The organism is Sulfurisphaera sp., from assembly GCF_059755235.1.
The window spans coordinates 1-54,794 of the sequence record NZ_DBPRYF010000026.1 but is presented as its reverse complement, the minus strand read 5'-3'; the positions used below and the strand labels follow the sequence as shown (position 1 = coordinate 54,794).

The window sequence follows — 54,794 nt, the reverse complement described above, 5'->3', positions numbered from 1 at the left end:
CTATAAGCTGATTTAGCCAAACTTCCAAAGTACTTGGATTTGCCCATTTGCTCTTCAAATTCCTCATACCTTAATAACAAATCCAAAAACTCGTAAGTAGCATTACTTTTGTTTAAGTTATCGATCTGTTCATTAATAACTTTTCTTAAATTGTCTAGTTCTTTCTCCTCTTTAGCTCTCTCTTGTAATTCCATAAGTAATTATTTGTCTTCGTTCTTAAATCCTTTCATGAATCAGCGACTTAATGTTATGTTAAACATCATAATAGTTAAAAACCTTGAAAGAGAGAGTTTATTGTGTCAGTTTTACTTAAACTCCTTGAAGAAAGACCTAAAAAGAGGAAAGTTAGGATATCCGAAGAAGATCTGAAGAGGTTAGCTAAGCTTGCTGAGGAAAACGTCAAAGTGATGACTTTATCTGGTTGTATTAAAATTGAAGGTGAAGTAATATATTGGAAGACGAACTGTATGGGTGGATATTATCAAGATTGAATGAGTTAAAGGGGAGTGAGACTGACAGATTTCTTAAGTTCCTTGCAATAATTAACACCTTTCTGGAGGAGAAGGGACTAGGAAGAATAATAATCGTAGGAGGATTTGCAGCAGAAATTTACTCTGGAAGGAGCTATAGAACTGGAGATGTTGACATAATAGTTGAAGGTGACGCAGAACTAGTTAGAAGAGTTCTCTTAAGAATTTCCGACCTAGGTTTAAGGGTTATGCTACCGAGAATGAGAGAGATATCAGAAAAAGGAATTGATATAGTATCAAACGTTTATGATAGGAAGAGAGAACCTAAGAAACTGATCGTGGATGAATACTCAGTTTATATTATTCCTGCGGAAGAGGTTATTCTGACTTACTTAGAGGGATGGAAATTGTATGAAAGCACAGAAGACAAAATGAAATCTGTTCTAGTTTACTGCGCCCAAAAAGAGATGATAAATAAAGAGTACCTAGGAAAAGAAGCAAAAAGCAAAAACATCTACGATTACTACCTAAAACTTAAAGAGTACTGCTAGGAAAAGTAAATGTTCTATCAAAACCTTGGTTTTTAATCTAGTTAATGCTGAAGTATATACTTTGCCGTATCTGCACACTTATCTAACATAAGAAGTTTCTACGCTGATTTTATGACCTCTAGTAACTCTTTTTCTCCTTTGCCCTCTGGATATACTTCGTCTATAACTTTGATTCCTTGTTGGTTTAACTTGGCTTTAACACTCTCTGGAACTTTTTTGAGAGAAGCTACTATAGTTATGTCTGACTGGAATATTTGTTTATACGGTATTATCTGATCAATTATATCCTTACTCCAGTATTGTATATCTTGATTCTTGCACTCAATGAGAACCCTAACTCTAACCTTATCGACCTTATAGAAATCTTCATAACTATTAACACCACATAATATTACTATATCAGGCCTTAACGAATGTTTTTTGCTCTTCGATATCTTTAAATCTCTTTCATAAAACTCTTTTAAAGAGCTAGGAGGTTCGACCCTTTGCCATCCTGCACCATCAAACATTGTAACTGGATGAATATCAAACTCATGCCAAATTGAACAGTTTCCACAACTACAACTGAAAGTTGCTACTGAATATGAAGAGCTCTGTTTAAATGATACAATTTTATAATTTCCAACAAAGGGTCTTTCAAAATCCTTGATGACCTTATTTATGATTAACTCAGCAATTATGCGTGATAATAACCATATTTGATGTATTTGCTTAGTTAGCATTTTTAATGAGTTTCTTCTTGAGTAAGAATCAGGAACTAAAAATGATAAAGGATAATCTGCACCACTTTTAATCTGACGGTGCAATAAAGGTTGCGGAAGAATAAATGTGTTATAATTTTCAGTAATAGTTAATAGTTTGCGGAGCTGTTGAAGCATAGGAAAATAATAGTGAGTCCAATCACTTAAGAGGAATTCTCTATCCTCTTGCGTTAAATATGTAAATTCTAAATTATTAAGATAGGAGAGAGGTCTACGTATCCACTCTTTATTTTCTTTTCCTAAATCCTCAGCAGGAAGCATATAAATCTCGTTATATAATCCCGAAGATTTACTACCCATAATCCTTATAACGGTTTTACCTCTTAGCATGTTAAGATCCACTTTATATCTAACTCCATAACGTTCTCTATATATGGAAATAGCATACTTAGATATATGGACTACTCTATTGCCATCAATAACAAAGTAATAGTCAACAGAAGTATTTAAACCGTTACCATATTCATCAACTTCGATAATCGTTGACAAAGCCTAAAACACCATTACTATTAATATTAGCTGGCATTAAATATTAAAGCATTGCGATTAAATTATGTAGCTTGGGAAAACTGTCCTTGAAATTAATATATATACAGTAAACAAATGAGAAACTATGACAGAATGCCCTCGAACAGTTCCAAGAACTAGCTAAATAGTAAAGAGGAAAAGTGAAAGAGGATAAGGAAACTGGTATTCAAATCAAGGGAAGAAGATAAGCTTATACTATGTTAAAGAACAATATTTACAGGCATCGAGTAAAAGGACCAAAGGGAGTTTACACTAGATAATCAGGATAAACATATATATGCAAGAACAAGACTTACTTTTAACTAATTTTAGTACAACATTTCTCGCATAATCTTATTAAAATAAGAAAAACATTAACATGTGAACTTGGTCTTAGAACTTGCCAATTACATTGGAATAATCGCTTTTGCAATTTCAGGTTCTATGAAGGCAATTAAAAAAGGAATGGACTTATTAGGTGTTTTGGTCTTAGGTTTTTCCACAGCACTAGGTGGTGGGATTACTGCAGATTTGCTTTTAGGAAAGACACCACCAACAAACCTAGTTTATCTCCCTTACCCTCTTACCGCATTTATTTCTAGTCTTTTCACTTTTATCTTCTACAAGGTCTTCAGTAACGTAAATAAACCTTTACTTTATGCTGATGCAATAGGTCTTGGAGCTTTTGCGTCATCTGGAGCTTCATTAGCTTATTCCGTTTATCCTTCCCCTTTACTCGTAGTTATGATTGGTACTATTACTGCAGTGGGAGGTGGAGTAATTAGAGACTTACTCTCTAACGAAATTCCCTTGGTGTTAACTAGAGAGTTTTATGCAAGTGCAGCAATAATTGGTTCATTCACGTTCTTCATGCTAAAATATGAAGGAGTTAACGAAGAATATGCAATCCTCATCTCCTTCGTAATAACTACGTTACTTAGAATTGTCGCTTTAAGGATGAAATGGGAACTACCTAAACCGTTAAATAATTAAGAAAATTTATTTCCCAGAAGATTTATTACACACTATAAAATTCTTTGATGACAATCTTTCACTGTAAAGTATCATTACTGAGGCATTATTGTTGTGTGCTATGTTCCTTATAATTGCTTCTAATCTATCTTTATCGTCTCTTGATGCTGGGAGGACAACAAATAAGCTTTTATTAGACTTAAAAAGCGTATTCAAGAATTTTTCAAAATCAGTCACCCAAGTAAGACTATAAAACCAACACATACTGTATCCAAGCCTATCGCTTAGCCCACTAATGTCATCCTCAACGAATTTCCCGATACTTACTGTCATTTCTTATCCCTCATGATAGATTAAGGCATACTATTTAAAAAACTTTCTCATGTATAATTTATATAACTCCTTTAAAACTCCGTTAAGTAATACCAAACTTCACCAAAACTTTTTCTATTACCTAGGTTTTATTACACCATTCTAGCTATTTGGATATTACTCCGTACTTAAAGGAATCCTCATCAATCAGTCTGGGGAGTTGTCTTCACTATAATAAACTAAGTAATAGACACTTAAATAAATTACCTTTTCATGGAACTCTCGCCTAGTAGATATGACGTATAGGGAAAATTACAAAAACTTATGGTGGAATTTTTGAGAAATGCTTTATGCAAGTAGAAATCTAAGTATTAGAAACGTAATTTTTAGGTTAAACACTATCTAAAAATCTTTAAGAAAATAAGAAAAGGCTGTCTTTAAAGGTTTAGACTGAGATTGAGCATACACTTGGGTCATTCAAGTATAATATCATGTTTATTGGATTAAATAACTGGCTTAGTGAAGTAGTGCCCGGAATAACAACTTATAATGATTTAGAAGTAGTGCCGTCAGCTAGAGTCCCCTATATTAAAGTTGTCACATTAGCCATAAGAATAACACTATAATGAGTTCTCACAGCATTCTCCAGAGCAGTGATGCTGTTCAAACAATCCCCAGTTGGGTCAGTAAAATTAATTTGGTACTATTTGTTGCCCCGACTAGTTATTGTGTTATGGTAAATATTAGGGTCAATGACCGAGATATATTTTGACATGATGCTAAACTCTTTATCATTTATTTTAAGATGCGTTTAAAATCTTCTAATCAGACCTTATATAACTGTTAAATGTAATAGGCTTTATGGTATTTGGATTTGGTAAAAAGAAGAACTTAGAATTTAGTTATGCTAGCATACGGATGAACCGTAGTTTTGAAGTTAAGAATGCTTCTGCAGAAGAACTATTAGAAATATTGAAGGTACGTTCTAAAGAAGCACATAATATGACTAATATACCAAGTGAGGTCTTAGATAAGATAAAACAAAATGTAAAGAGTGTGTAGAATAATGGAAATTATAGAAAAGAGAATACTTTTTTTATCTTCTAAAGGATGGAAGGATTTGTCAAAGAAAGATTACAATGCTTTTAGGACTAACCCCTGCCACACTAAACTATAGGTTTAAGAGGCTAGCAGAGAGCGGTATTCTAAAAGGTTTTAAGCTTTACGTTAATCCTAACTTCTTCTCTAAATACCAATTCTTCATCGTATTTAAAAACTATAATGATATTAACGCCGATTGGTTATCTTTCAAGCTGAGATGTTTAGAATGGTATAGTGTGTATGGAGTTCACTACTCTGATAATGAAGATATGAAAGATAAGACGGAATATATGACTAAGCAGTTAGGTGAACCGGTGTTAAAATATTTACCAGCCCAGTCACTCTTTAAACCGTCAAACCTGGATAAGAAAATTGTAGAGATCCTAAAGACTTCTCCAAGGTTACCTTCTTCTGATATAGCAAAGAAACTAGGGGTAAGTGCTAGGAAAATAGAAAAACAGATTACATATTTAAAGCATAAGGGTCTCATTCAAGTTGTTCCACAGATAGATGTAGGAAAAGCTGATATAGTTCTCTTCTCAATATTTTCTAAGAATATAGAAGACGTTTCATCAGTTTTACAAGAGTGTAAGATATGGCAGTTCACAGATGGATATGCTGGGATTACTGCCTGTTATGCTGATAATATTGAAACTGCTAAAAAGTATATTAATGGAGCTAGACAAGCTGACAAAAACGCGGATGTTATGATAATATCAGATTATGACTTTAAAGCTTGATATTGTGGAGATAAAAAAGATTGTAAATATAAATTTAGATAGAAAATCGAGGAATAATGTCTGAAAATCTAAATTATAAAATACTTTATTAACACACGACTTTACATAATAGTAAGACTACTAAGCGTTAAACTTGGTAATTTCACTTGGATTTTAACTGAGCAACTGTATTATTGACGTTAGCATTCGGTCACATCTGCGTTGTTTAGATGCACTATTCAGTATACTAGTACACTTAATGATAAACTTATTTTTCTTTTGTCTTATCTTACCCTCATGGATATAGGGGTGTTCTTTGCTTCATTAGGTATTTCCCTTTTAGAGTTATCAGAGGCAGGGGCAGTTGCAGCTATTTATCATAACATTTTAAAGAACTCAAAACCATTCCTTTATGCGGTATTAGGTATTTTAGTAGTTTTTATCCCCGTTTTTACTTTAGGAAAGTTCATTTATCTAGTGCCACTTAACTATTTCCTTCTAGTAGCAGCGGTAATTCTCTTCTATTTTGGTTATAGACTTATAAGGAGCGCAAGGAGATATTTCAAGAAGCTATTCAAGGTAAAAAGAGAGGAAGAGGAGAAAGAGGGTGCTGGTATTGTGTTTACTGTATCTGCAGTCGAGGGATTGGAAGCTGCCCTTGTAATTTTGGCTTTAATTCCTAAGAGCTACTCTTCAGCACTTCTAGGCGCAGTTATTGCTGGAATTTTAGTTGTTATACTTACCGCAACGTTGAAAGAACAGATTGCAAGGATTAGATTACCTCATTTAAAATTCGTGCTTTCCTCTTTGCTTTTCAGTCTAGGGACTATGTTATTTAGCGAGATATTTTTTGATATAAATGAGTTGTTTCTAGGATTATTCTTTCTAATTTACTTAGGAGTAAACTATGTACTAATAAAAGTCTGACGCAAAAAAAGATGTGAGAGAAACTCGTCAAGGGAAATTAATTACCGATTGATAGAATAAGGAGGATACAAAAATTTTATTTAACATCAATTACCTTAAGATGACTAAAAACGAATCTTGAAAATTATAAAGAAAAATAATAGTGTTCTCCTTACCAAGTATGTCTTTTTCTCCACTTTCTAGTTTGAGTAGCTTTCTGCTGAATTGTATAGTAGTCTCTAATCCTAGCTGTGGCTTCTTTCCAATCATTAACACCTTTTAACATTTCTGCAAGAGTGTTATTCCCAATATATTTTAACCATGCCACTATATGACCTTGTTGCAAGTGCCAATTTACACAAGCTGGGTCTTGTTTCCCAATCCTCTCAATCTCTTTCTCTAATTCATTTACGTCATGTGCTACTCCTACCACTTTTTCATAAGATTTAAAGTAAAATGGCTCCATGCTATTTCGCTTATTTTCTTTCTGTTTTAAGGTAGAGGGTTGGTCAGCTATTCGAAAGTAAATCTGGTTCAATCTAAAAAATTTGTAAAAGAGAATAAAGTATTATAGACTTAGTACTTTGTCTCGGATTTCATGTGTATAAATATTATAAACTCTTATGACAAAAATATTTTTGTGAGTACAATAAAAGAAATTGAAGAATATTACACTCAGGGCAATTTAGTTGCTGCTCTTAAAAAGGCAGAAGAATTAGTTAATCAAAGACCATCAAAGGACGCTTATAACATGCTAGGAAAGATCTTAAGAGAATTAGGCGAAGATGACAAAGCTGTTGACGCATTTATGAAAGCGGAGAACTTTGTTGAGGTTGCGAGGATTTATATATCAAAAGGGATGTATAAGGATGCTTTAGATGTGCTTAAGAACAGTAATGATGATGAAGCGAGATTGTTAAGAGCTTTAGCGTATTTGAAGTTGGAAAAGTATGAAAAAGGGAAAGAAGAATTAGTTGGGTTAGATAACTCTTCTCCTTTGTATTATAAAGTTAAGGGGATAATAGACTATTATACTGGAGACCTTTATGATGCTTTGAGAGAGTTAAGCAATGCTATATCTCTCTATCCTCTCGATTCTGAACTTTATTATTATAGAGCCTTAACTAAAATGAAACTTGGGGTAGAGGCAGAAGATGATTTAAATACTGCTATGAGTTTGAACCCCTACTATGCAGAAGCCTATTTTAACAAGGGTTTATTAATGGAGAACGTTGGCAAATATGAGGAAGCTGTAAGTTATTACAGTAAAGCAATATCAATAAACCCTGACTACGTTAGGGCTTATGTGAGAAGGGCAAAAGCTCTCATGAAGTTAGGCAAAGAGAGCGAGGCAATAGAAGATATTAAGTTAATTAGCGAAAAGAAGGGAAAAGATAACACTAACTGAGAATAATAGAGATGAGCTCTCTTATTTCGTGGAATTTAAAAAGATGGGAAGGATTTTCTTTATCATCTGTCGAACCAAAACCTTTAACATATTCTAGTTTTGAAAGCTTTTTCGCTATCTCTTTTTCTTCCTTTTCAAGTATTATTGCACCTATTGGTTCACAGAGTTGAGTTAAATAGTCAACGTGCCAGTGTAACTTCTTTTTTTCTTTGCTCATGTGTCTGCTTATCCTTTTTGAGCAATTAACCCCACAAGAACCAACGTAAGCATAATAACCTTTGTTAAGTTCAAATTCTCGTCCGGTAGAAAGCTTTATTATTCCTTGTTTACAACAAAATAAAATAAGATATCCTTTCATAGTTCAATAAAGAAGTTGAAACATAAAAAAGTTGATAAAGTTTTATTACTAGTAATTTAATATTTAAATATATGAGTCTTGAGAAACTAAGGGACGCTAAAGACGCAATAAGATGTTGTTATAAGCTTACAGATACCGATATTGATTGTTTATTCAAGTTATTAGAGTTAAACAGACCCACAACTTCTGAGGAATTAGCAAGTATTATGAAAGTCAGTAAAACGACAATAGAGAATAGTTTAAAGAAACTAATAGACGTTGGATTAGTTATAAGAGATAAAAGCGTTGATGATAAGAGAATAGGAAGACCAAAATATTACTATTCAATTGTTAGCGGGATAACAGAAAAGTTAAAAAAAGATTTAGCAGAATGTTCTAAGAAAATGCAACTTTCATTGTAATAGCTCTTTTAACTTTTTCTTAGCTTTTTGTATTTTGCTTATATCTACCCATATACTTAAAAGAAGAAGTAATGAGTTCAAGGCTAAGCCTGCAGAAACCCCATAGAATATAGGAAAATATAGGGTATTTAATAAAGCAATACTTGAAAAAAGAATTACTGAAGAAGAATAAGCCATTAATGAACCCATTTTATAGTACTTCTTAATATTAAAATACCTTGAATTTAAAGAATCGATAAGCTCTAAAGAATCTAACAAAGCTTTTAACCCGTGTTTAAGTGAACCTAGTTTTTCTATAACTTGATCTGTTACTAAATCTAGTGAGGGGAGCGTTCTTAGACCTACTAATAACTGTTCTAATACATCTTGTGCTTCGTCAGCAGATACTACATTTAAATAATTTCTAAAAGAAGAAAGAGACATTAAGGACTTTATAGTACTCCATTCTTTTTCAATCTTATTAATCTTGGATTTCAATACGAAATATTGCAAGATAACGTTAATATTTAACGCTAATAAACTGGCAAACAAAAGCACATAAACTTGACTTACCATTATAATAATTCTTCTGATAACTCACTAATAAGCTCTGCCAATTGAAATTCTAGTTGTCTCATCTTTTTAAGTCTTTCAAGCGTAGATAATCCTTTCTCAGTTATTATATAAGAAGAGTCCTTTTCCTCTATATATCCTTTTTCTATTAAATAGTCTAAGTATTTCTTTAAAATAGTAAAGCTTAAATTAGCATTTTTCATCAATGAAGACTTTGAATTATTACCCTCTTTGATGTTCTCCAAGATGTCAGCAACTATTTCAAACTGATCTCTTTTAAATCTCATATGATAATTTAAAACGCAACAGTATAAAAAGATTTATATAGACTTCTCCCTTTGAGAGGATTGAGTTTTTTCCAATATTTCTTTTAACACTTTCGAGTCTCTTTCTCCTCTATATTTTTCTATAATTTTCAGAATTGCTTCGGTTTCTTCTTTTGTATAAGGCTTTTCCACTATTTTGTATAGTTTCTCTAAAATTTCTGTGAGAGGTTGAATAGACTCTATATATTCAGCTATAGTTAATTCTGGCATAGAGTTTAACAGATTTAAAATGCCAGAAGAAATTACCAAAAGTCCTTCAGTTACGATTTTCTTTAATTCTTCTATTTGTTGATTCTTATCTTGAATACTCAAAATCTCATCTTTTTTAGTATTTAGCTCCTTAATGTACTCAGCTACCTTTAGTCTGTTTATATCTAGATTTATCATCGCATCCCTTACTTCTTTAGACGCAATATACCTAATCTCTCCTTGACCTAAGTTGTTTATCTTTATCAAGTCTTTTAATAGGAGTTCTTCAACACTTCTCATTATACTATCCCTTGTAAGAAGAGGGGAAAGAGAGGTTAGAAGAGTCGTAAGCTCAACTCCTGCAGGACCTGCTTGAGATATAGTAGTTAAAATTAGTCTATCTCTTTTGTTCATGAACTCCATAGGAGACAAAAATATAATCGGGGTAAAAAATTCATCATGTGATTAGTGCTCCAGGTAAGGTCTTGTGGATTGGAAACTATTCAGTAGTGTTCGGAGGAATATCACATGTAATAGCTGTTGATAAGAGAGTTAAATGTGAAGTAGAAAACTCTGATTCTTTTGTCTTTGAGACGAGTTATGGAACATTTAAAGAAAAAGGCAACGCGTTGATAGAAAGTGTACTTCAAGTAATGAGAGAAAAATACGGCTCTATCCCTCCGATTCACGTTAAGCTATATAATGATAAAGAGTTTCAGATTAACGGAAAGAAGACTGGTTTGGGCAGTTCTTCTGCGTCAACTGTCGCTTTGACTGGCTGTATTTATTATAACTTATTCAAGAGGTTGGACAAGGACGAGATTTACAAAATTGCACAGAAAGCAAACTATATTAGACAAAGAGGTATTGGGAGCGGATTTGATATTGCATCAGCTGTTTATGGGTCTATCGTGTACAGAAGGTTTAATGATATAAACAAAGTTGACAGTGAGATTGAGCCTCTTAAAATCGGGAATTATGAAATGATTCTAGGCTTTATTGGTGAGAGTTATGATACAGTAAACTCAGTTGCAAAATTTGTTGAAAAAAGTAAGGAAGAGGAGTTTAAGATCACGATGAGATATATAGACGAAGAAAACTTAATGGCTATTAAGCTCTTAAAAATGGGTAAGATTGATGAGGCATGCGAACATGTGAGATTAGCAAGAAGATACTTAAATTCATTAGCTGAAAGGGTTGTAGGGATAAAGATAGAAAATGAGAAAATGAGAAAACTAATTGAAATGGCAGAAAACAACTCCGCTTTAATTGCTTTATCTCCCGGGGCAGGTGGAGAGTCTGTGTTTGCTATTGGAGATGATTTAAGTAAAGTTAAGAAAGGATGGATGAAGGAAAACGTTTTAGTTATTGAGTTAAAAGAGGATGAAGGGTTAAGAATTGACTCTTGAAGCTGAAGCGACTGCACCTTCTAACATAGCAATAGTAAAGTACTGGGGGAAGAGAAACGAAGAGTTAAATTTGCCTTTAAACTCCTCAGTTTCAGTCTCCCTTTCTGGGCTTGAAGTTAGAACCAAGGTCACTTTTTCAAATGAATTTGACAAAGATGAAGTTTACATAAACGGTGAAAGAGCCAAAGAAGAGGAAGTAAAAGAGTACAGTGGAAGAGTGTTAGAGATCTTTAGAAAGCTTTACGGCAAGAAAATTTACGCTAGAGTTGAATCAAGGAGTAACTTTCCTAAATCTGCTGGATTAGCGTCTTCAGCTGCAGGTATAGCAGCTTTAGTTTTTGCAGTTAATGAGGCTTTAGGTCTTGGGTTATCCCAGAGAGAGTTGTCAAAGATTGCAAGGATAGGTTCTGGTAGTGCTTGTAGGAGTACTGCTGGAGGATTTGTTTTGTGGGAAAAAGGGGAGAGAGATGATGGCGAGGACTCCATGTGTTACCAGATTTTCCCTGAAACTCACTGGACTGAGTTAGTAGATATAATAGCGATTGTGAGTGAAAAGAGCAAAAAAGTGTCATCGAGGGAAGGGATGATAAAAACAGCGAAGTCGTCTCCTTTAATGAAATGTAGGCTTTCTTTTATTGAAGAGACATTGCCTAAAGTAATTGATAGTATCAGAAAGAGAGACGAGAAGGAGTTCTATTATTGGTTAATGAGACACAGTAATAGTATGCATGCGGTAATCCTTGATTCTTGGCCTTCATTCTTTTATTTAAATGATGTTTCCTTCAAGGTAATGGAATGGGTGCAAGAGTTTGGAAATGCTGGTTATACTTTTGATGCGGGACCTAACCCTCATATATTTACAACTGAAAAGTACAAAGACGAAGTAATAGAATTCCTTCAGACAATCGGGGTTAGCAAGTTTATTGTTGCTAAAGTTGGTGGAGGACCCAAAATTTTAACATGACTTAAGGATTTCTTTGTATTTCTTTACCTTATCTTCCATACTTTTATGATAAACTATTATTCCTTTTTGGAGGTCTTTAATAGACGTTATGATTGAAGAAACTCTAGATAGCTGAGATATTTTTTCACCATCGTAAATATAAACTGCTTCATTAGCCTCGCTGTAGGGTACATCAAAGAATTCATAGTAAATTACTTTACCTTTCGTCTCTCTCATTAGCTCTACTAACTCGTTCTTATCAATTTTAGAGAAACATTCTTGTGTTATGTCTTTCTTTATCCTCTTATAACCTTGCCTAAATAGAATTGGGTCTTTATATTCTGTGTCTTCGATCAAGGACAAAATTCTGTAATCTGTTATTTTCTCCACGTCTTGCAAGTCAATTTTTTCTTTAATAATAAGATTTGCAATGGCATGAGAAAGGATTGCGTTATACATTCCTACTACGCTATGAAAATAAACATTCTCAAACATATACATTCTTGCTAAAAGAAATTGTTCAACTATTGGAGTTGCTTTTTTTAGAACTGCGATTTTATCGTCAACGTAAACTAAAACTCTTTTTAACCTCTCAATGTCGTATGAACCATAACCAACACCAGCATAATAGGAATCCCTAAGTAAATAGTCACCTCTATCAGCATCAATGAAATTTGAAATAATTTTTGACGCTAATCTCTCTTCCTCAGTCTTAGGTTCGGAACCAATGACGTAAACCAAAAATTTTACTGGGTCGCTAATGTTACTGTTCCTTCCTAGTTTGTCAAACATATCTGAATATTTTTGAATTAACCTAAGACCATATTTTACGTGGGTTTCCTTTCCATAATATTCTACATCAGAACCATAAACGTCTTTCGCTACTTGCAAGGCTGATTCAAAAGTGTGAGAAAAAGCTACATGACCCACATCGTGTAATAAAGCTGAAATTGAAACGAGGGTCTTGTAGTCTTCATTTATAAAATCTACGTCCTTAAAAGAAATGAAATTGAGAAACTCCTTAGCTAGATGCATTGCACCTAGGCTGTGTTCAAACCTTGTATGCCTCATCCCAGGGTAAACCATATAAGCTAAAGCCGTTTGTGTAATATACCTAAGCCTTTGGAAAAAAGGAGAGGAAACAATTGGCAGAATTTGGTCGCTAATTTCAATGTAACCATGTATAGGATCTCTAATTATTTTCATTGTGATAAATTAACTAAAGCGTCTAAAATAGCTATTGCACCCTCATTTACTCTTTTCTCTAAATCTTCTTTGCTTATCCATCCTCCTTTGACTAAACTGTCACTTATTATTACAACCGCACCGCTTCTTATCTTCCTTAGCTTACTTAAGATGAAAAGACTTGCACATTCCATCTCAACTGCAACATTCCCCCTTTCTGACCATTTCTTTGCGAAGTCTTCATCCTCTGCATAAAATGCATCACTACTGAACACGTTACCAACGTGTGCTGTTAGACCCTTGTTTTTAAATGAGTTGTATAATGATAGGGTTAATTCAAAATCTGGGGTTGCTGAGATGCAAGTTTGCTCCTTAAAGTACTGATATACTATGCTACTAGGATTATACGAAGCTCCAGAGACTATTACATAGTCACCTAAACTTAATTCTGGTACTAATGCTCCAGATGTACCATATCTAACATAAGTTCTTCCTCCTAACATTGTTAGTTCTTCGAGAACTATTGCTATAGAAGGTCCTCCAATGCCATGGGTTGCTATACTTATTCTTTCCCCCTTGTATTTACCAGTGTAAACCAAAAAGCCTCTATTCTCATTAACCAAGACTGGTTCTTCTAAAAACTTTGAAAGACTTTTGACCCTACCTGGGTCTCCTGCTATTATTACTTTTTCCGCTACATCCCCTTTCTTTGCAAGAATATGGACTGGGTTCATACCATATGATTAATCAGCATATTAAAATATTCTTCACCCGTCATTACAGCCGGCGCTCATCATCCGTAGATATATAAATCGGAGAACTAATAATGTTATACATATAAAGATAGTGAGAAAAGACCCTCAATATTATTCAACTTTTAACACACATATCAAAATGTTAGGAAAATTTGGAATAAGGTTTAAAAGCACCGATTTAATATTTTATCTTATGAAAGAGAGAGTAGTAGAAGCAAAAAGACTGGTAGGGAAGAAAACGGTGAGGGGAAAGACTTACGAATACGAGTACTTTACACTGCCACTTAATTTGTACATACCGAAGTCTATGGTAGAAAAACACGGTACTAAATACTATCTACACTATGACGAAGAAACGGGGACTATAACAATAAAGCCCACTGAAGAAAAATAAAAAGCCTAAATCCCCAATGAGCCAAAGCTAAATTTTTCCATAATCTTTCATTACATCTTCAAAGACTTCTTTCAATTGACTGTAGCTAGCGTCAACTGAGCATTTCTTAAATGTGTCTTTTCCCAAGGAATATTTTTCCGGATCTTTCAAGACAATATTTATTTTTTCTGCTAAATCTTTTGGATCTCCTTGCTTAAACACATATCCGTTACCTCTATCTATAACTAACTCACTTACCCCAGCACCACTGCTTACAATAGCTGGTTTTCCATAGACCCAACCTTCACATACAGCGAGTCCGAAACCTTCGATTTTAGATGGCAAAACCACTATATCTGATGCCTCATAGACCTTATACAAATCTTCATCTGGCACATACCCGGTAAAAATAACCTTATCTTTTACTCCAATTTCACTAGCTAAAGACTGTAGTTTTCTTGCCCATACATTAGCCTTTCCAGTACCTAATGCCCCACTAGTAAAACTACCATTGCCTACTAAGAGTAGTTTCGCGTTGTCCACATATTTCATAGCCTGTATAGCGATATCTTGGCTTTTCATTGGATCCATTCTAGCTACTACAGTAATAATTTTCTCATCTTTTATACCATATTTTTCTTTAATTTTGTGAACTTCTTGAGTAGACGCCCTTTTATATTCTGAAGGATTTATGAAGGGGTAAATTTGCTTTACTTTCCCTTTTGCACCAACCCTTAACATTCCCTCTAAGTCCCTTTTAGTACTTAAAATTACGGCATCAAAACCTTCAAATGACCTTATTAAGAACTCCCTTACTTTGGTTGAAAGGTATTCTGGGACAAAGGGTATATGATACCATAATACTGCTGGAGCGGATGGCCCTATTATACCACCAATTAAGAGTTGCTGAAAATCATTAATGAAATAAACGTCTGTGTCTTTATAAAACTCTAGAAGTTTTTGGGCAGATAACCAATTGTAAGTTGCATATGGTATGTAGTCCTCAGGTTGTATATCATATTTAGATAAGTTGTGAGCTTCGTTGTAAATCCCTTCTTTAAACTTTGTATATCCTTGAAGGTTTTTAGGATCTAAGTCGACAAAGTAAACATCTAAGTCGTTAAGTTTAACTTCCGGTGGATAACCTGGGCCGAGAGAGACCCATCTAACCTTACTAAAATTCTTGCTTATTGCAAGCATCATCTTAGATACTCCACCAACAGAAACATAGTAGTCTGAAGGGTCTAGTGTAGAAACATCTATAGGTAATGATAGGTAACCATACTTCTCGACTAAATCTCTGTAAGTGTACCTAAATCTGATAGGAGGTGTTTGAGTATTTATAGCGACAGAAAACATATGAAAAAAAGCGATTGTAAATTTATAAAGTTTTTATCCTACTATTGTCCGTGAATTATGCTTTCCTATCTAACGGGCTTACTTCGGCTTTAGAAAGTCAAGGAAGCGTCGATTGGTTTCCAGTACCTAGGTTTGATTCCCAATCTGTCTTTACAAGGCTTTTAGATTATGATAAAGGTGGATATTTTTCAGTTAAGCCTGTCGAGTACGAGAAAATTCGAGAGGAGTATATTGGTTACTCATTAATCTTAAAGACGACATTTAAAAAAGGTTGTTCAACAGCTACTGTGATAGATTTTCTCCCTTTATCGTTACCCGGAATAATAAGGCTTTACGATACCGAACTCCCTCTTGAAGTTAACGTAAACCCAGTGTTTAACTACGGTTTAATTAATGCAGGGACAGAGATGCAAAAAGATGGTATAATATTTAAAAATCCACTTTCTAAAGAAGGAATTGAATTATTAATTTACGGGGATCACGAGATAATTAGTCCTTACAAATTTGTCATAAAACCGGGTAAAGGTAACCTTTTTTTGCTTTATTCAAAGGACTTAAGATACGGTTTATTTACTCAAAAAGGTTCTGTATACCCTAGGCCATACGAAGCTTTTCTAGAACTATTGAGCTATAATGAGAGAGAGCTAAGCAAAGCTAAAGAAACAAAATTTACACAATTAAAAGATCTTTATTATCGTTCTCTTTCAGTGCTTCTAGGACTTTTATATAGACCGTCAGGCGGAATGATTGCTTCTCCTACAACATCATTGCCAGAAATAGTTGGCTCGCAAAGAAATTGGGATTATAGATATGTGTGGATTAGAGATGCATCTTATGCAACTGAAGCACTTATAAGGGCAGGTCTTATAGTTATGGCAAGACGTTCACTAGATTTTATGATAAGCGTTGTAGAGCCCACATCAAAAAGTTTTGACCACCCATTTTACACAATTGATGGAACTCCTCCACCAGCTGAAGAGAACTTAGACTGGTTATCTGGCTATAAAAACTCTAAACCAGTTAGAGTAGGGAACGCAGCATATTTACAAATTCAGATGGATATAGAAGGAGCTTTTATGCAGGCACTCTATCAATATTATAAAGAAACTCGGGATGATGAATATATAGATAGAAACTATTGGGTTATTGAAACGATTGCAAGTTGGGTTAAATCAGCTTGGAAAGATAAGAGTGCAGATATATGGGAAGAAAGAGGAGTAATTAGACATTACACTCATACAAAAGTTATGTTATGGGTAGCGCTAGACAGAGCATCGAAATTAGCAGAAGCCTTAGGATATAAGAAAGATGTAGAGGAATGGAGAAGTGAAGCAAATAAAATAAAAGAGGATGTAATGAAAAACGGAGTTATAGATAATGCTTTCGTAAGATATTATGGGGGAGAGGAAATAGATGCTGCACTATTGACTTTACCGCTTTACGACTTCGTAAATCCTAATGACAAGATATTCCTAAATACTCTAAATAGGATAAAACATGAACTAAAAGTGGGTGATGGACTTTATCTACGATATAAAAAAGACTTCTTAGGGAGAACTGTACATCCATTTAGTTTAGTTACAGCTTGGATGGCAAGAGTTTATATAAGGTTAGGTGATTACGATAGAGCTATTTCGTTGCTTAAAAGATTAGATTCTTGTGCTAACTCATTAAAGCTTCTGGGAGAACATATAGATCAAAACACTTGCGAAGCTAGAGGAAACTTTCCCCAATCTTTTCCTCATGCAGGTATAGTTTTAAGTATTATTGAGCTAGAAGAAAGATTAAATGAAAAGAATACTGCAGTTAGTAAATGAAGCTATAGAAGAAATTGAACGTTATGGATCTTGCGAAGGTGCTTATCAGTTACTTAAATATATTTCGTCAACGGGTGAAAAATTCATAAAAGAAGAAGAGGTAAAGTACGATTTCACGTTAGATCAACTAATATTACTGTCAATGAGTAAAAAGACTAAAAAGTATAAATTACTAGCTTCATCATTTTTCGTATACGATTACCTTAGCAAAAAATACAAGATACAAGATCCTCTTTTTACGTTTAGATGGGGAAAGCTTTACTTTATATATAGTTATAGAATTGTTGGAAGACTTTCATTGCTTGTTGAAAAAGGGTTCTTACAAATTGAAAGAAGGGGGGAAATAAAATTAACAAGTCTTGGTGAAGAAGAAAGCAAGAATTTGTTTTCTATGTTAAACCAGAAGGAGAAAGACGAAATTAAAAAGGTAAAAGAGAAGGTAGAACAGCTAACCCTCACTGAATTAAGAACATATACAAAAAAGTATTTGTTTGAAGTAGCTAAATAGTTACTCTACGTATTTGTAGTTAAACAGTCTGTTTAAATATGCTTGCTCCCAATTATCTTTTTGTAAAGTATATTCTCTCTTCATTACTGGGTCTTTAGCTGCAGCTGGTGGTTGCTTTGTTAAATCTAACTGGAATTGCAAACTATATGACTCTAATTTACCTTCTAAATTGCCAACATATGCCCAACCAACAAATGCATATTGTACTGGAACTTTCTCACTAATTCCCTCCATTTCTAAGATTTTGTTTGCGGCAAACTGAGAACTTTCAAACGCTATTTCTTGGTTCTTCGGGAATGGTAACTTAGCTGCATCTCCAACCACTAGTATATCGTCATACTTAGGAGTCCTTAAATCTTGAGGACTTCTCACGTCTGCAAATGGTGCTCCTAAGCCAGCTTCTTCAATGAACTTAGGTACTCTGTTAGGTTCTAACATTGCTAAAATTGTATATTCATATTTCTCACCAGAACTAGTGACTACATATTTATCGGAGACCTCAGCTATTTCTTGGTTAGTTACTAGTTGAATTTCAGCTTTTTCATATATCTGTTTTACTACATCAGCTATCATTGGTGGTTGTGTTTTATCATTTGCGTCAATGTGTATAATCTTGAACTTATTTCTAACTCCTCTGTAAGACAATACTGTATGTGCTAGTAAAGTTGTTTCTGTCGGTGCAGGTGCACATCTATAAGGAGCCTTTGGCGCGTAAACGACTACTGTTCCGCTTTCAGCTGTCCATAGTCTTTGCTTTAATACACTTACTCTCCCAGGGTCATAAACTGTAGAGTTATTGCCCCAGTATTTGTCGTATCCATTAATTTTACTTCCATCAAAAACTATCCCTGGAGAAAGGACTAGATAGTCATAGTTTAACTCTTTTGGTGAATTAAATGTTGTATCTGAGATATAGACTTTTCTATTAGCCGGATCTATTTTATATACGTTTCCTATAGTTACATTTATTCCTGCCTTCGCTACTTCTTCATAGCCTCTTATAATCCTCTTATAATTCTGTTCATTGGTTAGTAATAAAGGTCTGCTTGGGCCAGCAAAATAGAAGTCTTCTTTATTAATTATAGTTATTTTTACGTCTTTTAACTTCTGTGCCAGTGTCGTGGCTACACCCATTCCTCCTATTCCGCCACCTACTATTACAACATGTTTCATGAGTAAATTTAATTTAACAAAGTTTAATGAAACTTTGTGTATCTCTATACGGGCAAAAGGTTTAAATTAGTAAAAATAGATAAGTAAGGTTGAGTTAAATATTCATTTAGCATTATAAAAAAACAGAAAAAATAAAAATAAATTTGGGTTAGCCATTCTGAAAAATTATGCGTTATTTTATCTAGTTTCTCTCTTTAACTTTTCTGTTGTTGCTGCTGTTGTACTGGCTTTAAGTAAATCTTGTTACCTATTATTGCGTTATTAGGAATTAGTACTTTGGTACCATCTGATTTTATCACGACTGTAAATAGGGTTGCAACGTCCTCAACTATTCCGTCTTCTCCAGTAATGTTGACACTATCGTGAATCTTAAATGGTCTTGCAATTAATAAGAAGAGGCCCGCAACTGCTTGTCCAAGTACTTGCTGTGAGGCAAAACCTATTACTATTCCTAAGAAGCCACCTAACGCTACGCCTGCTGCGCCACCAGCAACACCACCAGCTATTGAAGCTGCTAATGCACCTATACCTATTATTCTTACTATGTTTCTTACTGCTGCGGCAGCAGGATGTCCATATTTAGGAAGTAATGAATAGTAGAAGATCATTGCTATTCCAGATACAATCAGATATCCAAAAGCAAACGCTAGCAATATCTGCACATATGATTCGTAGCTTACTACATTTATGTGAAAAGTAGGCAGTAGGCCTTCGAAAATATACTTAACTATTGCACTGACTATGACGTATATTATAATGTATACTACAACTTTTGCTGTTGCACTTCCTACATTTTTTGCTGTAGCTGGTGCCCCAGGCTTTTCACTTGCTTGAGAACTCATTTTCTTTCAAAACATTTATTAACACATTGAATATAAAATTTACTATGAATGATGACAGCAAGAAGAGACACTCTCTTTTTCGAATAACATTGAATAGAAGAAGAAGCCGCGGCCGGGATTTGAACCCGGGACCTTTGCCTTACCAGGGCAACGCTCTAGCCAGGCTGAGCTACCGCGGCACTAAAATGATTAGCATAACAGCATTTAAGTTTTTTGCGTTACAGTTTCACATCATATAGCACCTATTGAGATGTAACCTTTGTTCTCTCTAGATGGCGAAAGTGCTTTCTGAATAAATTCTTTCGCTCTTCTCTCTCATATTTAAATTATCGTACTTCACATGACACAGCAAGAATTAGAACTTGTCAATCTTATCTGGGAATTAATAGAGGAAAACGTTCCAGTAGACTGCCAAGAAACTATTCATGAATTGAGGAAGAAATTCTATAAAGATCTAAGAGATTTAGGGATTAAAGAAACTCTCAAAAAGTGGATAAAAGAAGATGAGGATCAAATAGATGTTATAATCCCTTAAAAACTTCTGGTATCTCAACTGAGGCTTCCTCATAGTCTTTTATTGTGTCAATCGATCTCCAATATACGTTCTCAAAAGTCACACCTTTTAATAAGCTTTTTTCTGCTAAAAGAGGAAAAGTAGTTTTTTCGATATCTCCCTTCTCTGGCAAGTATTCAAAAATCTCAGACTTCATCTTATAAACACCAGCATTAATCCAGTATTCCTTGAGAACAGGTTTTTCAACAAAATGAATGATCTTTCCATTGCCGTCTATTTGAACAACACCATAGGGACTTCTTAGAGGAACAAGAGCTATACCGGCTAGACATTCATCAAGTTTCATTTTTGTTATATCTAGATTAGTAAGTATATCACCATTAGTCACAACAAATTCTTCATTATGAATAAAATCATTAAGCCTCTTTATCGCACCCCCAGTCCCTAATGGCTCTTCCTCTGTTAAAATTGCTATACTTACACCTAATTTTTCTTGTTTTTTAGATATCCAATCGACTAGAACATCTTTTTTGTACCCGGCAAGAATAAAAAACGAGCTAATTCCAAAGCTCTTTAGCCATAAAATTTGCCACTCTAATATGGGTTTTCCCGATATTTCAACGAGAGGTTTTGGCTTATCGTCTGTCAAAGGTCTTAATCGCTTCCCGTACCCACCCGCTAAAATAACAGCCTTCATTAAATAAATGCAATAACTATAGAATAAAAACTTTTTCAAAGTTTAAGAACTAAAGATTTCTTCTAAATTTATACCTTCTAATTGAAGTAGCTTTTTCTTTAATTCTATTCCTCTAGAATATCCTCCTAGATTGTTTTCTCCAATAACCCTATGACACGGAATAATCAAAAGTACATTATTCTTTGATAACGCAATACCTACAGCTCTTGGAGAAGATTTTACAGCTTCGGCTACTTCCTTATATGTCTTTACTTGTCCCCATTTGATTTTCATTACTTCCTTGAAAACTCTAACCCTAAACTCTTTAGTAAGACCAAAGTCTATTGGCTCTACTAAATCCACTGGTTTGCCCTCAAAATAGAGATCAAGTTTGTGGAAGAAATCAGTAAAATAATCATTATCAAGAGAAGTTCTCTCTGCACAGTCACAAAAATCCAACATTAGAAATCCTTTCTCACTTTTAGCCACAGTTATAGGACCAAAAGGACTTTGGTAAAGACCATAAACTATCATTTTAACTTACTTATTGCACTCTGGTTCAAATCTCTATTTCTAATCTCGTCTAGCAAATTCTTCATGAAGTCATCAAACTTTATCCCTCTAACTTCAACGTTATTCCTTCCTCTAACAGTTATTTTGCCCTCTTCTTTTTCTCTTTTCCCTATTATTATCATATATGGGATCCCTTCATCATAACCTTTCTTTATCCTCTTTGACAAGGTTTCATCAGAAATATCAATGTCAGCTCTAACTTTGTAACTCCTTAGTTTACTTATTAAGTCTTGAGCATAATCTTCGACATCTTTGCTTATTGGTAATACTCTAACTTGAGTAGGAGATATCCATGTAGGTAGTTTACCCTTAAAGTGCTCTAAGATGATAGCCATAAACCTCTCTATCGAACCATAGATAGCTCTATGAATCATTACTGGCCTTCTTCTATTTCCGTCTTTATCAATATACTCTAATTTGAATCTCTCTGGCAAATTGAAGTCTACTTGAATTGTAGACAACTGCCACCATCTGTTTAAACTATCCCTAATGTCAAAGTCTATCTTAGGACCATAGAATGCTCCTTCTTTAGGCTTTACCTCATACTTCATTCCTAGGGAGTCTAAAGCTTCAGTTAATGCGTTAGTAGCCTTATTCCACTGCTCATCTGTACCTATACTTTCATCCGGTCTAGTGCTCAGATTTATTCTTACGTCATCTCCCTTAAAACCAAAAGTAGCTAATACGTCCAGAGTTTTCTTAACTAGTGTTTTTACTTCATCTTTTATTTGGTCTTCTGTTAGGAAAATGTGTCCATCATCTTGAACAAATCCTCTAACTCTAAGTAAACCGTAAAGCTCCCCTCTTTTTTCCCATCTAAATACTAAACCGAACTCCGAAAACCTTATTGGTAAATCTTTATAACTTCTGCTTTTACTTTTGAATATCAAAATATGTGCTGGGCAATTCATCGGTTTTAATCCTAATTCTTCTCCCTCCATATTAAAGAGAACCATTTTATCCTTGTAATAGTCGTAATGACCACTAATCTTCCACAGCAAAGATCTATAAATCTCAGCTGTATAAACCTCTTGGTATCCCATGCTTTCATTTATTTCCTCCATGTAATTAACGAGCTCTTTCCTTATTATTTGACCCTTGGCATGAAATAGGACTAAACCGGGAGCGGTTTCATCTGGGAAGCTAAAAAGATCTAGCTTTTCACCTAAAATTCTGTGGTCATATTCAGAAACTTCTTCTAACCATTTAAGGTAATTATCTAACTGCTCTTTAGTCTCAAAACCTACTCCTCTAATTCTTACATACTGGACATTAGGCACTGGATGGTGAACAGAAATGTTGAGTATTTCAAAATATTTTGGTTCAACGTTTGATGGCTCTCCTAAAACCCTTATTTTATTCCCTTGAAATTCAAGGTAGCCATCTTGGAGTTTATACTCATAATGATTGTAGGTCGCAAATTTTTTTGCTTCTTCTAATGTTAGTGTAGTGTCACTTTGAATATCGACATAAAAATCTCTTTCACCTATTCCAACTTCTACAGGCTTTAAACTGTTAGAAGCTAAATTAAGCGCGTAGATGATCCCAGCTTTCAGCCAGACGTTTTTGTACTCTTCCATGATAGGCATTTTTATTTTAGGGGAATAAAATAGTTTAGTGTCTGACTTACTTATAATTGCAAGCGGTGGAGGGCATACTGGTTTTGGAAGAGCTATTGCCCAATACTTGCCATTTAAACCAGACTTTGTTATCCCAGAAGGAGATAAAAATAGTGAAGAGATGATAAAAGACCTAGCAAGAAAGATATATTATGTGAAGAAGGGAAAAGAACCAAATGAGAGTAACATAAAAATAGCAGAGAATATTTTTAGAATTCTTATAGAATCTGGGAAAATAAGTAAATACAAAGTTGTTATAGCAACTGGTTCAAATCATTCTCTTTTCCCCTCTTTTATACAATTCTTAAAAGGTGCTAAAGTATTTGGAATAGAAAGTCAAGATAGGCTAATAACAAGAGGAAAGGCTATTCAAATAATCTCCTATTTCAGTAAAGGAGTTTTCTTGCATTGGGGGGAACAGAAAAAGCTCTACCCAAAAAAAGGGATGGTAACGGGGCCTATAGTTGAAAGGCCTAGGTATCAAAGAGAGGACGGAGATTATATCCTAGTTACAACCGGAACTCAAGGTTTTAAAAGACTCTTTGATATTTTAGTCAAAACCAATTTAGACAAGGTAGTTATACAAACGGGGAAAGTGGATTATAATCAATATCAAAAGGAAAAACCTAATTGGAAATTCTTCTCCTTTGATTCAGACTTGGAAAGATGGATATCAAAAGCTAAAGTTGTCATTACTCATCAAGGAAAAACTGCAATGGAGTCTGTAGTAATGTATAGGAAACCCACAATCATTGTTTATAACAAAGACTGGGTTTATGCAGCTACTAAGGAAGATAGCAAACTATATGCGAAAGTATTAGGTGCAACATTTTTAGATGATCCTTCTACGTGGGGAAGTGAAGAAACAATGTTACAAGCAATAGAAAAAGTTAGTGAACCTAAGTCGTTTGAGATAGGAACTAAAAAGCTTGTAGATATAATTTTAAATGAACTGTGATGAAACGAGCGCACTCAGATATGGTGAAGACATCACTGCGTACTGATCTATTTTCAGAGATGTTGAACAGATTTGAGAAAAATAAAGAAATATTAGAGAAAGCTGGATGGATAGTTACTGATGTAAATTCCTTTGAATGGTGGGACAATTTAAAGACTGCTGATGAGATTTTAATTTCTTCAATTTTAGTTCAAATGACAAAATGGGAGATTGTGAAAAAAATCATTGTAAAATTAAGAGAAAAAGGACTGAACGACCTTCAAAAACTAGCTGATCTTTCTGAAAGTGAAATAGAGGATCTTATAAAAGGTATTAATTTTTATAAGACTAAAGCTAAGAGATTAAAAAAATTAGCTGAAAAAGTGAAGGAAGTAGGTCTATTAAACTTAGTTAAAAACGAAAAGATGTTGAAGGAAGTGGAGGGGATAGGAGATGAGACAGCTGAAGCTTTACAGCTCTTTGTTGCTAATTTACCAGTGTTTCCTAGATCGTCCTATTCTTCTAGGATTCTAAGCAGAATTCTAGGAGAAGAAATATCTAAAAAAGAAGCGAAAGAGTTAGTAGAAGAATATATAGGAAAAGACATTTATAAACTAAAACTTTTCCACGCAGGAATAGTTACTATTGGTAAAACTTATTGCTTTAGTAAACCTAAATGTGATAGTTGTATATTTAAAGATTTGTGTGCATATTATAAACAAGTGATGAAAAGTTGAAACTCTACGAGTATGAAGGAAAGGAACTTTTTAAACAAGTTGGAATCGCGGTTCCCAAAGGAGTGGTAACAGATAAACCGATAAAATGGGAAGGAAAGGCAGTAGTGAAATCACAGTTGCTTGAAGGTGGAAGAGGGAAAAGAGGTCTTGTGAAAGTAACGGAAGATGTTGAAGGAGCAATATTGGAGCTCTCAAAACTGGGTGTAAGTAAGTTTCTTGTTGAAGAGTTCATACCTCACGAAAAGGAAGTTTATCTGTCAGCATTGATGGATAGAGATACAGCAGAACCTATCATAGTTGCATCACCAGAAGGCGGAATAGATATTGAGAGTAGTAAGAACGTAAAAATATTTCATATCCCACTAGAAAGGGGAGTGAGAAGCTACGACGTTATTAAGATAGAGAAATATCTAAATGTAAAAGGATTAGAACCAATTGTCAAGGGGTTATACAAGCTAGTTGTAGATTATGACGCCGAATTGGCTGAAATTAATCCTTTAGCCATAACAGTTGATGGAAGAATTTTTGCACTTGACTCTAAGGTAATTTTAGAGGATAACGCATTATTTAGACATCAAGATTTAATAGAGAAATTCGGAAGAGTACCTTCTAAGGAGGCTTATGTTGAACTAGATGGAGATATAGGAATAATTGGGAATGGTGCAGGTCTTACAATGGCTACGATGGATATAGTAAAATTAATGAACGGAAATCCTGCAGATTTTTATGATGTTGGTGGAGGAGCTGACAGAGAAAAAGTAAAGCAAGCTATACTTAAAATTGGGAATAACCCAAAGGTAAAGAAAATCGTGATGAACATCTACGGGGGAATTACTAGGTGTGATGAAGTGGCTTTAGGAATAGTTGAAGCTTATAAGGTTGTAAAGAAACCTATTTTCGTAAGACTGGTTGGTACAAATGAAGAAGAAGGAAGAAAAATACTTGAAGAAAATAAGATACCTTATTACACGGACGCATTAACTTGCATAGGTGATGCATTACGTTCGTGAATAAAAATAGTATGGTTTTAGTACAAGGGATAACTGGGAAGGAAGGGTCATTTCACACAAAAGCAATGTTAAACTACGGAACTAAAATTGTTGCAGGCGTTTCCCCTGGAAAAGGTGGAACCACTGTTCATGATGTTCCAGTTTACGATACAGTAGAAGATGCGGTAAAGGAGCATGAGATTGATGCGAGCATAATATTTGTGCCAGCCAAATTCGCTCCAGATGCGATTTACGAAGCAATTGATGGAGGAATTAAGTTGATAGTTGTAATAACTGAGCATATTCCAGTATTAGACATGGCTAAAGTCGTTAAATACGCAAAAGCAAAAGGAAGTAGAATTATTGGACCTAATTGCCCTGGAGTAATTGTACCAGAGGAGTCTTTGGTCGGGATCTTCCCTCCAAGAGCTTTTAGAAAAGGTAAAGTTGGAATAGTGTCTAGATCTGGGACTTTAACTTATGAAGTAGCTGAAATGGTAAAAGAGAAGTTTGGTCAATCAACTGTTATAGGTATAGGTGGAGACCCCATAGTGGGGACAGATATGGTAGACGTTGTAAAGATGTTTGATGAAGATCCAGAGACTGAAAGCATAGTAATTATTGGCGAAATAGGAGGTACAATGGAAGAGAGAGTTGCAAGACTAAAAGCAGAAGGGAAGATAAAGAAAAAGATTGTGGGGTATATTGCAGGAATGACTGCACCAAAAGAGAAGAGAATGGGACATGCAGGTGCTGTTGTATACATGGGTATGGGAACATTTGAAAGCAAAATAAGGGCACTTAAAGAATCAGGCATTCCAGTAGCAACTACACCTTATGAAATACCTAATTTACTTTAATTTTTTCCACACAAAAACTATAACTGCCAAAATTGCTACTATAGCTAAACTACCATATATTGCATAGTTCATTAAATTGTCAGCAGAAGACTGTACATTAATGTTTATTATTTGCCCTTGGCTAAAGACTATCGAGATGTTCCCCCCTTGAGGGAAGAATATCACGTAATAATGTCCTATCATTGCGCCCATAAACGGAAGATCTGTTGAAGCGTATTCGGTAGAATAATAGAATTCGTTATAAATTGATGACAACTGAACTATCATAGAATATGGTTTGCCGTTAACATAAATAGTTCCTTCTGGTTGCGTAAATGGAAAATTAGAAATTGGTAAGATCACGGTAGCATAACCTTTAGAAAGAATGTTTAAGGCACCAAGAGTTTGGTTCCCTATAACCGTGTTAGAAGAAGATATATCAGCAGAAGGAGACACTATATATAACGAATTTACTGATTTACTTTTTCCAACCACGTCAGTCATCACTACTTTATATAAATTGTAAGACTTGATCATAGTTGGCAAAGGCTTTACAAAATTAAGCTTCACGCTAAAATTAAATTTTATACCATTTTCTGTAGTCGCATTATATACACTTATTGGAAATCCATATTGAGCCGAAACAATCATATAGCTACCTCCAGAGTTAAAGAACTTTATAGCTGGAATAGTTATACTTCCGTTATTTATTCCATAATTTATCATACTAAAGTTGGTGAAGAGAGATATGATAGGAAGATAATATTGGTTATAATAAATATCGTAAAAAGTTAACGCCGTAGTGTTATAAGTTGAAACATTATGATAGGGCTTAAGGGGAGGGGTTACAGAAGTCACATTACTTATAACACTCATATTAAAATGAGAGTAGTCCCATGTCATGTTAAAATTATAAGTATATGAAAGATATTGACCTTGGTTAATATAATAGCTTGACGATGATAACGTATAAGAGAAGATCATTCCAGGTAAGAGAAATGCAAAAAGTATTACCGAGGCAGTCATTGATTAGTAGTAGAATAGCAGGTTATATAAAATCTCCCATAATAATGGGCCCGGTGGGACTTGAACCCACGGCCTCCCGGTATCTGACCGGGGCTATCAGCCGGGCGCTCTACCAGGCTAAGCTACGGGCCCATTATTATCATTATAACTAACCTTTTTAAGACTTTTTGTTAAATTAGAAATAAATGATGAGCGATGGGCGGATTGAATTGATGATGCTATTCTGTAATATCTGATTAACTTCTTGTTTTGATTTTCCATGATAAACAAAAACTTTAAATCAAAATCCCCATTTCTATTAAATAAGGGCCGGTAGCTCAGCCTGGAAGAGTGCTCGGCTTGCAACCGAGAGGTCCCGGGTTCAAATCCCGGCCGGTCCATGTTTTTGTTCTCTAATCTTCACTCTAGGAAGATTTGCTTGTTTCTGGATTAAGCTTATATAACTTATTTAGTAAGGTATTTCGATGGAGTCTAGTTCAAAAGTTCTTCCTAAGTTTGACAAATTCAAGCTCCTTGATACCGCTGTAGTTGGTGCACTAGTAATAATATCGATCCTTATAAGAATAGTCAACGTAATGGCATTCCCTCAGAGTGTAAATGAGTTTGACCCTTGGTATCTTTTCTATAACGCTGTATTAATAGCTCAATCAGGTGGTAATTGGTACGCAGTTCCACCAGACGTACATGGATGGTTCCCTTGGGGGTATTTTATAGAACTTCAAAATACAATAGGATTACCTTGGTTAGTAGCTCTATTTTCAATGCCATTCTATTCACAGTTTGGGGATAACGCAGTATATACTGTTGCAGTGCTTTCTGATATAATGTTAGATGGCTTGGGCGTAGTTGCTGCTTTTTTAGCTATAGACACGATAACTGAAAGCAGAATTGGAGGTTACATAGCCGCTGCTGTAGTAGCAGTCTCTCCTTCACTTACTTATAAGAATCTTTTAGGAGGTTTACCAAAGACCTCTTGGGGAGGCGCACTTGTATTATTCTCTATATACTTTTTAGCTCTAGCAATAAAGAAGAAGAACCCTATATATGGAATACCTGCTGGTATTATGGTATTTTTAGCCAACATAATCTGGGGAGGCTATACTTACATTGACCTAAGCTTAGCAATAGCAGCTTTCTTGTTAGTTCTGTTAAACAAAAATGATGAAGTGACAGCAAAAACACTTACACTATTAGCAGTAACTGCTTCCTTCCTTACTTCATTATCACCTAACGGCATAGGATTTATGTCTGGATTAGCACATGGACTTTCATTGCTTGTAATTCCATTATTCCTCTATGCTGAATTATACATAAGAAAAATAATTCCAAAAGAAATTACCGATTCAAGAAATATACTTATAGGGGGAGCTATTGTTTTTATAATCTCAATAGCAATATTAGGCTTAGCAGCTCTAGGTAAATCCCCTATTCCCTCTAGATACTATGCTATAGTTAATCCTTTCTACCAGTTTTCAGTATCTATAGATAGAACAGTAGCAGAGTATATCCCGCAACCAGTTACTGCAATGATACAAGATTTCGGAATTTCATTATTCTTATCAATAATAGGAATGTATTTCGTAATTACAAAAAGGGCAGAGCTCCCTGGACTTTGGTTATTGGTGCTTGGTGTTGCAAGTATTTATGGAACGTCTGAACAGCCATATTTATTTAACTATACAATATACATAATCGCAGCGTTAGCAGGACTTGGGATTGCAGAAATAATAAACAGACTTAGAGAAAGCAAGACGTTTACTACAAGGAGTGTAAGGATGGCATCAGTAATTATGCTTGCAATTGTTGGTGTCTCACTATTGGCTGATGCTGGGATTGCAATGGAGATAAGTTACGAACCCACAGCAATATATAATGCGGGGACATCTTTCCTAACTACGAACTATGCTTGGATTTCTGCCTTAAGCTGGATAAATCATAACACACCTAAGAACGCATTCATCTTGAGCTGGTGGGACTATGGATATTGGATTGAAGTAGCGGGAAACAGAACAGTAATAGATGAAAATAACACACTTAATGGTACACAGATAAAACTAATGGCAGAGATGTTCCTTAATAACGATACTTTCGCCGCTAATGTATTAGAAAACTACTTCCATATTTATCCATATGGTAGCCCTAACTACAACATACCAACGTATATAGTGGCATATGATGCAGTTACTCAGTATGTTTCAACTGCTAATGGTCAACAAGCAAGCGTATGGTTTATAGGTTATCCGACAAACTTCCCTGGTACGTTTATTGGTTATACTACTAGCCTCGGTGATATTGCAAAAGCAATGGGAGCAATGACTACAATAGCTGGCTATAACATGTATAGTTACGTAAACTTCACTTATATTAATGAAACTGCTACCACATTAGCTGAATCTGGACAAACACAATTAGCTTCCATTATAGGTAATTCATTACCTATGGCGTGGACTCCTAAAGCTTACAATTCATTAATAGTGAATATGTTTATTGAAGGACTACAGTCACTAAATCAAGGACCTGTACAAGCACCATTTTCAATTCCATTAAGTCAATTATCTAGCACAAGCACACTAATTAACCAGAATGGATTTTTACCTAGAGTAATAATGCCCTATTTCAGACCAGTATACATATCACTGTATCCAGTTACAGCAACCCCAGCATTAGGTGGAGAAGCTGTTGTGTACATAATGGTCGTAGTATATCAGTTTACAGCACCTAACGCTATTTTACCATTAACAATTCAAGTAAATGGAACTACAATAAGTTAACAGTTAAGTTTTATTCCTTTTTTAAGCTCTATTCTATACTTAACATACTTGTCCACGGGAGAAAATCTAGCTGGATGAGGAATTATAGTAGGAGACCCACAAATAGGACATATGTCTTTTAAAGTATAAGTAAAATCTTTAGGGCACTTTCTTATTTTCCATCTCATTTTTTAACAACTCCAAATTCGACATTCTCTTCTTTGCTTAGTTCTCTAATGTTATCTAGAATTTCTGTAAGAACTTTCGATAGAAGTTTTGGATCAGTGCCTATTATATCAATTCTATACCTAGGTGCACCTATAGTGTAAATCTTTATATCTACATCAGAGTTTTCTGCGATTTCAGCAGCTGATCCTAATACTTTCCTAATTCTTTCTATTCCATCTGGACTTGGTGACCTTAATGTAATAATTTCACTAACTTTAACTCTTTTTTCCTCTATATGCTTACCTATCTCGTCCATTAATGGTTTAATCCAGATATCTGGGATCCCAGCATCTTTAAGAATATAATCCCCTTCTTTTATAGCCTTAACTAATGAATCGTATACGTCTCCGTATTTATCCTCTAATTTCCAAGCCACCTGTTCCCAAGCTTCTTTTTCTGATTTTCCTAGTTTTTGTGAAACAATCTCTAGGATTTTGTCAACTTTTTGTAGTTTCTTCCATTGCGCATTCTTCTTTCTTTTCTCATCTTCTGTAACTTTTTTAAGAGAAACGTCTATTGTACCTTTTTTCCTATCAACTCTAATAACCTTAACAACAACTTTTCTTCCTTCTTTAATAACATCTCTTATGTTCTTTACCCATCTACTACTTATCTCGCTCCAAGGAAGAAAAGCTTGTAAATTGCCATACTCATCTAGAGTAACATAGCTACCATAATCAAAAACTTGTTTTACAGTAGCTATTAAAATATCCCCTTCAGAGGGGATTGGATTCTTATTATATATCATTTTTAACCAAGTATTCTTACTATGTCGCCAGCTATATTAGCCTTACCGCCTCTTGGGTACACTAATTGAGTCCCACAAGAAAGGCATCTTACTGGAAATGTAGCATGACTAAATACTGTCTGCTCATTGCCACAGTTCTTGCATTTTACTCTTATGAATTTACTCCTTGGCTCTGGAATTAATACCTTAAACTTTGCCTTCATTTAACCACCTCAACTAATTCTAACTTCTTTAATCTTAATCCAGGCCTTACTATTGTGTATCCACATTTCTGGCATTTTAGAACAAGTGACTGCTTCTTTGTAGTTTTAGCGAATCTTTTCTGTTCTGGTTTTCTTTTGCTACCATAACCGAGATTCTTCCTATCATATCTTCTCTGTCCTTCAGCTAAAGTCCTTCTTTTCCCATTTTTATATAAAGATACTGAATGTTCAGTGTGAGTTTTACACTTAGGGCAATATGTGGTTATTGTTTTAGGAACTTTCATTCCACTTCTAAAGGAATAATATAGTCTAAGGTTATTAAAGCTAAAACTTGGCTTAAAGGTAATAAAATTAAGTCTCCAGGGTAAAGAATTTTATTATTTATAGAAAATCGAGACTTAACATAACATAAGATTTTATCTTCTTGAGTAAAATATTTGCCCGAAATAAAATTCACATAAATCTTCTTCATTAAATTTATTATGTCGAGAAACTTTGAATCGAAACCTTTGATTTCTAGACCTTCCAATAACTTACTACTTCTAAGCTCAAATAATGATTCTGCTAATTCTTCATACACAGTAAGTTCCTTTTTGTGTAATTCATCATCATACTTTCGCCTAAGCTTTCTGAGTTGGGTAGATAATGTAGATAGGTCTTTTAGGCTTATTTCTGAAGCCTCTTCTTTTAATGTCTCATTAACTACAATTTCATCTAACATAGCTCTTCACTTTTCCTAAACCTTTTAATGCTAAATAAATACCAACACCTATAGGTAATTTGATTGCATTACCTTTTTTAAGTGTATATTTTTCATCAAACAGTATAAAATCACCATTAACATAAGGAAGAAATGCACAGTATCCAGAAAAAGGGGATAAGGAAGACAAATTGTAATCAAAATCTCCCTTTACTTCAAATACCTTTAATCCAGCTTTTCCGTTTAAAGACCCGGGGATCCTAACAAGTCTTCTGGGATCAATAGTAACTTGTGTATCAATATTTATTCCATTAATACCTTTAGCCTTTCTTCCAGACCAGCCTGGATTCCCTTCATAAATATACATTGGCTTCGGCGAAACAATGTAATCAGCAATTTCCTTTCTATCATCTGAGTCTAGCAGAGCACAGTCGTCATGGCACTCTACTCTTATGTGAAACCCCCTATTTCCAGAAAAGAATATCCTAGCATTTAGCCCAAAATCCTCTTTTAAGATGTCCTTTACCAGTAAAGCATTTTGATATACATTCTTTATACATTCTTTCGTAATTTCTACGTATTCTATAGGAGATTCTCCTTCACAACTGCTTGATAATGTTTCATAACCATCTGGACAAAATCTCCTTATTTTTACATTTTCACAAATCTCGTCTGCGTCTAAATCAAAAAGTAAATCTGAACCTAGCCATCCTTTTTCATCCATATCTTTAGCTGATGGTAGCTGATACCTAGCTGAAGAGTAATAAAGGTGTAAAGGAACGTTTTCTAGTATATATTGCTTAACTTCCAGAGGAGAAGAAAAAGATAAATGTCTCACATAAGTCTCAGAATTAAATGGTTGAAAGGCAAATTCCCTTAATTCAATATCGTCTGGTAACTCTAGTTGAGCATTTTCATAATAGTCTCTAAAAAGAAATTTGATCAGATTACTCTGCTCTTGGCGCGATGTAGAAATCTGCATACCCCCCTTGCGGTAAATTATATCTTAACTTTAATGGAATTTGAGAACCAAAGGCTATTTCCACAGTATCAGAAGGCTTTCTCATTTTAGAAGTATTTACAACATATTCTATTCCGTAAATGCTCTCTGCGTCACCTCCTTCGCTCTCTAGAAGACCTCCGTTTTCAGTTGATAATTCAATAGTTTCACTTCCTAAATCAGAATTAGCTGTTATGTAAAGCTTGCCTTCTTGTGCCTTAAATGTCACTGCGTCACCTCCAATATCCTCTATCTCATCAATGATCTCTGTAAAAGTTACTGTTAATGCCTTTGCTTTAAACGGAAATTCTAAGTTTAGATTAGGAGCTTCTAGCTCAGAAGCAGTAATAGAAGGAAAAGTAAAAGATCTTTCGTAATCACCATCTAGTGTAACTTTCACATTTTGATTTTCATCGCTCTCTAGATATAATGAGTCATTTTTATTCACAGTCTTTAGAACGTCATTTAAATCTTCAAGTTTAACTCCTACCTTTTCCTCTTCTTTGACATTATATTCTTCAAAATAACCAGCAGGAACTAGTATATCTATAAATGCAACTTTGGATGGATCTATTCCCCTTATCTTTAACCCATCTTGAGAAAAGTCCAAAGTGATCTCATCTATAAATTCCTCTAACGTTCTAAATATATAGGAAAATGAATCCGCATCAACTACTTTAACTTTCATGTATAAATTCTTTTACAATAAGAAGTTTTAAAGCTTAGGATTAGGTTCTTCTGTAAGATAATCCTCTCCTCCAGCAAATATTCTCTGAAGTTCAGCATATAGTTCATCAAATCCGTCTTCAGTTGTTGATGAAACTGGAATTGGTAAGTTGTCTAAATTCTCTATTATCGTATTGACAAGCTCATAAGAATATTCATCAATTGTTCCCAGCTCGTCAATTATCGTACCATCTTCTACCCAACTTCTAATTCTCTCTAGTTCTTGTTGAGTCAATAAGTCGCTTTTAGATAATGCAAGAATTTGAGGCATTGAGAGCCTAAACTTTATTGAACTCGAAAGCAAGAAGAGTGAGATATAACTTCTAGGATCTTTCGATAGAAAAGAATCCATTAGAAAAATAGAAGCAGACTTATTACCCTCACTTATTAAGGAGGATAGTATTCTTCCAGATTCTCTATAAGCAAATAATTCTATTTGACCAGGTGTATCAACTATAACATAATTTCCTTCAATTCTACTAATTTCTTCTTTTATATCTTTGGCTTTTGTCAAAATCAAGTCTATGGAAGCTATTAATGAGGAATTTGGGCCTAGGCCATATCTTTCCATAACTTCAAACGCATCAACATAGTCTCTTACATCAAAATCTGGTCTATAGGGAATCTGCTCTACTGCAGGGTCTAGGTTAATAACAGCAGTATCCATTTCATTATCTAGCAGATAATCTTGAAAACTCTTTACTAATGTAGTTTTGCCCGAACCAGCTGTTCCTAAAACAAATATGAAGTACATGTTCTTACCGAGTTTAATCTTAAAAACTACTCCCTAAATTAAATAGTTAATGATAATTATAGGAGGAACAGCTACAAACGGAATAGATGAAAACTTATCAAAAATTGTTAAGGCACCATTAATAAAAGTAGAACATAAAGTGTTCCCCGATGGAGAATCATATATAAGAATTCCACAACGGGTATCAGATGAAGAAGTTTATGTTGTTCAATCTCTCTACCCGCCACAAGATAAGCATCTTATTGAACTCTTACTAATCCTTGAAACCCTTTCAGACATGAAAAACGATAAAATAACAGCTATAATCCCTTATTTGGCATATGCAAGACAAGATAGAAGATTCAAAGAAGGAGAAGCAGTTAGCATTAAGACAGTATTGAATGCAATACAAAGATCTGGGGCTAACTCACTCATCGTCATTGAACCACATAAAGCGGAAGAGCTTTCCTATTTTAATGGGGAAATAAAGGTAGCAGATCCAACACCAGAGATAGCAAAAAAGATAAAGAGAAAGGTGGAAAAGCCATTTGTGTTAGCCCCAGATAGGGGAGCATTAGAAAGGGCAAAAAGACTTGCAAATGAATTACAGTGTGAGTATGCATTTATCGAAAAAGAAAGGGACAGAGATACTGGGGAGGTCAGAATAAAGAATTTGCCAGATATAAAAGTAAAAGATATGGATGTAATATTAATTGATGACATAATAAGCACTGGCGGTACAATGATACAGGCTGCACAGGCTTCTTATAATTTAGGTGCAAGGAAAGTTATTGCAGCTGCTTTTCATGCCTTATTCATAGAAAATGCATACGAAAGAATGATGAACAGTGGGATAAAAGAAGTAATAACAACAAACACGTTACCACAAGATCCTAACAAAGTCACAATAGTTGATGTATCACCATCAATAGCGAGAAAATTATGAAATCATATGCGATTCTAAATCAGGATAACTTATTTTTATCACTCGAAGAACTTAAAGCAATTGTAAAAACTGATGTAGATTATTACTATGGAATAGGGATATTTAATAAAGAACCATTTAATGTTGCTAGAAGATCTAGTTTAATAAAAGCCTCTGGTGAGGTTATAGCTGTATCAACAGATGTTAAAGATATAATAGATGCAGTAAGAGGAAAATGTTATTCAATTGGACTTACATTACCCATGAGGGAATACAAAAATGAGATTTTACCAATATATAATGAAATTGCAAAAAATGTAAAATTATCCAAGAAATGCAAGAAACTTGACATTATCTTTACTGAAGGAATAATAATTGCCGGAATAAGAAAAGAGGAAAAAGACACAAAAAGTTTGATTGAACATTCAAAAAAGCCTTATTCGCAGTCAGGTACTTTAGCACCAGAGATCGCAAGGCTTTTAGTGAATTTGTCTCAGGCTGAGAAAGAGATACTTGACCCATTTATGGGAACTGGTAGCATACTTATTGAGGCTAAATGGCTAGGGTTAAATTGTATTGGACTTGATATTGATGATAAAATGATTGAAAAGACAAAAACTAATCTGTCTCATTTCCGCTATGAGTGTGATATAATGAAAGGGGATGCAGGAAAAATCCCTATAAGAAATGTTGAAGCTATAGCTACTGATCCTCCTTATGGAAGGTCATTTAGTATAAAAGAAGGGTTAAACAATTTATATGAAAACTTTTTCCGCTCTGCTTCTGAAGTAACAAAAACCTTAGTTTTCACAACAGACTCTAAGTTTGATTGGAGAGAGAAACTAAAAGAAACTGGTTTCAGAGAAATCTCTATCCACTTTGTTTATAATCATAAAAGCTTAAGTAGAGCAATATATGTTGTAAGGAAATGATACTAACATATTTCATTGGAAGTGGAGGAGGAGCACCTAATAAAAGAGGGCTGCCTGCTATTCTAGTTAGGAGAGAAGGCTTTGATTCACTGTTTGACTGCGGAGAAGGGACTCAATGGAGAATGATGGAACATAGACTCAGTTTTATGAGGCTAAAACTTATTGCTATTACTCACATGCATGCAGACCATGTTTTGGGTTTACCCGGAATGATTGCGAGCATGTCAATGTATAGTAGGAAAGAACCCCTCCTTATCATGGGGCCAAGTGAAATTAAGGATTTCCTTGAAGATACTGTTAGAAGAACGCATTTTCGCACCAGTTTTGAGATAAGGTTTTTAGAAAAATATGAGGATGAAAACATAAGAATTGTACCATTTTCAACTTGCCATACTATTGAATCTCAAGGATATATCTTTGAAGAAAAAGATAAGATAAATATCGATGCGGAAAAACTAAAAAAAGAAGGGGTAACTGATTGGAGGTTAATAAGAAAGTTGAAAATGGGAGAAAGAGTTGAAATAAACGGAAAAGTACTATTACCAGAAGATTACCTCACAATTAAACAAGGTAGCAGAATAGCCTATACTGGGGATACTGCACCATGTGAAAAAGTTATAAATGCAGTAAGAAACGTCGATCTACTTATTCATGACTCCACGTTTATCAATGAAGAAGAAGCTCACGTTTATGGTCATTCAAATAGTAGTGACGCTGCTACAGTAGCTTTAAAAGCAAATGTAAAAAGACTAGCACTTTTTCACATAAGCTCAAGATATGAAGATACAAGCGAATTGTTGGCAAATGCTAAAAAGATTTTTAAGAAAACTTTTGTCGCTGAACCTCTTTCGTACTACATAATTAATCATCCGAAGGGATAGGATTTTCCCATAACGGAACTCCTTTATTAGTCTTTGGAGCTAGCCAATCTATCACAGCTTCTGGATCTTTATGTTCAATTTCTACTTTTATCGGACCTAATGGAGATTCGTTCTCACTATCTACAAATGAGATTTTTCCTATAGCTGCTGCTTGTTTATTCAACATAAATGATACAACATTTCCTATTACACCCCTAAATAAGTACTTCCTTGCAGCGTCTAGTATTCTCTCTTCTCTTAATTTAAAATGAAATTTTTCTAGGCTTGAAAGGGTATTTGACTCCATAATAAGAATTTTTGTGTAGCCATTCTTCTCTTCTCTTAGACTCTCAAAATCAAAGAAATTCTTAACTGCTTGTAGAACTTTATTTTCGTCTTCTGAAGGTCTTACTTCAACTTGAATTATAATTTTTGTCATAATAACCGTTTTATTAATTCTTTGGCCTTATTCTTAAATTCCTCTACTGTGGTGTCATTTACCAAGACATAATCGGCTAACGCAATAACATTCCCTATACCCATTTCAAGTTCCTCCCAATCTCTTTTTATTAAACCTTCGACAGTTAATGTATCGTCTTTTCTAGCACGTTTAAGGAGTCTTTCATATCTTACTTTTGGTGGAGAATGGACGGCAATTATTATTACTTCTCCTAACTTCTTGAACTCCTCTATCTCTTCCCAATTTCTTACCCCATCAAAAACAACTATTTTTTCATCATGAATTTTTTCAATAGACATCTTTGCGACGACTCCTTTACCATAAAGTTTTCTCATCCTTATTGCAAAATCCATCAACCTTTCTCCTTCCTTAGCCTCTTTGAGATATTTTTCCCTCAAAACGTCGCTCATTGTTATTACTTTTACGTTAATCTCTTGAAAAAGCTTAGCAAGTTCGCCTTTTCCAGAACCAGGCATGCCTGTAATTGCAATTATTTTAATTAGTGACCACCAAACATCTCAATATTGGGGATTTTAAAAATTGATTAGATTATTTACTGCAATAGAAATTCCTCAATTCCCTAAAGTTATAGAGCTAATGGATGCTGTAAAAAGAAGCGGAGCTGATGTAAAACTGGTAGAAACTCACAATATTCATATAACACTTGTCTTTATAGGAGAAATACAAGAAAATAAACTGGAATTAGTTAAAGAAGCTGTGGCAAAACTCTCCTTTAATTCATTTAAGGTAAAACTAAAAGGAACTGGTGCATTCCCTAATCTCTCAAGACCTAGAGTGGTTTGGGTAGGAATAGAAGAAGGATTACAAGAGTTAAGAGCGATTAGAGGGACTCTTTTGAAAGAGTTATTAGGGAGAGGAGTAAGACCAGACGACGAAAAAGAATTCTCTCCTCATCTTACCGTAGGCAGAGTGAAAGGTCCATCAAACCTACTTAACTTAATTAACGTCATTAATGAATATCAAAACCTAGACTTCGGAGAATTTATTGTCAATAAAGTTACCTTATTTAAGAGCACACTGACCTCAAAAGGTCCTATATATGACGCATTATTAGAAGTGAGATCTAATGACTTTAGAGGAGGAAGTACTAAGTAAAATAAAACCAAGCAAGGAAGACGAAGAAAAGTTAATGGAAAAAGCACAAATAATCTTGGAAAGGTTTAAGGACTTAAATCCTGAAATAGAAGGGTCTTTTCGAAAGGGCACTTGGCTGAAAGGAGACACAGACATTGACATATTTCTATTCTATCCGAAAAGTGTAGGAAAAGAATATTTGAAGGAAAAAGCTTTGAAAGAAATGATAGATAGGGTAAAAGATCTTAATTATGAAGTAGCTTATGCTGAACATCCCTACTTGATGGTTTTCATTGATAACACAGAGATAGATATAGTCCCAGCGTTAAGGTTGGAAAGAGGGGAAGAGGCAATTACAGCCGCAGATAGAACGCCATTTCATTCTAGATATGTTCTATCTCACTTAGACGAAAAAGGGAAAGATGAAGTAAGATTGCTGAAGAGGTTCATGAAAGGGATTGGAGTTTATGGCGCAGAAATTAAGGTTAAAGGATTTTCAGGGTACGTTACAGAACTTTTGATAATTAAATATGGATCATTTAAAGAAGTGCTTGCTAACGCCTCTAAGTGGAAACCACCCGTCAGAGTAGAATTGGTAGAACCTAAGAAGGAATTTGCAGATCCACTAGTAATCCCAGATCCGGTAGACCCAAGGAGGAACACTGCTTCTGCTGTCTCACTAAGGAGCTTAGCTACCTTCTCATTAGCATCTAGGATGTATCTAGAGAGACCTTCCATAGAGTTTTTCTTCCCATCCACACCGGGAAAGCAGAAAATCAAGGGGGATGTGTTAATTGTGAATGTAAAATTACAAGAACGTGCAGTAGAAGACATAATATGGGGGCAGGTTTGGAAAAACGTCGAAAAGCTGAAGACGTTGCTTATTCAAACTGGGTATAAGTTAATTGATATCTCAGCTTGGGGGAATAGTGAAGAAGTGACAATCGGAATACAAGTTGAAAGCAAAAACATAGGAGAACATTATCTAAGTCCAGGGCCATATTTCTATTTTGATAGCGTTGAAGAATTCATCAACAAGAACGAAAATGTATGGATAGGAGAAGATGGTAGACTCTACACGATAAAAACAAGAAAAGAGACAATAGAAGATATCGTGAAAAAGAATTTAATGTTTAAGCAGAAATTTGAATATGAATTGTTCTGGTTAAAGGAGGAAGTAGATGATCCTTGGATAAACTCCTTTTTAAGGAAAACGCCAAGTTGGTTAAAGTAAGAGAGTTCATATATCCTAAGTATAATGAGGAGATAGAAAAAGAACTAGTTGAGCACGGTATAACCGAATTGTATTCATTCGGAAAAACAAATTTAGGGAAACTTAAAGTGATAGGAAAAGGAAAAACTGGTGTAATAGTTCTTTTAGATGAAAAGAGAGTTATAAAGATAAGAAGAAGCGATTCGCCAAAGGAAAGTTTAGAAATTGAGGCTAAGATTCAAACCCAAGCTCTCCCAATAGCGCCTAAAGTATATGATTATGGAAAAAACTTTATTGTAATGGATTATATAGAAGGAAAGAATCTTGATGACACTAGAAAAAATAAAAGAGTTATCATAGATTTGATTCTGAAAGCAAAAGAGTTAGAGAGTAGAAAAATTGAACATAAAGAACTAGCTAGGCCTTATAAAAATGTAATCGTGTCAGAAAACGACAATGTGTATATAATAGATTACGATTCAGCTAGCATAAAAGAAAACCCTTATAATGTTACTTCAATATTAAGCTGGCTAAGATTACCAAATCTTGCAATTTTGTATAAAAAACATAAAAACATAGAGGAAATCCTTAATTTTGTGGAGTCACTGGATTGGGTTTAAAAAATATTACCTTAATAATATCAATACTTTCGGCCAACTCTCTCAAAGTTACTTATAACGAAACATCATGAAACTTCTAATAATCTTGGAAAAGTAGTATAGGGTATATTGAATATATTAATAAACGTAGGAGAGATATATTGGTGGTTTAGGATTACAATAAAGTACACTTGTAAGAACTGTGGTTATGTCTTGTATAAGTTTGAAAAGGTAGGACAAGACTTCTATGGTGTAAGAACCCCTTCAGAAATAAAACTTATCTTTGGAGGAAAATGTCCAAAGTGCGGACATGAGCTAGGTACACCATCAATAGAAGATATTGGAATAAAAATAAAAAATAAGATAACTCCAGTAGTAGATTAATTTGTAGTTTTTTAGATTATTCTTTTCTATTTCATTGTTAAATAAATAGAAAAATCAGATTTTAGCTAGTTAACAGAAGCAATATTAGTTCTCGTAGAAATCTCCTTTTTAACTTAATTATCCTTCTTTGTTTCAAGCTTAAAATCTTATTAGCAAGCGACGTGAGTAATTCAAATAATCATCTCATGCAACAAATAGTACGAGTATCCGCCTATTATCCCTATCAAAAAATTCAAATATGACTTATGATAACTCAATAACTAACGGGGCCGTCGTCTAGCCTGGACTAGGATGCAGGCCTGGGGATAGGATCCCCAACCACCAGTGCGCCTGTGGTCCCGGGTTCAAATCCCGGCGGCCCCATTTTATGACTAGCTTTTTAAAAGTGGATAGCGATGCTAGAAAGTGGTATCTTCAGCAAGAGAGCACTAATCTATTATTAAAAATCGTTAATCAATCCGAGGAAATCACAAGTCAAATAGCTTTTTACTCAACAACATAACTGAGACTTATCGTCCTTAGACCACACTAAAAAGATTAATACTTTTATCTTAGTTTTTAGGATAAGTAATTAATGGGATCAGAAACAGAAAAAATGAAATTAGAAATAGAAAAACTTGGCCCTTTAGGAAAGAACTCTATTGAGTTTGGAGACTTAACATTGCTAATGGGGGCACCAAACACAGGGAAAAGCTATACTCTTAAAGCATTATATTTAAAATTGTTCCCGCTTGATAGTTTTACTTTAAGTGACTTTAAAGAAAAGTATTCAATTCATCTAAGGAATCAATTGGAGGAATCGTTTTCTAAAGAATTATTAGATATATTACGTGAGTTTCTCACAGCTTTAGTTAAGGTTACCTTAAAAATATTACTTTTATCCAATAATTCCGATTTGCGTAATAATCTAGAAAATTTATTAAAGAAGGAAGAAGAAAAGAAAAACTTTGAGTATAAGTTAGAACTTAATAAAGATAAAATACTAGTCTCCATTAAATCAAATCCGATTAAACTAAAACTAACAACAGACTTCGATAAAAATCTAGAAGAGACAGTTCGTAGGTTTGCATCTGATCTAGTAGGGACAGACAATATAGATACAGTAATATTATACCCCGCAGATATCTCAAACATAAAAGCTTACCAGATTATAAGCATACCTGGATTCAATATTAATGGTGAAGATAGAATACCTATATCTCTTATATTAGATGAAATATTGATGGATTTCGTTGAATTACTTAATGAAAAATACAAGCAGATACGTCCTGAACTTAAAGAGTCTATTAATGTCCTTTTTCCTCTTATACATAGATATTTAAGAAGATTTCTAAAATACATTCGTATCCATGTTGAAACAAGTAAAATTAGCCAAAATAAGCTCGAATTAATAATCACCTTTAGTCTAAGAATTGATGTTTCCACTCTTACTAGAGAAACCTTACCCAAAGAGATTGCAGAAAGATTTACCGATGAATTGCTTGAGACAACTACCAAGGAAAAATATTTTCAAACTTCCTTAGGACGTGCAACAAATATTGTTAAAGAATTATTGTCACATAAATTGAGCACAGATATTTCCGAAGGACTATATAAAGCTCTAAGAAAATGGTTAGGAAGTAGAGTAGATTATAATAATCTGCGTTATATACCATTTGGTAGGACTACCGTTCTGTTAGAGATCGAAAGAGCTTCCCGTGACCCCTTTACCAGAGGTGAATATCTCAGAAAATTTTCTGAATTTCACCCTATTATCTTACGTAGCCATGCTTATTGGACTAGTCGTGGGAGAGGTTTGCTCTTTGATCCTAATCTAGAAGAATGGAAAAAGAAGCTTTTGAGAATAGTAACTCCATTGATTGAAGGGGCTTTAACCCCTGACCCATCAGGTAAATTGATGTATAAAGATTGGCGCGGGGTTAATGTAGATGTGGATGTGGCATCAGCACTAGTAGATGAGGTTTCTGGCATTTTACTCCCTTTGTTAACTGTTAAAGAAAAATCGTTAATTCTCATTGAAGAGCCTGAAGCTCAACTTCACCCCGGAGCACAAATTATTATGGCTCTTTTTATTGTGTCTTTAATGGAGCTCTGTAAATGTAAAGTTGTAGTTTCTACTCATAGTGATTTATTTGCTATAACAATAGCTCAATTAGTCGAGCAAAAACCAGATAAAAAATGGGTTATGGAACTTATAAAGGGGCTTGTTCCTCATGTGAGTGAAGGAGTGGAAGATCTTGCGACAATTGTGGCAGAATCTATAGGTAATCTGGATGTGAAAGTGTATGAATACACACGGGAAGGAAGTGTAAATTTTGTTAAAGCAAGAACCTTGCTTAGTGAAAGAGTGCCAAGTATAACAGAAGTTATAGACACACTGACAGATTGGGCTTTTCGTTTAGCAGCGCACAGAGCATCTGAGGGGAAAGAGAAAAATGCCCAGTCTTAGCATAAAATGCCAGGGTAATAATTGCTACCTTACTTGTGAAGAAAATGAATGTCCAGTCATATTTCCAAGTCAATTAGATTTCTTTTGTGACGGTGAAAAAGTTATTAATCAAGGACTACGGTGCGACTGTATAGCAGCTTTTATAAAGCCAGGATCTGCAGGTGAATTAGCAATAGAAATTTATTCAATAGAGCTCAAGTCTATTCGTAACCCGAATAAAGCTGAAAAACTTTTAGAATCGCTTAGAGAAAAATGTCGAAACTGCCTTGAGTGGGCTGAAAACGAGGCGTTAAGAAAATTAAAAGGTAGCATTGCTAATATAACTATTTCAACTTATTGTATTAACGTTATTCCATCAGATATATTCAATCACACCGCCACGTTAATTAGAAAGAGGGTGATAAATTTAAAACCGAATAACATAACTCATGTAAAAATAATACCATGCAATGGAAAGCTGACAGATAAACCTTTATTTGAAATTTAATTCAATAGAACTATTATTAAATTTTAGCACTAACATTCTCTTTTATCATTATTGTTTTGAACATCATCACGTCTTTTGATCAATCTAAAATTTTCTACTGCTTTTAGTGTACGAGAAGAATATCAATTTAGCAACAACCTTAATCTCCAATTTTTACAAACAAGTGATAAATCAAAAAGATAGGTTAGCTCTTCCTATCTTATATAGAGAGAGAAAGTATGTAGTCCTAATTAGAAGACTAAACAAAAAATAAGAAATCTACCAATAAGACTTATTTTCTCTTTCTCTAAGCAAAACTAAGATAGACAATAAAGCCAATACAAATACTAAGATAACAATTATTGCCGACTTAAGAGGAAGAGGATCTGAATTAGTTGATGTCACATTTTCACCTTGCGCTACAGTAATCTGAGGAACCATTACCGAAATGTACGTAGAGTTTATAGCTATAACTTGGTTTACTACACTATTCAGGACTGAGGGTGCAGATTTATAATATGGGTTAGCTGCGTAAACTTCAACTTTATTCGCGCCTAATGACAAATTCAAAACAAATGACGTGTTTGACGTGTTTGCTATAAGTTTTCCATTATTGTAAATTAGATAATATTCAGCTCCTATTGTTTTGTTCCAGTTTAGATATAACATGTTTAGATATTCAGTGTAAGTAACATTTGGAGTACTGGGTGGTATGTAATATATTTCAGTAAAACTATATTTTGATACACCAGCGATACTTATCGCTTTTAATGACACATTGTATATCCCAAATGGTACTTTTACAAAATATGATGTATTAGTCAAGGTTGTATTCACTATAGTTCTATCCCCTTGTGAAACTGTGAGCTCATATTTTACTTCTCCGGATTTACTAGTAGTGTTCCACGAGACCAAGAACCCGTTTATCTCTTTTATAACTGAAATTGCTATGTTTGGCTTAGCAAGTGCTACAAAGGACACTGTTGAAATGCTACTGTTTCCAATTTTGTTATAAGCTATAATCCCAATAGTATACAGTTTACCAGGTGTGAGGTTTGTTAAAGTATATGATGAGACATCTCCACTAAGGTTTATTGTCTGATTTTCTACTTCAAGATAATATCCTAGAATAGGGAATCCTCCGTTAAAAGTAACATTCCAAGAAATTGTAGCATTATCATTCCCTAACTTAAATGTAATTATGGGTGGATTAGGAACAGAGGCTGGTGTAGCGTTTACTATATTTGAAGGAGTACCATTACCTAGAGAATTATAAGGAGTAATTTGAATGTAATAAGTTATGCCATCCGTTAGATTACTTAATGTATAAGACATCTTATTACCTACATTAATAGTTTTATAACCAGTTAGATTACTCCAATAAGTAAGATAATAACCAGAAGCATTAGTGTCGTACCATCTTATTGTTATTGTCTCATTTCCCCATGTTACAGAAGTTATTTGAGGCTTAGGAGGAGGTAAATAAATTGATATTGATTGCATCGCATTGCTTGGGATATTTCCAGGTCCAAAGCCTCCTAAAATATACAGTGTGTTTCCAAGCTCAACATAAGCACTAAATATTGTCGGCTGTTGCTCAAAAGTACCTGATTTCTTCCACGTCCCGTTATAATAATATAAAATGCTTCCATTTTGATATCTACCATTGATATAAAACATTCCGCCAACTAAAAATAGATAACCACGATAATAACCTAAAGCACCTCCCGCTTCTGGCCCAGGTAATGGGGTTAACTCTATCCAGCTGTTGTTTTCTGGAAAGTACTCATATACAGATGTAGTCATTTGTGCTGGTTCATAAAACCCTCCAACTACAAACAATACACTCCCATTAAAGTAGTATGCTGATGATGCTAATGGGATAGGAGCATTTCCAATTATTTCCCAAGTATTTGTTTTTAAATTATATACTTGAATTGTTGTTGTGGGAGGATTCAAAGAATTACCCATATAGTTCATTCCACCTATAACGTATATTTTATTCTGATAAGAGAAAACTATTGCATCATATACTGGGTCGGGCATTGATGTAGTTATTATTTTCCATCCATTACCAGTATACTCTAAAATACCACCGAAAATGGAGGAGGAGTTAGCTCCACCAACTACGTATAAATTACCATTGCAAACTGTAGCTCCTGCGCCCATAAGAGGAAAAGGTAAACTTGGGCCATAATACCAATTACCATTAGAGTAAATATATACGGAACTAACTACTTGACTAGATAGATCTGTACCACCTATAAGGAATATTTGACCTTTGTAATAAGCTGCAGCAGAATACACTAATGAATCCGGTAGGGCTGGAGGAGTTATAGAAGATTGAAACCGCACATAACCCATACCAATTGAAGGAAATAGCAATATTACAAAAACAAAAACCAAAACGGTATTCCGCTTCATAGTTTACTAATATATAAAGTCATATTTTATAAAATCTACCGTCTTTTCAAAAGATTAACTAAAGTATTTTGATACGACACGATATGTAAAACCCTGGAATATATTAGATAATTTAAGGAAATACGGCTCTATTTTTAACTTAGAGGGTACATAAATCTCTCTTTTTCCAGTTTTGATAGCTTTTATAACTGCCTCAGCAACTCTTTCTGGCTCTACCGCATATTTTGCAAAGACATCTTTAGTATTTTCAAAAGATGGATGAGAAGAGAAATTAGTCTTTACTGGACCGGGATAAATCCCTGTTACCTTAACGTTGTATTTCCTTGCTTCAGCCCATAAGGCATTGGTAAAATGAGCTAGCCCAGCTTTAGCTGCAGAATAAACTATCAATTTCGGCGTTGCCACATAAGCTGCCTCAGAAACTATGTTGATTATATTCCCTTCTCTTCTTTTTACCATTTCAGGGTAAACAGCTTTAATAAAATAGAGAGGGGAAACGAAGAGAGTTTTAATCATGTATTCTTCCTCATCAAGCGAGGTTTCAAGAAAAGAACCGTAAATACCAAAACCTGCATTGTTTACAAGGACATCTATCTTGCCAAACTTATCTTCAACTTCGTTAATAATTCTAAAAACAGATGCTTTATCAGTAACATCGGCTTGATAAATTATATCTCCGACTTCTGGTTTACTTCGAGAAATCGAAACAACGATATAATCAAGACTCTTAAGTTTCTCTGCAGTAGCTTTACCTATCCCTTTAGACGCTCCAGTAACTATTGCAACTTTTTTCATAACAAGATGTTAAAGGAGAGAAACAAAAACTTTTATCCATATGCTTTTTTAAAGTTCCTCTCCACAACTTTCTTTACTTCTTCCTCCTCTATTCCCTTAATTTTTGAAATCTCTTTTATTGCTTCGCTTATGTATGTTGGCTCAAGCATTCTCCCTTTATATTCATATCCCCCATCACTTTCAGTAAGGATAATCTCGATAGGCGCTTTAGATACTACTTCTTGGTGTTTCTTTTGGAAAGTTACTGAGGGATTGACAGTTATAAAGTAACCTGCTCCCTCAATATCCTTTAACAAGGTTATAGGACCAGTATACCAGTGAAAAATTGCTTTTTTCACGTTGTAAGTCTGTAAGATTTTGAATGCCTCTTCCCACGCGTCTAAAGCATGAACATTTATTAGCTTATTCCGGGCTGATGCAATTTCAGCAAATTTCTCAAAATACTTTATTTGAAGTTCTTTTCCTGCTTTTGCATATCTGAAATCTAAACCTACTTCTCCAATAAAGTCAGACCTTTGTATTAATGGAAGAACACTTTCCAGCGTCTCTTCGTGAACTTTCCAAGGATGAATACCGACTCCAGTTAAAATATTCGGTGATTTCAAAGAAAGAGTATCCACAGAGGACTTATAATCCATGGAAACTGCAGCTATAATAAAATTCTCATAATTTTTCTTTAAATAAGAATAGTGACAATGAGCATCGTAGTACATAAAAAAGATATTGAAAAAAGAATTAATAAGCTTCATCAACTGAGATACTTAGATTCCCAGTGAAATTGTAAAACATTAATTCCAATTTTCCACCTCCTTGAATAGTTTTATGGTATTCTTGACCAGAATATTGATCTATTAAATTGTTATTATCATAGATCTTAACATGAAAAGTTGAGTTTGAAGTTAAAGTGATAGTTACGTTTCCGTTAGAAGGTAAATTTACCGGATAAATATAGTTTGTAGTACCGTTAGAATATACTGTAACAGAAGATGAGAAATTGAAATAGTGAATAATATTTACAGTATTTGATGTAGCAGTGGTTTTGCTTACTGCTACACTACTATTGGTTGACATATGAACTTGTATGTTCCCTACATAATATTCATACCCTATTACAGCACCTAAAACCACTAAAGCTATAATTAATATTTTACCTAGCATATTACTTCTCTTCTTCTTATAGTACAATTTAAAAAACAGACAATCAAATATTACTCAGCACTGACTTTCCATCGTCATCAAGAACGAGAGTTCCAGTTACAATTATCATAGAGAGAAGCTGTTGTGTTATTTAACTCTCACATTGCTTGATTTCCATGAGGCTAAAGTTAAAAGCACTACTAAAAGAGATCCGTAACCTAATATAAGTCCCCATTTTCCTGCAGAAGCAATACCACTATAGTCAACTAGAGCGCCCATAACTATGCTTCCAATTCCGCCAATTATACTACCTAGATTATATGTTAATCCAGTCAAAGCACCTCTAACTTCCATAGGTACAGACTCAACTATTAACAAAGGAGCTAAAGGCCAAAAACCTGTAGCTACTGTATAAGTTAATAGACCTGCAGTTACCACATTTACATTGGTAAAAACTGCTAACATAAACGGTAAACCTATCATCTCTCCTATAACGCCATAGATAATTAACTTCCTTTTACTTATAGTATCTGCAGCTCTCCCAAAACCTATGAAAGAAAAAGCTAACAAGACATTTGAGACTAACATCAAAGTCCCAACAGTATCTTTACTGATCTTTAGCGCCTCTAAGAATTCCGCATAAACAGCAAAAATAGAGTAGTAAGAAAAGAACATCCCTGCAATTACTATAGTGCTCCTTATTAGAACTGAAGTGTATGAAGAAATATCAACCTTTTTCTTTTCAACTTTAAATACTTTTACATCACTCACCTTACTCATTATGTAAGGTACAAGAAATATTGGAATTGCACCAGTTAGAAGAAACAGCCTCCAGTTGCTCGAAAAGAAAATAAATGTGACTCCAGTTAAAGCATAACCTAAACCATAGCCTGCTTGTACGATACCGTTTATGAGTCCTCTCAAAGAAGGAGGGGCATTTTCATAAACTATAACAGTTCCTGCTGTCCACTGAGCACCCATGAAAAGGCCTTGTAAAGCCCTTGCACCCAATAAAACAAATACGTTTGGCGATAAAGCCAACAGCACTTGCGAAAGAGAATAACCAGCTGTTCCAATGTTCAACACGAGTTTTCTCCCTCTTGTATCAGCAACTTTTCCAAAAGTGTAACCACCAATAACTCTGAAAATTAAACCTAAAGCAAAGAGAAGTGTCCCAACTACTGTAGGAGCGTTAAAGCACTTATAGAGTTCTTCATAAACGTAAGTTACAATCAATAAATCATAAATGTTTCCTGCCCACGCAAAAGTAGATGCGATAGTTGCATGAATCCATTTGTTCATAGTTTAAAAAAGTTAAAGGGGGTTTTAACTTACTATTTAATAAAAAATGAAAATAGGGTTTTAACTTTACTTTTCAAATTTGAATATTGAATGTTAAACGGAATGAGTTAGATTATCTATTCTTCCTCCATCAGCAACTATCACTTGACCAGTAATGTACCTTGACTTATCGCTAGCAAGAAATACAACAATGTTTGCAACATCTTCTGGTTTTCCGGTAGTGTGTAACATGGTCTTATTTCTAAAGTTCTCTCTCAATTTTTCTTTTTCTTCCTCACTTTTACCACCAAGTGTCATATCGGTCTCTATCCAACCTGGTGCAACTGCATTCACTCTTATACCATACTTTCCTAATTCAAACGCTAATCTTTTAGTTAATATAATAACTCCCGCCTTGGTTATCGCATAAAAAGTAGTGCCTTCAGCTGCTGTTCCTATACCAGCATTACTTGCAACATTTACTATCGAAGGTGACTTTGATTTTTTAAGTAACGGCAAAAACTCGTGTGTAACATAAATTACTCCATTCAAATTAACTCTAAGCATAGTTTCGTACTTTTCCTCATCAAAATTTTCAAAAGGCATTAAATACCAGAGACCAGCATTGTTAACTAAAACATCGAGCTGGGGAGAAATTTTCTCAACCTCCTCTCTTGCTTTTCTAACCTGATTTCTATCCCCAACGTCGCACTTAATTGTGATCACTCCTTTCTCTCTTAATTCTTTAGCTTTGTCTTCTGAACCATGATAAAGCACTATTACTTTGTAACCTTCTTTCATTAACGTTTCGGTTATTGCTCTACCTATTCCTCTTGTACCACCAGTGACTAAAGCATACATAGTGTTAATCTCTCAAACTAAATAAAAGATATAATGTATAGGAAATTTTATAAAACAGAGTAAATAGTAGGTGTTAAAATGAAGGTTATAAAATATAACGTCCAGGTTAGAGTTGAGACAAAAGACCCTAAAAAAGAAATCCAGAAAGTTGGAGGATTATTGATACAAAAATTTGCTAAAGATGAAAGAAAATACAAGGATCAACTGAACAGTGTACTTCAAGGCAAAAGTAAGGTAATAGAGGTTAATGGTATAAAGGCGACTTTGACAGATACAACACTAGAAGTTGAAGGGATTAAATTTAGGAAATTAATAAATGTTAGAAAGTTCATTGACGAAGTAGCAGAAAAATACGAGGCGAAATGTGGCCAATTAAACAAGGCTGAGAATTTGTACACAAAACAATGTGAAGGAAAAGATGCAAAAGTATATTTTGATATAAAACCAGTGAAAATAAAACCGGTTAAGAAGGAAGAAAAACAAGAGAAGAAGGAAGAAAAGAAAGAAAGTGAAAGTAAGTAATAAAAGTTTTAATAATCTTATTCTATTTATATGCATCCAATTATTCATGGCACATTAGTAGGAGAAATAATAGCGTTTATAATAGGTTGGATAATAGCATCAATACCAGTATGGTTAGCGTCAAAGGCAGTAAGTAGACATTCGACATTTCCTAGAGCGATGTTAGCAACACTTGGAGGGATAATAATATTTGCTATAATTCTTGCCATATTCACCGCAATAGGATTAGCAGTAGGTCTTCCAATACTTGGAACTTTAGGTTTACTGTTCGGTTTTATAGGAGTCTTAGGAGTGTTTAAAGCCTTTTTGATACCGGATGGGGTGGGGCATTTCTAATTGCTATATTAGCGTTTGTCATATTAGTGATAATTGACTTGATATTAGCGTTTTTAGGGATAGTAACAATTCATTTCTTCTGAATAAAGTTTGCTTATCTGTAAGCCAAAACTAAACAACGTGTTTTAATTTGTTAGTTGAGAACAAACCTAACTTCAAAAATAAGAATGAATTAAACAACATTTCCCACCACAAGTAATATGAGAAATTAAAGCAAACGGAATTAACGGGACGTCTGCTGAAGACTGTTATAGCGACGCTGAAAATATATCTATCATAGCTAGGGAATCCTAACAAGAACAAGTCAAGACCTAGAGTGAAAAGTATGTTAGTTATTTTAACACCTAAAGCGGGTTATAAACTAGACTTAGAAAAGATGAAAAGTCTTAGGTTATGACACTCCAATATTAGGCTATTCTAGGATATTGACACAGCATAAAGATTGAAAAACTGCTGAAGCTAAGTTTGTTAAGAGGGAAAGAGTGGTACTTATTCATCACCTTTAGAAAGAAGGAAGAGAAAAGAAAAAGGAGGAAAAGAAAGTAAGCCATAAAAGTTTTAACCTTTATTCTATTTATGTGTATCCAATAAGCTATGATACGATAGTAGAGATAATAATAGATTTTTTCCTAGCACTAATAGCAGTATGGTTGGCTTCAAGAATAGAAAGTAAACATTCGTCTTTCCCTAGAGCATTTCTCGCAACACTTGGAGGGGTATTAATATTCGTTATAATTTTTGTCATATTCGATGTAATAGGAAAAGCAATTGATCTTACAATACTTGACACATACATTTTAGGTTTACTATTTGGTTTTATAGGAGTATTAGGATTGTTTAAAGTCCTTTTTGGTACCGGATGGCATGGAGCGCTCTTAATTACTTTACTAATGTTTATCATATTATCGTTAACTAACTTAATATTATTGTTTTTAGGGATAATAGCAAGTCTTTTATTGTGAAAAAAGTAATAGATTCCCTTACTTTTTATGGGATAAAACTGTATAGTTATGTTAAAGATTTAAAGCTAGAATTCGATGACTTTGTAATAGAAAAAATTATTTTAAACCCTCTTTATAAATACTCGTGCCAATGCTGTGTCGATGGTTTTTATCAGCAATATTTATGGAGCAAAGGAAGAGATTACACCTTGAGATTAGGTATCTATAATCCTAAATGCAGGGTTCCTCCTCAAATAGAGTTAGAAAGGCAGTATAATCATGAAATTCATGGAATAGTTCTTCATCCTCAACATCATGGTTTTTCACTACTGGATAAAAAACTAGAGTATGTTTATCAATTCGCAGAAGACCATGATTTACCAATCGTTATTCATAAGCCAAACGTAAAAGAGATAGAGAAAGTTCTGCAATACGACGTGTTTTTAGTTCTTGCTGACACAGAGGAAAGATTAGAAAATGACAGAGTATACTATATTACACAAAAACCAACCAGAGAGAATGAGATATACGGAAGTGGAAGCCCTTATAATAGAAAAGACTTGATTGAAGTGTTAAAGGAGAATAAGAAGGAATATAAAAAAGAATTGTTTTACGATCTACCAAAAAGATTATTTGACAAGAACTAACGGTAATTTATCTTTCTCCTTTGCTCTTGAAGTCCAGTAGCATTCTAGGAAAATAAAGCAAAGCTTATTCCTTCCCCCTTTATATGCCAAGAAGAATAAGGGGTCTCAAGCCCTGATTGTCTGTTTTTACTAGTACTAGAAATTTATACAATCACAGTTTAAGTCTTTTTAAGATAAACTCCAACACCTTTCTTCACTTCATATTCCTTATCTTTTTCAACGTGAGAAGGAAAATTGCTAGAGGTTAAAAGAAGCTCACCAGAGTCTATAGACTTCACTTTTGTTTCCTTAAAAGCGACGAGTAACTCAATTTTCTTCATCGAGATCGATAACCAATCTTCACCCTTATAAATATCAACTTTCCTTGAGCAATTGTTTCCATACATTTTCCTTGTTTTTATTAGATCCTTATAGAAATTGTAGATTTCTTCGTCAATGATCCAACTTGATTTACTTTTCTCAAATACTTCATCTGACTGAGGATCAATAGTTTGCCCATTTCCTCTTAGCCTTCCTTCCCTAACTCTCTTGATTGCCTGGGGGTCAGAGTAATCTGAAAAGAAGAGGAAAGGATTTCTCTCGTAGTACTCCTCTCCCATAAATATCATTGGAATAAAAGGAGAAAGCAAATACAAGGCTGAAGCAATTTTGTAACTTTCTTTATCTACAAGGAATGATAACCTTTCTCCGTCACCCCTATTCCCAACTTGATCGTGATTTTGAATATAAACTACGAACTTACAAGCGCTTAAGTTACCAACTTTTGCACCATGTGTCTTTTTTCTAAAATTAGAATATCTTCCGTCATAAACAAAAACGTCTTTAAACGCCTTAACAATATCATCTAAAGAACCATAATCTGAGTAATAACCGTTTCTCTCCCCAGTTAAATAAGCGTGAATTGAGTGATGAAAATCGTCTGTCCATTGTGCATCATTCTTATACCCACACTCATCTCTTATAACCTTGGGATCATTAAGATCGCTTTCAGCAATAATGAGCTTCCCTAGAGAATGAGCTAAATCTGTGAGTTCCTCAAGGATGTGTTTAGGAGAAGAGTCATAAATAGCATGTACAGCATCTAAACGAAAGCCATCTACACGAAAGGTTTCCAACCAAAACCTAGCATTCTCGAGTATGAACTTCCTTACCTCGTCACTATAGGTTTCATCGAAGTTAAAAGTTAAACCCCAAGGAGTTTTACACATGGAGGAAAAATAAGGACCGAGAGAGATCATGTAGTTACCTTCTGGTCCAACATGGTTGTATACTACATCAAGAATAACAGATAGACCACGCTGATGAGCTTCATCAATAAATTTCATAAAGGCGTAAGGACCGCCATAACTGTTTTGCACTGCGTAAATGAAAACACCGTCATATCCCCAGTCCTTTTTACCGGGAAATTGAAAAACTGGCATTACTTCGACCGCTGTAACTCCTAAATCTGCTAGATAATCAAGTTTTTCAATTGCTGAGTGAAAAGTTCCCTCTTTTGTAAATGTCCCGACGTGAAGTTCGTATATAATTAAATCCTTCGGGTCTATCTTTACCTCTTTGCTCTTCCAATCG

The 54,794-nt window shown here is 34.4% G+C and carries 67 protein-coding genes and 4 tRNA genes (1 of these 71 running past the window's edge); 35 read left to right on the top strand and 36 right to left on the bottom strand.

Translation table 11 applies throughout. From position 1 onward, the window contains the following. Positions 1-194: the beginning of a hypothetical protein gene (locus AC3OCB_RS03385; protein ID WP_498340793.1), read on the bottom strand. Its footprint begins 469 nt before the window's first position; the window shows 194 of its 663 coding nt (coding positions 1-194); its start codon is at positions 192-194; the stop codon falls past the left edge of the window. 102 nt (positions 195-296) lie between these two features. Between AC3OCB_RS03385 and AC3OCB_RS03380 the strand changes: the two genes are divergently transcribed. Both AC3OCB_RS03380 and AC3OCB_RS03375 read left to right on the top strand, forming a co-directional pair. Further along, positions 297-491, top strand: coding sequence for a hypothetical protein (locus AC3OCB_RS03380; protein WP_498340791.1), 195 nt, complete (start codon positions 297-299; stop codon positions 489-491). After that, positions 452-1,021: a hypothetical protein gene (locus AC3OCB_RS03375; RefSeq protein WP_498340789.1), complete on the top strand. Its 570-nt coding sequence runs from the start codon at positions 452-454 to the stop codon at positions 1,019-1,021. The genes AC3OCB_RS03380 and AC3OCB_RS03375 overlap by 40 nt, the downstream gene beginning before the upstream one ends. Positions 1,022-1,119: 98 nt before the next feature. Here the strand turns inward: AC3OCB_RS03375 and AC3OCB_RS03370 are convergent, their stop codons facing one another. Then, a complete protein-coding gene (locus tag AC3OCB_RS03370; RefSeq protein ID WP_498340788.1) occupies positions 1,120-2,271 on the bottom strand; it encodes a hypothetical protein in 1,152 nt (383 codons plus the stop codon). Between the two features lie 399 nt (positions 2,272-2,670). Here AC3OCB_RS03370 and AC3OCB_RS03365 point away from each other — a divergent pair, with 399 nt between their 5' ends. Beyond that, the gene (locus AC3OCB_RS03365) at positions 2,671-3,282 is read left to right on the top strand and encodes a trimeric intracellular cation channel family protein (RefSeq protein ID WP_498340786.1); all 612 of its coding nucleotides are present in this window, start codon (positions 2,671-2,673) and stop codon (positions 3,280-3,282) included. A gap of 6 nt (positions 3,283-3,288) precedes the next feature. Here AC3OCB_RS03365 and AC3OCB_RS03360 read toward each other — a convergent pair whose 3' ends face one another. Further along, on the bottom strand, positions 3,289-3,594 hold the full coding sequence (locus tag AC3OCB_RS03360) for a DUF4898 domain-containing protein (protein ID WP_498340785.1): 306 nt from the start codon (positions 3,592-3,594) through the stop codon (positions 3,289-3,291). 470 nt (positions 3,595-4,064) lie between these two features. Here AC3OCB_RS03360 and AC3OCB_RS03355 point away from each other — a divergent pair, with 470 nt between their 5' ends. From AC3OCB_RS03355 to AC3OCB_RS03340, 4 genes are all read left to right on the top strand, one after another. After that, the gene (locus tag AC3OCB_RS03355; RefSeq protein WP_498340784.1) at positions 4,065-4,199 is read left to right on the top strand and encodes a hypothetical protein; all 135 of its coding nucleotides are present in this window, start codon (positions 4,065-4,067) and stop codon (positions 4,197-4,199) included. A 235-nt stretch (positions 4,200-4,434) separates the two neighbouring features. Then, a complete protein-coding gene (locus AC3OCB_RS03350) occupies positions 4,435-4,635 on the top strand; it encodes a DUF1059 domain-containing protein (RefSeq protein ID WP_498340783.1) in 201 nt (66 codons plus the stop codon). A gap of 77 nt (positions 4,636-4,712) precedes the next feature. Next, positions 4,713-5,414, top strand: coding sequence for a winged helix-turn-helix transcriptional regulator (locus tag AC3OCB_RS03345; protein WP_498340781.1), 702 nt, complete (start codon positions 4,713-4,715; stop codon positions 5,412-5,414). 276 nt (positions 5,415-5,690) lie between these two features. Beyond that, complete coding sequence (locus tag AC3OCB_RS03340; protein ID WP_498340780.1) at positions 5,691-6,320, top strand: hypothetical protein; 630 nt, start codon at positions 5,691-5,693, stop codon at positions 6,318-6,320. 151 nt (positions 6,321-6,471) lie between these two features. Here AC3OCB_RS03340 and AC3OCB_RS03335 read toward each other — a convergent pair whose 3' ends face one another. After that, positions 6,472-6,765, bottom strand: coding sequence for a hypothetical protein (locus AC3OCB_RS03335; protein ID WP_498340779.1), 294 nt, complete (start codon positions 6,763-6,765; stop codon positions 6,472-6,474). 174 nt (positions 6,766-6,939) lie between these two features. Between AC3OCB_RS03335 and AC3OCB_RS03330 the strand changes: the two genes are divergently transcribed. After that, positions 6,940-7,707, top strand: coding sequence for a tetratricopeptide repeat protein (locus AC3OCB_RS03330; RefSeq protein WP_498340778.1), 768 nt, complete (start codon positions 6,940-6,942; stop codon positions 7,705-7,707). Here the strand turns inward: AC3OCB_RS03330 and AC3OCB_RS03325 are convergent. Then, positions 7,700-8,065, bottom strand: coding sequence for a GIY-YIG nuclease family protein (locus AC3OCB_RS03325; protein ID WP_498340777.1), 366 nt, complete (start codon positions 8,063-8,065; stop codon positions 7,700-7,702). The genes AC3OCB_RS03330 and AC3OCB_RS03325 overlap by 8 nt on opposite strands. Positions 8,066-8,136: 71 nt before the next feature. Between AC3OCB_RS03325 and lrs14 the strand changes: the two genes are divergently transcribed. After that, positions 8,137-8,466, top strand: coding sequence for an Lrs14 family HTH-type transcriptional regulator (lrs14, locus tag AC3OCB_RS03320; protein ID WP_498340776.1), 330 nt, complete (start codon positions 8,137-8,139; stop codon positions 8,464-8,466). On the opposite strand, the gene AC3OCB_RS03315 is transcribed toward lrs14, so the two are convergent. From AC3OCB_RS03315 to AC3OCB_RS03305, 3 genes are read right to left on the bottom strand one after another with little or no spacing between them, the layout of a single operon-like run. After that, entirely contained in the window at positions 8,458-9,021 is a 564-nt protein-coding gene (locus tag AC3OCB_RS03315; protein ID WP_498340775.1) for a hypothetical protein, read from the bottom strand. The two genes, lrs14 and AC3OCB_RS03315, sit on opposite strands and share 9 nt — an antisense overlap. After that, positions 9,021-9,305, bottom strand: a complete 285-nt coding sequence (locus AC3OCB_RS03310; RefSeq protein ID WP_498340774.1) for a winged helix-turn-helix domain-containing protein — start codon at positions 9,303-9,305, stop codon at positions 9,021-9,023. The genes AC3OCB_RS03315 and AC3OCB_RS03310 overlap by 1 nt, the downstream gene beginning before the upstream one ends. A gap of 33 nt (positions 9,306-9,338) precedes the next feature. After that, positions 9,339-9,956 (bottom strand): hypothetical protein, encoded by a 618-nt coding sequence (locus tag AC3OCB_RS03305; RefSeq protein ID WP_498340773.1) that lies wholly within the window; start codon positions 9,954-9,956, stop codon positions 9,339-9,341. 38 nt (positions 9,957-9,994) lie between these two features. Here AC3OCB_RS03305 and AC3OCB_RS03300 point away from each other — a divergent pair, with 38 nt between their 5' ends. Next, entirely contained in the window at positions 9,995-10,942 is a 948-nt protein-coding gene (locus tag AC3OCB_RS03300) for a phosphomevalonate kinase (RefSeq protein WP_498340772.1), read from the top strand. Beyond that, positions 10,932-11,906 carry a diphosphomevalonate decarboxylase gene (gene mvaD / locus AC3OCB_RS03295; protein ID WP_498340771.1) on the top strand — a complete coding sequence of 325 codons (975 nt, stop codon included), beginning with the start codon at positions 10,932-10,934 and terminating at the stop codon, positions 11,904-11,906. Before AC3OCB_RS03300 ends, mvaD begins: the two co-directional genes overlap by 11 nt. Here the strand turns inward: mvaD and AC3OCB_RS03290 are convergent. Both AC3OCB_RS03290 and AC3OCB_RS03285 read right to left on the bottom strand, forming a co-directional pair. Next, entirely contained in the window at positions 11,898-13,091 is a 1,194-nt protein-coding gene (locus AC3OCB_RS03290; RefSeq protein WP_498340770.1) for an HD domain-containing protein, read from the bottom strand. The genes mvaD and AC3OCB_RS03290 overlap by 9 nt on opposite strands. Next, positions 13,088-13,804, bottom strand: coding sequence for a purine-nucleoside phosphorylase (locus AC3OCB_RS03285; protein ID WP_498340769.1), 717 nt, complete (start codon positions 13,802-13,804; stop codon positions 13,088-13,090). The genes AC3OCB_RS03290 and AC3OCB_RS03285 overlap by 4 nt, the downstream gene beginning before the upstream one ends. Positions 13,805-14,018: 214 nt before the next feature. On the opposite strand from AC3OCB_RS03285, the gene AC3OCB_RS03280 reads away from it, so the two are divergent. Further along, positions 14,019-14,219: a hypothetical protein gene (locus tag AC3OCB_RS03280; protein ID WP_498340768.1), complete on the top strand. Its 201-nt coding sequence runs from the start codon at positions 14,019-14,021 to the stop codon at positions 14,217-14,219. Between the two features lie 27 nt (positions 14,220-14,246). Here AC3OCB_RS03280 and AC3OCB_RS03275 read toward each other — a convergent pair whose 3' ends face one another. Then, positions 14,247-15,557, bottom strand: coding sequence for a glycosyltransferase family 4 protein (locus AC3OCB_RS03275; protein ID WP_498340767.1), 1,311 nt, complete (start codon positions 15,555-15,557; stop codon positions 14,247-14,249). Between the two features lie 50 nt (positions 15,558-15,607). Here AC3OCB_RS03275 and treH2 point away from each other — a divergent pair, with 50 nt between their 5' ends. Together treH2 and AC3OCB_RS03265 are read left to right on the top strand one after the other, a co-directional pair. Beyond that, complete coding sequence (treH2, locus tag AC3OCB_RS03270) at positions 15,608-17,374, top strand: alpha,alpha-trehalase TreH2 (RefSeq protein ID WP_498340766.1); 1,767 nt, start codon at positions 15,608-15,610, stop codon at positions 17,372-17,374. Further along, positions 17,346-17,882, top strand: a complete 537-nt coding sequence (locus tag AC3OCB_RS03265) for a hypothetical protein (protein WP_498340765.1) — start codon at positions 17,346-17,348, stop codon at positions 17,880-17,882. Before treH2 ends, AC3OCB_RS03265 begins: the two co-directional genes overlap by 29 nt. Here AC3OCB_RS03265 and AC3OCB_RS03260 read toward each other — a convergent pair whose 3' ends face one another. The 3 genes from AC3OCB_RS03260 to AC3OCB_RS03250 form a co-directional block, all read right to left on the bottom strand. Continuing rightward, positions 17,883-19,055: an FAD-dependent oxidoreductase gene (locus AC3OCB_RS03260; protein ID WP_498340764.1), complete on the bottom strand. Its 1,173-nt coding sequence runs from the start codon at positions 19,053-19,055 to the stop codon at positions 17,883-17,885. A gap of 194 nt (positions 19,056-19,249) precedes the next feature. Next, positions 19,250-19,897 (bottom strand): mechanosensitive ion channel domain-containing protein, encoded by a 648-nt coding sequence (locus AC3OCB_RS03255; RefSeq protein WP_498340763.1) that lies wholly within the window; start codon positions 19,895-19,897, stop codon positions 19,250-19,252. Positions 19,898-20,001: 104 nt separating this feature from the next. Beyond that, positions 20,002-20,076, bottom strand: a tRNA-Thr gene (locus AC3OCB_RS03250). Between the two features lie 161 nt (positions 20,077-20,237). Here AC3OCB_RS03250 and AC3OCB_RS03245 point away from each other — a divergent pair. Next, positions 20,238-20,432, top strand: coding sequence for a hypothetical protein (locus tag AC3OCB_RS03245; RefSeq protein WP_498340762.1), 195 nt, complete (start codon positions 20,238-20,240; stop codon positions 20,430-20,432). Here AC3OCB_RS03245 and AC3OCB_RS03240 read toward each other — a convergent pair. From AC3OCB_RS03240 to thrS, 3 genes are read right to left on the bottom strand one after another with little or no spacing between them, the layout of a single operon-like run. Further along, positions 20,419-21,108: a nucleotidyltransferase family protein gene (locus tag AC3OCB_RS03240; protein WP_498340761.1), complete on the bottom strand. Its 690-nt coding sequence runs from the start codon at positions 21,106-21,108 to the stop codon at positions 20,419-20,421. The genes AC3OCB_RS03245 and AC3OCB_RS03240 overlap by 14 nt on opposite strands. A 42-nt stretch (positions 21,109-21,150) precedes the next feature. Next, positions 21,151-21,621, bottom strand: coding sequence for a methylated-DNA--[protein]-cysteine S-methyltransferase (locus AC3OCB_RS03235; protein WP_498340760.1), 471 nt, complete (start codon positions 21,619-21,621; stop codon positions 21,151-21,153). Further along, positions 21,618-23,240 (bottom strand): threonine--tRNA ligase, encoded by a 1,623-nt coding sequence (gene thrS, locus AC3OCB_RS03230; protein WP_498340759.1) that lies wholly within the window; start codon positions 23,238-23,240, stop codon positions 21,618-21,620. Before thrS ends, AC3OCB_RS03235 begins: the two co-directional genes overlap by 4 nt. 37 nt (positions 23,241-23,277) lie before the next feature. Here thrS and AC3OCB_RS03225 point away from each other — a divergent pair, with 37 nt between their 5' ends. From AC3OCB_RS03225 to sucD, 4 genes are read left to right on the top strand one after another with little or no spacing between them, the layout of a single operon-like run. Next, positions 23,278-24,237 (top strand): UDP-N-acetylglucosamine--N-acetylmuramyl-(pentapeptide) pyrophosphoryl-undecaprenol N-acetylglucosamine transferase, encoded by a 960-nt coding sequence (locus tag AC3OCB_RS03225; protein WP_498340758.1) that lies wholly within the window; start codon positions 23,278-23,280, stop codon positions 24,235-24,237. Continuing rightward, entirely contained in the window at positions 24,237-24,953 is a 717-nt protein-coding gene (locus tag AC3OCB_RS03220) for an endonuclease III domain-containing protein (RefSeq protein WP_498340757.1), read from the top strand. Before AC3OCB_RS03225 ends, AC3OCB_RS03220 begins: the two co-directional genes overlap by 1 nt. Then, complete coding sequence (locus AC3OCB_RS03215) at positions 24,950-25,963, top strand: ATP-grasp domain-containing protein (protein ID WP_498340756.1); 1,014 nt, start codon at positions 24,950-24,952, stop codon at positions 25,961-25,963. Before AC3OCB_RS03220 ends, AC3OCB_RS03215 begins: the two co-directional genes overlap by 4 nt. An 11-nt stretch (positions 25,964-25,974) precedes the next feature. Continuing rightward, complete coding sequence (sucD, locus tag AC3OCB_RS03210) at positions 25,975-26,802, top strand: succinate--CoA ligase subunit alpha (protein ID WP_498340813.1); 828 nt, start codon at positions 25,975-25,977, stop codon at positions 26,800-26,802. On the opposite strand, the gene AC3OCB_RS03205 is transcribed toward sucD, so the two are convergent. Beyond that, on the bottom strand, positions 26,794-27,807 hold the full coding sequence (locus tag AC3OCB_RS03205) for a hypothetical protein (RefSeq protein ID WP_498340755.1): 1,014 nt from the start codon (positions 27,805-27,807) through the stop codon (positions 26,794-26,796). The genes sucD and AC3OCB_RS03205 overlap by 9 nt on opposite strands. A gap of 45 nt (positions 27,808-27,852) precedes the next feature. Next, positions 27,853-27,939: transfer RNA gene (locus AC3OCB_RS03200), tRNA-Ile, on the bottom strand. A 174-nt stretch (positions 27,940-28,113) separates the two neighbouring features. Here AC3OCB_RS03200 and AC3OCB_RS03195 point away from each other — a divergent pair. Together AC3OCB_RS03195 and AC3OCB_RS03190 are read left to right on the top strand one after the other, a co-directional pair. Then, positions 28,114-28,187, top strand: a tRNA-Ala gene (locus AC3OCB_RS03195). Between the two features lie 84 nt (positions 28,188-28,271). Continuing rightward, positions 28,272-30,578: an STT3 domain-containing protein gene (locus AC3OCB_RS03190; RefSeq protein ID WP_498340754.1), complete on the top strand. Its 2,307-nt coding sequence runs from the start codon at positions 28,272-28,274 to the stop codon at positions 30,576-30,578. On the opposite strand, the gene AC3OCB_RS03185 is transcribed toward AC3OCB_RS03190, so the two are convergent. The 8 genes from AC3OCB_RS03185 to AC3OCB_RS03150 are packed head-to-tail and all read right to left on the bottom strand — an operon-like array spanning position 30,575 to position 34,916. Then, positions 30,575-30,745: an RNA-protein complex protein Nop10 gene (locus tag AC3OCB_RS03185; RefSeq protein WP_498340753.1), complete on the bottom strand. Its 171-nt coding sequence runs from the start codon at positions 30,743-30,745 to the stop codon at positions 30,575-30,577. The two genes, AC3OCB_RS03190 and AC3OCB_RS03185, sit on opposite strands and share 4 nt — an antisense overlap. Next, positions 30,742-31,533, bottom strand: a complete 792-nt coding sequence (locus AC3OCB_RS03180; protein ID WP_498340752.1) for a translation initiation factor IF-2 subunit alpha — start codon at positions 31,531-31,533, stop codon at positions 30,742-30,744. Before AC3OCB_RS03180 ends, AC3OCB_RS03185 begins: the two co-directional genes overlap by 4 nt. A gap of 2 nt (positions 31,534-31,535) precedes the next feature. Next, positions 31,536-31,736, bottom strand: coding sequence for a 30S ribosomal protein S27e (locus tag AC3OCB_RS03175; protein WP_498340751.1), 201 nt, complete (start codon positions 31,734-31,736; stop codon positions 31,536-31,538). After that, a complete protein-coding gene (locus AC3OCB_RS03170) occupies positions 31,733-32,020 on the bottom strand; it encodes a 50S ribosomal protein L44e (RefSeq protein ID WP_498340750.1) in 288 nt (95 codons plus the stop codon). The genes AC3OCB_RS03175 and AC3OCB_RS03170 overlap by 4 nt, the downstream gene beginning before the upstream one ends. After that, positions 32,017-32,457: a DNA replication protein Gins15 gene (gene gins15, locus AC3OCB_RS03165; protein ID WP_498340749.1), complete on the bottom strand. Its 441-nt coding sequence runs from the start codon at positions 32,455-32,457 to the stop codon at positions 32,017-32,019. Before gins15 ends, AC3OCB_RS03170 begins: the two co-directional genes overlap by 4 nt. After that, complete coding sequence (gene priS / locus AC3OCB_RS03160; RefSeq protein WP_498340748.1) at positions 32,447-33,418, bottom strand: DNA primase small subunit PriS; 972 nt, start codon at positions 33,416-33,418, stop codon at positions 32,447-32,449. The genes gins15 and priS overlap by 11 nt, the downstream gene beginning before the upstream one ends. Continuing rightward, positions 33,384-34,124 carry a DNA polymerase sliding clamp gene (locus AC3OCB_RS03155; protein WP_498340747.1) on the bottom strand — a complete coding sequence of 247 codons (741 nt, stop codon included), beginning with the start codon at positions 34,122-34,124 and terminating at the stop codon, positions 33,384-33,386. The genes priS and AC3OCB_RS03155 overlap by 35 nt, the downstream gene beginning before the upstream one ends. A gap of 27 nt (positions 34,125-34,151) precedes the next feature. Further along, a complete protein-coding gene (locus AC3OCB_RS03150; protein WP_498340746.1) occupies positions 34,152-34,916 on the bottom strand; it encodes an ATP/GTP-binding protein in 765 nt (254 codons plus the stop codon). Positions 34,917-34,965: 49 nt separating this feature from the next. Between AC3OCB_RS03150 and AC3OCB_RS03145 the strand changes: the two genes are divergently transcribed. Genes AC3OCB_RS03145 through rnz form a run of 3 tightly spaced genes read left to right on the top strand, consistent with a single transcriptional unit; the run spans position 34,966 to position 37,633 of the window. Further along, on the top strand, positions 34,966-35,841 hold the full coding sequence (locus AC3OCB_RS03145) for a ribose-phosphate diphosphokinase (protein ID WP_498340745.1): 876 nt from the start codon (positions 34,966-34,968) through the stop codon (positions 35,839-35,841). After that, positions 35,838-36,752, top strand: coding sequence for a TRM11 family SAM-dependent methyltransferase (locus AC3OCB_RS03140; RefSeq protein WP_498340744.1), 915 nt, complete (start codon positions 35,838-35,840; stop codon positions 36,750-36,752). The genes AC3OCB_RS03145 and AC3OCB_RS03140 overlap by 4 nt, the downstream gene beginning before the upstream one ends. Further along, entirely contained in the window at positions 36,749-37,633 is an 885-nt protein-coding gene (gene rnz, locus AC3OCB_RS03135) for a ribonuclease Z (protein WP_498340743.1), read from the top strand. The genes AC3OCB_RS03140 and rnz overlap by 4 nt, the downstream gene beginning before the upstream one ends. Here rnz and AC3OCB_RS03130 read toward each other — a convergent pair. Together AC3OCB_RS03130 and AC3OCB_RS03125 are read right to left on the bottom strand one after the other, a co-directional pair. Then, positions 37,614-38,051 (bottom strand): RNA-binding domain-containing protein, encoded by a 438-nt coding sequence (locus tag AC3OCB_RS03130; RefSeq protein WP_498340742.1) that lies wholly within the window; start codon positions 38,049-38,051, stop codon positions 37,614-37,616. The two genes, rnz and AC3OCB_RS03130, sit on opposite strands and share 20 nt — an antisense overlap. After that, positions 38,048-38,572: an AAA family ATPase gene (locus AC3OCB_RS03125; protein ID WP_498340812.1), complete on the bottom strand. Its 525-nt coding sequence runs from the start codon at positions 38,570-38,572 to the stop codon at positions 38,048-38,050. The genes AC3OCB_RS03130 and AC3OCB_RS03125 overlap by 4 nt, the downstream gene beginning before the upstream one ends. Before the next feature lie 43 nt (positions 38,573-38,615). Between AC3OCB_RS03125 and thpR the strand changes: the two genes are divergently transcribed. The 7 genes from thpR to AC3OCB_RS03090 all read left to right on the top strand — a co-directional run bounded on the left by thpR (position 38,616) and on the right by AC3OCB_RS03090 (position 44,299). Next, entirely contained in the window at positions 38,616-39,188 is a 573-nt protein-coding gene (gene thpR / locus AC3OCB_RS03120; protein WP_498340811.1) for an RNA 2',3'-cyclic phosphodiesterase, read from the top strand. Next, positions 39,160-40,401, top strand: coding sequence for a CCA tRNA nucleotidyltransferase (cca, locus tag AC3OCB_RS03115; protein ID WP_498340741.1), 1,242 nt, complete (start codon positions 39,160-39,162; stop codon positions 40,399-40,401). The genes thpR and cca overlap by 29 nt, the downstream gene beginning before the upstream one ends. Continuing rightward, positions 40,389-41,000 carry an RIO1 family regulatory kinase/ATPase domain-containing protein gene (locus AC3OCB_RS03110; protein ID WP_498340810.1) on the top strand — a complete coding sequence of 204 codons (612 nt, stop codon included), beginning with the start codon at positions 40,389-40,391 and terminating at the stop codon, positions 40,998-41,000. Before cca ends, AC3OCB_RS03110 begins: the two co-directional genes overlap by 13 nt. 108 nt (positions 41,001-41,108) lie before the next feature. Then, complete coding sequence (locus AC3OCB_RS03105; RefSeq protein ID WP_498340814.1) at positions 41,109-41,363, top strand: hypothetical protein; 255 nt, start codon at positions 41,109-41,111, stop codon at positions 41,361-41,363. Between the two features lie 265 nt (positions 41,364-41,628). Continuing rightward, positions 41,629-41,726: transfer RNA gene (locus AC3OCB_RS03100), tRNA-Pro, on the top strand. Positions 41,727-41,937: 211 nt separating this feature from the next. Beyond that, positions 41,938-43,812, top strand: a complete 1,875-nt coding sequence (locus AC3OCB_RS03095) for an AAA family ATPase (protein WP_498340740.1) — start codon at positions 41,938-41,940, stop codon at positions 43,810-43,812. After that, positions 43,799-44,299, top strand: a complete 501-nt coding sequence (locus AC3OCB_RS03090) for a hypothetical protein (RefSeq protein ID WP_498340739.1) — start codon at positions 43,799-43,801, stop codon at positions 44,297-44,299. Before AC3OCB_RS03095 ends, AC3OCB_RS03090 begins: the two co-directional genes overlap by 14 nt. 258 nt (positions 44,300-44,557) lie before the next feature. Here AC3OCB_RS03090 and AC3OCB_RS03085 read toward each other — a convergent pair whose 3' ends face one another. The 6 genes from AC3OCB_RS03085 to AC3OCB_RS03060 form a co-directional block, all read right to left on the bottom strand. Continuing rightward, positions 44,558-46,702, bottom strand: coding sequence for a Kelch repeat-containing protein (locus AC3OCB_RS03085; RefSeq protein WP_498340738.1), 2,145 nt, complete (start codon positions 46,700-46,702; stop codon positions 44,558-44,560). Between the two features lie 54 nt (positions 46,703-46,756). Beyond that, positions 46,757-47,497 (bottom strand): SDR family NAD(P)-dependent oxidoreductase, encoded by a 741-nt coding sequence (locus tag AC3OCB_RS03080; protein WP_498340737.1) that lies wholly within the window; start codon positions 47,495-47,497, stop codon positions 46,757-46,759. 32 nt (positions 47,498-47,529) lie between these two features. Beyond that, positions 47,530-48,210 carry a TatD family hydrolase gene (locus tag AC3OCB_RS03075; protein ID WP_498340736.1) on the bottom strand — a complete coding sequence of 227 codons (681 nt, stop codon included), beginning with the start codon at positions 48,208-48,210 and terminating at the stop codon, positions 47,530-47,532. 22 nt (positions 48,211-48,232) lie between these two features. Next, positions 48,233-48,655: a hypothetical protein gene (locus tag AC3OCB_RS03070; protein WP_498340735.1), complete on the bottom strand. Its 423-nt coding sequence runs from the start codon at positions 48,653-48,655 to the stop codon at positions 48,233-48,235. 126 nt (positions 48,656-48,781) lie between these two features. Further along, on the bottom strand, positions 48,782-49,936 hold the full coding sequence (locus AC3OCB_RS03065) for an MFS transporter (protein ID WP_498340734.1): 1,155 nt from the start codon (positions 49,934-49,936) through the stop codon (positions 48,782-48,784). 93 nt (positions 49,937-50,029) lie between these two features. After that, positions 50,030-50,776 (bottom strand): SDR family oxidoreductase, encoded by a 747-nt coding sequence (locus AC3OCB_RS03060; protein ID WP_498340733.1) that lies wholly within the window; start codon positions 50,774-50,776, stop codon positions 50,030-50,032. 78 nt (positions 50,777-50,854) lie between these two features. On the opposite strand from AC3OCB_RS03060, the gene AC3OCB_RS03055 reads away from it, so the two are divergent. The 4 genes from AC3OCB_RS03055 to AC3OCB_RS03040 all read left to right on the top strand — a co-directional run bounded on the left by AC3OCB_RS03055 (position 50,855) and on the right by AC3OCB_RS03040 (position 53,222). Further along, a complete protein-coding gene (locus tag AC3OCB_RS03055) occupies positions 50,855-51,298 on the top strand; it encodes a hypothetical protein (RefSeq protein WP_498340732.1) in 444 nt (147 codons plus the stop codon). A 30-nt stretch (positions 51,299-51,328) separates the two neighbouring features. After that, positions 51,329-51,634 (top strand): hypothetical protein, encoded by a 306-nt coding sequence (locus tag AC3OCB_RS03050; RefSeq protein WP_498340730.1) that lies wholly within the window; start codon positions 51,329-51,331, stop codon positions 51,632-51,634. A gap of 578 nt (positions 51,635-52,212) precedes the next feature. Beyond that, positions 52,213-52,596 (top strand): hypothetical protein, encoded by a 384-nt coding sequence (locus AC3OCB_RS03045; RefSeq protein WP_498340729.1) that lies wholly within the window; start codon positions 52,213-52,215, stop codon positions 52,594-52,596. After that, positions 52,593-53,222: a hypothetical protein gene (locus AC3OCB_RS03040; RefSeq protein WP_498340727.1), complete on the top strand. Its 630-nt coding sequence runs from the start codon at positions 52,593-52,595 to the stop codon at positions 53,220-53,222. Before AC3OCB_RS03045 ends, AC3OCB_RS03040 begins: the two co-directional genes overlap by 4 nt. 158 nt (positions 53,223-53,380) lie before the next feature. Here AC3OCB_RS03040 and treZ read toward each other — a convergent pair. Beyond that, positions 53,381-54,794, bottom strand: a 1,414-nt coding sequence (gene treZ / locus AC3OCB_RS03035) for a malto-oligosyltrehalose trehalohydrolase (protein ID WP_498340726.1), incomplete at its 5' end; no start/stop codon positions are given.

Excerpts from the sequence above, each read along its gene's own strand:
- AC3OCB_RS03360 (WP_498340785.1), bottom strand. The coding sequence starts at position 3,594 with ATGACAGTAAGTATCGGGAAATTCGTTGAGGATGACATTAGTGGGCTA.
- AC3OCB_RS03355 (WP_498340784.1), top strand. The coding sequence starts at position 4,065 with ATGTTTATTGGATTAAATAACTGGCTTAGTGAAGTAGTGCCCGGAATA.
- AC3OCB_RS03350 (WP_498340783.1), top strand. The coding sequence starts at position 4,435 with ATGGTATTTGGATTTGGTAAAAAGAAGAACTTAGAATTTAGTTATGCT.
- AC3OCB_RS03345 (WP_498340781.1), top strand. The coding sequence starts at position 4,713 with ATGCTTTTAGGACTAACCCCTGCCACACTAAACTATAGGTTTAAGAGG.
- AC3OCB_RS03340 (WP_498340780.1), top strand. The coding sequence starts at position 5,691 with ATGGATATAGGGGTGTTCTTTGCTTCATTAGGTATTTCCCTTTTAGAG.
- AC3OCB_RS03335 (WP_498340779.1), bottom strand. The coding sequence starts at position 6,765 with ATGGAGCCATTTTACTTTAAATCTTATGAAAAAGTGGTAGGAGTAGCA.
- AC3OCB_RS03325 (WP_498340777.1), bottom strand. The coding sequence starts at position 8,065 with ATGAAAGGATATCTTATTTTATTTTGTTGTAAACAAGGAATAATAAAG.
- lrs14 (WP_498340776.1), top strand. The coding sequence starts at position 8,137 with ATGAGTCTTGAGAAACTAAGGGACGCTAAAGACGCAATAAGATGTTGT.
- AC3OCB_RS03315 (WP_498340775.1), bottom strand. The coding sequence starts at position 9,021 with ATGGTAAGTCAAGTTTATGTGCTTTTGTTTGCCAGTTTATTAGCGTTA.
- AC3OCB_RS03310 (WP_498340774.1), bottom strand. The coding sequence starts at position 9,305 with ATGAGATTTAAAAGAGATCAGTTTGAAATAGTTGCTGACATCTTGGAG.
- AC3OCB_RS03305 (WP_498340773.1), bottom strand. The coding sequence starts at position 9,956 with ATGGAGTTCATGAACAAAAGAGATAGACTAATTTTAACTACTATATCT.
- AC3OCB_RS03290 (WP_498340770.1), bottom strand. The coding sequence starts at position 13,091 with ATGAAAATAATTAGAGATCCTATACATGGTTACATTGAAATTAGCGAC.
- AC3OCB_RS03285 (WP_498340769.1), bottom strand. The coding sequence starts at position 13,804 with ATGAACCCAGTCCATATTCTTGCAAAGAAAGGGGATGTAGCGGAAAAA.
- AC3OCB_RS03280 (WP_498340768.1), top strand. The coding sequence starts at position 14,019 with ATGAAAGAGAGAGTAGTAGAAGCAAAAAGACTGGTAGGGAAGAAAACG.
- AC3OCB_RS03275 (WP_498340767.1), bottom strand. The coding sequence starts at position 15,557 with ATGTTTTCTGTCGCTATAAATACTCAAACACCTCCTATCAGATTTAGG.
- AC3OCB_RS03265 (WP_498340765.1), top strand. The coding sequence starts at position 17,346 with ATGAAAAGAATACTGCAGTTAGTAAATGAAGCTATAGAAGAAATTGAA.
- AC3OCB_RS03260 (WP_498340764.1), bottom strand. The coding sequence starts at position 19,055 with ATGAAACATGTTGTAATAGTAGGTGGCGGAATAGGAGGAATGGGTGTA.
- AC3OCB_RS03255 (WP_498340763.1), bottom strand. The coding sequence starts at position 19,897 with ATGAGTTCTCAAGCAAGTGAAAAGCCTGGGGCACCAGCTACAGCAAAA.
- AC3OCB_RS03245 (WP_498340762.1), top strand. The coding sequence starts at position 20,238 with ATGACACAGCAAGAATTAGAACTTGTCAATCTTATCTGGGAATTAATA.
- AC3OCB_RS03240 (WP_498340761.1), bottom strand. The coding sequence starts at position 21,108 with ATGAAGGCTGTTATTTTAGCGGGTGGGTACGGGAAGCGATTAAGACCT.
- AC3OCB_RS03235 (WP_498340760.1), bottom strand. The coding sequence starts at position 21,621 with ATGATAGTTTATGGTCTTTACCAAAGTCCTTTTGGTCCTATAACTGTG.
- thrS (WP_498340759.1), bottom strand. The coding sequence starts at position 23,240 with ATGGAAGAGTACAAAAACGTCTGGCTGAAAGCTGGGATCATCTACGCG.
- AC3OCB_RS03220 (WP_498340757.1), top strand. The coding sequence starts at position 24,237 with ATGAAACGAGCGCACTCAGATATGGTGAAGACATCACTGCGTACTGAT.
- sucD (WP_498340813.1), top strand. The coding sequence starts at position 25,975 with ATGGTTTTAGTACAAGGGATAACTGGGAAGGAAGGGTCATTTCACACA.
- AC3OCB_RS03205 (WP_498340755.1), bottom strand. The coding sequence starts at position 27,807 with ATGACTGCCTCGGTAATACTTTTTGCATTTCTCTTACCTGGAATGATC.
- AC3OCB_RS03190 (WP_498340754.1), top strand. The coding sequence starts at position 28,272 with ATGGAGTCTAGTTCAAAAGTTCTTCCTAAGTTTGACAAATTCAAGCTC.
- AC3OCB_RS03185 (WP_498340753.1), bottom strand. The coding sequence starts at position 30,745 with ATGAGATGGAAAATAAGAAAGTGCCCTAAAGATTTTACTTATACTTTA.
- AC3OCB_RS03180 (WP_498340752.1), bottom strand. The coding sequence starts at position 31,533 with ATGATATATAATAAGAATCCAATCCCCTCTGAAGGGGATATTTTAATA.
- AC3OCB_RS03175 (WP_498340751.1), bottom strand. The coding sequence starts at position 31,736 with ATGAAGGCAAAGTTTAAGGTATTAATTCCAGAGCCAAGGAGTAAATTC.
- AC3OCB_RS03170 (WP_498340750.1), bottom strand. The coding sequence starts at position 32,020 with ATGAAAGTTCCTAAAACAATAACCACATATTGCCCTAAGTGTAAAACT.
- gins15 (WP_498340749.1), bottom strand. The coding sequence starts at position 32,457 with ATGTTAGATGAAATTGTAGTTAATGAGACATTAAAAGAAGAGGCTTCA.
- priS (WP_498340748.1), bottom strand. The coding sequence starts at position 33,418 with ATGCAGATTTCTACATCGCGCCAAGAGCAGAGTAATCTGATCAAATTT.
- AC3OCB_RS03155 (WP_498340747.1), bottom strand. The coding sequence starts at position 34,124 with ATGAAAGTTAAAGTAGTTGATGCGGATTCATTTTCCTATATATTTAGA.
- AC3OCB_RS03150 (WP_498340746.1), bottom strand. The coding sequence starts at position 34,916 with ATGTACTTCATATTTGTTTTAGGAACAGCTGGTTCGGGCAAAACTACA.
- AC3OCB_RS03145 (WP_498340745.1), top strand. The coding sequence starts at position 34,966 with ATGATAATTATAGGAGGAACAGCTACAAACGGAATAGATGAAAACTTA.
- AC3OCB_RS03140 (WP_498340744.1), top strand. The coding sequence starts at position 35,838 with ATGAAATCATATGCGATTCTAAATCAGGATAACTTATTTTTATCACTC.
- rnz (WP_498340743.1), top strand. The coding sequence starts at position 36,749 with ATGATACTAACATATTTCATTGGAAGTGGAGGAGGAGCACCTAATAAA.
- AC3OCB_RS03130 (WP_498340742.1), bottom strand. The coding sequence starts at position 38,051 with ATGACAAAAATTATAATTCAAGTTGAAGTAAGACCTTCAGAAGACGAA.
- cca (WP_498340741.1), top strand. The coding sequence starts at position 39,160 with ATGACTTTAGAGGAGGAAGTACTAAGTAAAATAAAACCAAGCAAGGAA.
- AC3OCB_RS03095 (WP_498340740.1), top strand. The coding sequence starts at position 41,938 with ATGGGATCAGAAACAGAAAAAATGAAATTAGAAATAGAAAAACTTGGC.
- AC3OCB_RS03090 (WP_498340739.1), top strand. The coding sequence starts at position 43,799 with ATGCCCAGTCTTAGCATAAAATGCCAGGGTAATAATTGCTACCTTACT.
- AC3OCB_RS03085 (WP_498340738.1), bottom strand. The coding sequence starts at position 46,702 with ATGAAGCGGAATACCGTTTTGGTTTTTGTTTTTGTAATATTGCTATTT.
- AC3OCB_RS03080 (WP_498340737.1), bottom strand. The coding sequence starts at position 47,497 with ATGAAAAAAGTTGCAATAGTTACTGGAGCGTCTAAAGGGATAGGTAAA.
- AC3OCB_RS03075 (WP_498340736.1), bottom strand. The coding sequence starts at position 48,210 with ATGTACTACGATGCTCATTGTCACTATTCTTATTTAAAGAAAAATTAT.
- AC3OCB_RS03070 (WP_498340735.1), bottom strand. The coding sequence starts at position 48,655 with ATGCTAGGTAAAATATTAATTATAGCTTTAGTGGTTTTAGGTGCTGTA.
- AC3OCB_RS03065 (WP_498340734.1), bottom strand. The coding sequence starts at position 49,936 with ATGAACAAATGGATTCATGCAACTATCGCATCTACTTTTGCGTGGGCA.
- AC3OCB_RS03060 (WP_498340733.1), bottom strand. The coding sequence starts at position 50,776 with ATGTATGCTTTAGTCACTGGTGGTACAAGAGGAATAGGTAGAGCAATA.
- AC3OCB_RS03055 (WP_498340732.1), top strand. The coding sequence starts at position 50,855 with ATGAAGGTTATAAAATATAACGTCCAGGTTAGAGTTGAGACAAAAGAC.
- AC3OCB_RS03050 (WP_498340730.1), top strand. The coding sequence starts at position 51,329 with ATGCATCCAATTATTCATGGCACATTAGTAGGAGAAATAATAGCGTTT.